Source organism: Pseudomonas gingeri (genome assembly GCF_013385425.1).
Lineage (GTDB): Bacteria > Pseudomonadota > Gammaproteobacteria > Pseudomonadales > Pseudomonadaceae > Aquipseudomonas > Aquipseudomonas gingeri_D.
This window is the reverse complement of the sequence record NZ_JACAQA010000017.1, coordinates 57,402-113,408: the sequence shown is the minus strand read 5'-3', so window position 1 is coordinate 113,408 and position 56,007 is coordinate 57,402. Positions and strand designations below refer to the sequence as shown.

Genomic DNA, 56,007 nt, shown 5'->3' with positions numbered 1-56,007 from the left:
GCTCAAGCACTTCTCCGCAAACAACGGCCAGACATGCCCCCCAGGTCATACAGCAGATCGATCTTGAGCCGAGCGTTGTAGCGGTCTGCCCTTCGGACAAACGGCCTCCCTTTCCCCCCTCGAACTGTCAGTTCTGACAGTAGACACACCTCGCGCCAGGCTTCTTTAATAACGCCATGTCCGCCTCTATCGCCGTATTGGCTACCCCTCTCAAACCCAGAGGTGTCTTCCATGAACCGGCGACGCTCCAGCCACTTTCTCTTCAGTAGCCATCCATTGAACCTGAAGCGGCTCTTGCTCGCTTCGATGGTGTTGATCATCTGGGGTTGTACCGCCCAGCAGGCCGGACGGCCGCTGACAGAAAGATCACCCTCGTCAGCGCACTCCCAATTCATCCTGGCCGGACAGGAAACGGCGACACGGATCACCCAACGTTATCGCGATACACGCTCAGACTGCGGCGCCCCCTCCCGGCCCGCTTTTCTGTGCACGGGTATCATCCTTCGCGGCACCAATCCCTCGCCGGATTATCACGCCTGGAACCCGAGCAATCTCTCAGTAACGAGCGGCGGTGTGTCCTTTTCCTATTTGCGCACCGATGCCAAATACAAAGGGCTGGCTTATAGCTATAAAAACGGATTCTTCTTCAGCCCCTATCTCGCCAGCGCAGGCAAGGTGCACCCGGAAGTCCTCTGTTCCTTTGCCATTGATGGGCACACTTTCGAGCGTCCGACGGACAAGGGATGTGGCGCGCATATTCGTTACACGGACAGCGGCTTATGTCGCAACCAGGGCATTACCACCGCTGCGCAGTGGCTGACGCATTACGATCGCGTCACGGGCAACCCCCAACGGCAGCAGCATCAATGTGCGTTCGATGTTCGCGATGTGCTGAACGAACAGGCCACCTCGGCCTTCAATGCAAGCATTGCGGCCATGAAACTCATTCCGAGCGAGTCATTCGCCACGCAAAACGAACTGCGCATCGCCACCTGGGCCCAGAACATCCCCACCCAACTGCCCATCGAAGCGTTCTTTTATGTCAATGACGGGCTGGCGGGAGCCCAGCATGACCAGCGGGATTTCTACCAAGCAACGGGCATCACTGTCCCCATCATCCGCATGACCCTGCCCGCCGTGGCGGCGAACGACGCGACCTTCGAGTTTCGCGCCCAGGACCAGGTCGATCAGGACGAACTGGTGATCGCGCCGTCGGTCATGGTGCTGGATGGCCTGTCGATCAAAGCCAGTTGGCCCCGCCTTCGCGACTCGGTCGGCAATGCCGCCACCCGGCTGCCCACGGGCGGTCACCCCCCCTACCGGTATGTGTCGAGCGCACCGGCCGTGGTCTCGGTAAATGCGGCGGGCAAGGTGGTCGGCGAACGGACCGGCAGCGCCACCATCACCGTCTATGATGTCAGCAACACCTCGGTGTCATACCCGGTGCTGGTGGGCAATGTCTTTCTGTTGGGCATACAACCCTACCCCTTTACAGACGTGCACGCCGCCAACGCCTGGGTTGCCAGTCAGGGGGGCCACTCACCCGGCCTGGCAGGGGCAACGGATCTGGCCCACTCATTCGGGCTCCCCCTGCCTCCCGGCACCATCGGCGCGCAGAACTACTGGCTTCTGACCACTGAAGGTTGCCCGGCCGGTCTGTCCCTGTATTACTCGTATCAGAGTGGTAACTACGGTTGTGGCAATAACGCACAACCCGGCCTGGGTGCCCTGTACATGATCAGATACTGAATGTGACGGTGCTCGACCCAAGCGTACCGACGGCAACCGTGAGCGCAACACTGCGCTCACGGCATTGGACCACTCTGCAAAGCTGTATCAGGGCTCAGGACAGACGCTCATCGATCACCAGCACCAGCTTCCCCGCCACCTGATTGCTCGCCAGCGCTTCAAAAGCCGCCTCGGCATCCTTGATCGGGAAAGTCTTGGCCAACTGCGGGCTCAAGCGCTTCTCGGCAAACAACGGCCAGACATGCTCACCCAGGTCACGCAACAGGTCGGCCTTGAACTGATCGTCGCGGCTGCGCAAGGTCGAACCGAGCAACTGGATGCGCTTGGCGAGGATCTTCGCCAGATCCAGCTGGGTTTCCCGGCCGCCCATCAGGCCGATCAGCACCCACCGCCCGTCAGCTGACAAAAGTTTCACGTTCAGCGCGGCGTAGTTCGCCCCCACCGGATCGAGGATCACATCGAAGGGGCCAAAGTCGCCCAAACCCTCGATATCGTCACCCCGGACCACCCCGCCCTGGGCCCCCAGCGCCTCGCAATAGGCCAGCCGATCCGCCGAACCGACACTCACCCAGCACGGGTTGCCGAAGGCCTTGCACAGCTGGATCGCCGCCGAACCGACGCCACTGGCGCCGGCGTGCAGCAGCACTTTCTCACCCGGTTTGAGCGCCGCCAGCTGGAACAGATTCAGCCACGCCGTGGCATAGACCTCAGGCAGCGCGGCCGCCTCCAGCAGGCTCAGGCCTTCCGGCACCGGCAACACATGACGCCCGTCGACCACCACTTCCTCGGCCATGCCGCCGCCGGCCAGCAGCGCGCAGACCCGGTCGCCGACCTGCCAGGACGCCCCGGGCCCGACTTCACTGATCACCCCGGAACATTCCAGGCCCAGGACCTGGCTGGCCCCGGGCGGCGGCGGGTAGAGCCCGGCTTTTTGTAACAAATCGGCACGATTGAGGCCCGCGGCCGCCACCCGAATCCGAACCTGTCCCACATCGCAGGTCGGACTCGTCTCTTCAACCCACTCCACTTGACCTTCAACGCCTTGCAATGCTTTCACAGTGCCTCCATAGTGAGTCTGGACTGAGCCCGTAGCTGTAGCGCCGGGCTTTTTGCATTATGCGACCGGCCCGAGGGTCGTACCAAAACGCGCAATGGGCGGTTTTGGTGCGCAGTCCCACGGAACCGGCGACTTTAAAGACGGCCTAATATGCGTTATCAATTGCCCCCGCGTCGAATCAGCATGAAGCATCTGTTCCCCAGCACCGCACTCGCTCTTTTCATTGGCCTTGGCATTTCCACGTTCTCGGCCAATTCGTTCGCAGCCAATAGCTGGGACAATCTTCAGCCCGACAAGGACGAGGTGATTGCCAGCCTGAACGTCGTCGAGTTGCTCAAGCGTAATCATTACAGCAAGCCGCCGCTGGACGCCGCGCGCTCGGTGATCATCTATGACAGCTATATCAAGCTGCTCGATCCCTCGCGCAGTTATTTCCTGGCCAGCGACATTGCCGAATTCGACAAGTGGAAAACCCAGTTCGACGCCTTCCTCAAGAGCGGCGACCTGAATGCCGGGTTCACCATCTACAAGCGCTACCTGGACCGGGTCAAGTCGCGTCTGGACTTCACCATCGCCGAGCTGAACAAAGGCGTGGACAAGATGGACTTCACCACCCAGGAAACCTTGCTGATCGATCGCAAGGATGCTCCGTGGCTGAAGACCAGCGCCGAGCTCGATGACCTCTGGCGCAAACGCGTCAAGGACGAAGTGCTGCGCCTGAAGATCGCCGGCAAGGATCCCAAGGCGATCCAGGACCTGCTGGTCAAGCGCTACAAGAATCAGTTGGCGCGTCTGGACCAGACCCGCGCCGAAGATATCTTCCAGGCTTATATCAATACCTTTGCGATGTCCTACGACCCGCACACCAACTATCTGTCTCCCGATAGCGCGGAAAACTTCGACATCAATATGAGCCTGTCCCTGGAAGGCATCGGCGCCGTGCTGCAGAGCGACAATGACCTGGTCAAGGTCGTGCGCCTGGTGCCGTCGGGCCCGGCGGACAAGACCAAGCAGGTGGCTCCGGCCGACAAGATCGTCGGTGTCGCCCAGGGTGACAAGGAGATGGTCGACGTGATCGGCTGGCGCCTGGACGAAGTGGTCAAGCTGATCCGCGGGCCGAAAGGTTCGGTGGTACGCCTGGAAGTGATTCCGGCCAGCAATGCGCCGAACGACCAGACCAGCAAGATCGTCTCCATCACCCGTGAATCGGTGAAACTGGAAGACCAGGCCGCGAGCAAGTCGATCCTGCACCTCAAGCAGGACGGCAAGGACTACAAGCTCGGGGTGATCGATATCCCGGCCTTCTACCTGGACTTCAAGGCGTTCCGCGCCGGCGATCCGGACTACAAGAGCACCACCCGCGACGTGAAGAAACTGCTCGGCGAGTTGCAGAAGGAAGGCGTCGACGGCGTGGTCATCGACCTGCGCAACAACGGCGGCGGTTCCCTGCAGGAAGCCACCGAGCTGACCAGCCTGTTTATCGACAAGGGCCCGACCGTGCTGGTGCGTAATGCCGAAGGCAAGGTCGACGTGCTCGAAGACGAAAGCCCGGGTGCCTTCTATAAAGGTCCGATGGCGTTGCTGGTCAACCGCTTGTCTGCCTCGGCTTCGGAGATTTTCGCCGGTGCCATGCAGGACTACCATCGCGCGTTGATCATCGGTGGCCAGACCTTCGGCAAAGGCACCGTGCAGACCATTCAGCCGCTCAACCATGGCGAGCTGAAACTGACGCTGGCGAAGTTCTACCGGGTTTCCGGGCAGAGCACCCAGCACCAGGGCGTATTGCCGGATGTGGATTTCCCGTCGATCATCGACACCAAGGAAATCGGCGAAAGCGCACTGCCGGAAGCCATGCCGTGGGACACCATCCGGCCTTCGATCAAGCCGGCGATGGATCCGTTCAAGCCGTTCCTGGCCCAGCTCAAGGCTGACCACGAGGCGCGCGCGTCGAAGGATGCGGAGTTCATCTTCATTCGCGACAAGCTGGCCCTGGCCGAGAAGCTGATGAAGGAAAAAACCGTGAGCCTGAACGAGGCCGAACGTCGTGCCCAGCGCACCGATATCGACGCCAAGCAGCTGGCCATGGAGAACGCCCGTCGCAAAGCCAAGGGCGAAGAACCGCTCAAGGAACTGAAGAAAGAAGACGAAGACGCCTTGCCGCCGGATCCGGACAAGAAAACCAAGCCGGAAGACGACGCCTACCTGAGTGAAACCGGGCGTATTCTGCTGGACTACCTGCGTTTGAACACGGCGGTGGCGAAACATTGAAAGATGATGGCAATTTAATGTTCCGCTGCTTCTGAGCGTCATCAAACAGTCATCATTCTGTCGTGAAATAAAGGACTGGGCATGGCTCTTGTAAAAAGAGTCGGGCCCGGTCCTTTTTTTATCGACCGAGACAACCATGACCATGACCGAACAGCTGAACGCCCTGAGTTCAATCCTGGCTCAGAATGGTCTGCACAGCTTGTTCCAACCGATCATCTCGCTGTCCGAACGACGGATCATCGGCTATGAGGCCCTCAGTCGCGGCCCCTCCAACAGCCCGCTGCATTCGCCCATCAACCTGTTCGCCGTGGCCCGCCAGGCCGGTCGCCTCAGCGAGCTGGAAATGCTCTGCCGCCTCAGCGCCTGCCGACGCTTCAGCGAGCAGAAGCTGCCGGGCAAACTCTTTCTCAACGTCTCGCCGGAATCCCTGCTGGAACCGACCCACCAGCCCGGGCGCACGCTGAAGTTGTTGCAGGACTTCGGCATCGACCCGAGCAATGTGGTGATCGAGCTCACCGAGCAGACCCCGACCGACGATTTCCAACTGCTGCAAAACGCCTTGCATCACTATCGCGCCATGGGCTTCTCCATTGCCCTGGACGACCTGGGAGCCGGCTATTCGAGCCTGCGCCTGTGGTCGGAGCTGCGCCCGGACTATGTGAAGATCGACCGGCACTTTATCGACGGCATCCATCAGGACGGGCTCAAGCGTGAGTTCGTCGGCTCCATCCTGCAAATCGCCAAGGCCTCGCGGGCCCTGGTGATCGCCGAAGGCATCGAGCTGCCGGAGGAACTGGCGGTGCTCACCGAGATGGGTGTCGACCTGGTCCAGGGCTATCTGCTCTGCCGGCCCCAGGAACAGCCGCCGCAGGAAGCGCGCACGCTGTTGCCCAAGCTGGAGGCCACCTCGATGGCCCTCAACGAAGAGGCCGGTGATCTCGGCACCCTGCTCAGCGTACAACCGGCGGTGGCCCTGAGCACGCCCACGGCGGACGTGCTGGAAGCCTTCCGGCGCCAGGCCAATCTCAACTCCGTGGCCGTGCTGGACGAACATAATCACCCGTGCGGTATCGTCCATCGGCATTCACTTTCGGAGGCCTTGCTCAAGCCCTTCGCCACCGAGCTGTTCGCCCGCAAGCCCATCAGCCGGCTGATGAGCAATGATTTCCTGGCGGTGGAGTTGAGCCAGTCCTTGCAGCAGGTCAGCCGCTTGCTCACCAGCCGCGCGCGGCAGCGTATCGAGGAAGACTTCATCATTACCCAGCAGGGCCAGTACCTGGGCCTGGGGCGGGTGATCGATGTGCTGAAACTGATTACCGAACTGAAGATCCAGCAAGCCCGCCATGCCAATCCGCTGACCCTGTTACCGGGCAATGTGCCGATCCAGCAATGCCTGACCCGGCTGCTGCAACAGGCGCGGGAGTCGGTGATCTGCTATGTGGATATCGACAGCTTCAAGCCGTTCAACGATATCTACGGCTATGGGCGTGGGGATGAGGTGCTGCTGTGCCTGGCGCAGTGTTTGAACGACCGCGTCGACCCGAGCCGGGATTTCGTCGGGCATATCGGCGGCGATGATTTCCTGCTGGTGCTGGGCGAGGAGGATTGGCGCAAGCGTTTGAATCAGTTGCTGGAGGACTTCCAGAACCAGTGCCGACGCTTCTACCGTGCCGAGCACCTGGAGGCCGGCTGTTTCATCGCCTCGAACCGCCAGGGCCAGCGCCAGGAGTTCCCACTGCTGTCACTGTCCATCGGCGTGGTGCACCTGAAACCCGAATCCTGTGGCCGGCTGGATGCCCCGCAGTTGGCCGAACTGGCCTCCCAGGCCAAGCATCACGCGAAGAATGTGCCGGGGTACAGCATTCATGTGATCGACAGCGGCGAACTCACTTCCTTCGAAGACCGCGCCTGATCTCCAGTACGCCACCTAAACCTGTAGGAGCAGGGCTTGCCCGCGAAGCTTTTAGCGATCTTGCGGGCCCCTTCGCGGCGGTGCGGCGTCCCGACAAGCCCTGCTCCTACAGGTTATGCAGTGTTTTCAGGATCCGCTTCCCGCAGTGTTTCGTGGAGTTTTCAGGATCCGCTTCCCGCAGTGTTTCGTGGAGTTTTCAGGCCCCCATTCCGGCACCGAGGCCTCTCAGGCCTCGGCCGACTCGGGATAGTCGTACTCGAACACCCGCACCACTTCCGAAGCATGCCAGGACGCTGCGGCCACGCCGTCGGACGGGCCGGAAAAACGCCCCAGACGCTCGACACACTCGAAGAAACCCGTGCGTGGCAAACGGCTCGCGCCCTGGCTGATCACCAGTGAACTGCGCAGCGGTTGTTCGGCCTTGGCATCCAGGGCCGCCAGGTGCTCCAGGGCCGCCGTCAGGGTTTGCATGGCCGGGCTGGGCAACTGCAAGCGCTCCAGCAAGGCACGGTAGGTCAACAGATGGCGCTGGCGGCGCGCCTGGTCGAGCTCACCCAGCAGCCCATCCCAATGCTGACGACTGATACGCACGCTCACGATGCGTCCCTCCAACCGGCCACACCCAATTCCCAGGCCAGGCTGCGACGAATCGCGGCATCAGGCTCGCGCTCCCCGCTTTCGATCAGCCCCAGGTACGAAGGGCTGATGCCCACCGTACGCGCCAGGGTCTCCACGGCCAGGCCCTTGGCTTCGCGCAGGCTGCGCAATTGCTCGAAGGCCGGCAAGGCATCAGCCGGCGGCGCCGGGCTTGCTGGGGGAGATTGAGGCGGTTGCTGGCTGCTCAAACCGGCAGCCTGGAGTAACGCTTGATACTGGGCCCAGGGTAGAACCGCATACTCCGGTTTTCCGTCACGTGTAATTATTTGAAGATCCATCACCACACCCCGTAGGACTTTTACACATAGCGAGTCGGCGCTTTCCTTGTAGCTTAATCTTAACAGCCACCAAGGTCGCTAGGGGTGTGTTCTTAAAGGGAATGGCTGGGATTCAGTCCTTTTCGTGGCGTTGCAGTTGCAACTGCTCGGGTGTATCCGGCAAATGCTCGATCGCCCGCAGCTGTTCCGGTGCCTGCCGTTCAAGCCAACGACGGAAAGCCGTCAGTTCCTGGTCCAGGGTATTCATCACCCAGGCCAGGACAGCGATGTCGTCGAGCATGCCGAACACGGGGATAAAATCGGGGATGGCGTCGATCGGGCTGAGGAAGTACATCAGCCCCGCCACCACAATGATCATCGACTTGACGTTGATGGCCCGGTACTCGCCGCGCCAGTAGGCCAGGCACAGCACCTGCAACAGCTTCAGGTCCTCCCTGAGCTTGCCCAGCCGGCCGCCCTGGTGCGCGCTCTTGCTCGCCACGGCAAACAACAGGGTCGGTAGACGGCCGCGCGACAGCACGCGTTGGGCCATGGGCAGGAAGCGCGTGAAATTCCAGGGTGCTTTCATCATCACTCCAATCGACAGCGACGCCAGGTTATCCACACAACTTGTGGATAACCTTGTGAACAGAGCCACTTTTCAACGCTGCAAGCCCCGTTTTACAAGGGGCCAGCTCAGATCGGGCGTTTTTTACTCACTGAAAAAAAGCCATTATTTCATTGACTTGGCATCAGTCTACGATTAGGCCCGTTAGCTGAATATTAAGACTATACCGACCTATGGATGTTCGTTTTCTTACAGCCTGCATCTCTCAGAAACGACAACGCCCCGAAAACGGGGCGTTGTCATGAGCCGGCGCCTTATTTGGCGGCGGCGTCTTCCTTGGCAGGATCCTTGATGGCCAGCAGTTCCAGGTCGAAGACCAGGACCGAGTTGGCCGGGATTGCCGGGCTTGGGCTTTGTGCGCCGTAGGCCAGGTCGCTCGGGATGTACAGCTTGTACTTCTCGCCGACGTGCATCAGTTGCAGGCCTTCGACCCAACCTGGAATCACGCCGCTGACCGGCAGGTCGATCGGGCTGCCGCGATCCACGGAGCTGTCGAAGGTTGTGCCGTTGGTCAGCTTGCCGGTGTAGTGAACGGTCACTACGTCGGTCGGCTTGGGTTGAGGACCGTCGGCTTTCTTGATGACTTCATACTGCAGGCCGGAAGCGGTCGTGACGACACCTGGCTTCTTGGCGTTTTCTTCGAGGAATTTCTTGCCGGCAGCCGCCGACTCTTCGCTCAGCTTGGCCATGCGCTCTTCAGCGCGTTTCTGCAGGGCGGCAAAGGCTTCGACCAGTTCGTCGTCCTTGAGCTTCTGCGGCTTCTTGCCGACGGCATCTTCGATACCCTGGGCCACGGCCTTGGAATCGAGGTCGTCCATGCCTTCCTGGGCCAGGCTCTTGCCCATGTTCAGGCCGATACCGTAGGAAGCTTTTTGCGCCGGGGTTTTCAGCTCTACGCTGGAATGCGAATCGCAACCCGCAAGTACCAGGCCTACCAGGGCTACCGCCGCCGCCAACCGATGCTGTTTCATGCTATTTCCTTGTTCATGCGCCTAAAGGGCAATCGTATAAAGCCGCGAGCTTATCAGGCCGCCACGACCAATGGCTACCGGCATGAGAGGGGCAAACAGCCAATAAGTTCAGGTGTTTGGGGCATTTTACAAAACCCTGACAGTCTGCTTACGTCTGCACGGACACGACTGAAGCGCCACGGGCCAGCAGTCACAGCCATCATGGCTACTTGATGCCAGGCAACGGCTCAGGCATAAGAAGGAAACAACTCGACAAGGATGCTGATCTTGCGCATTTTTTACCGTGTATTACTGGCAGCGTTTCTCCTGCTTTGCCTCGGCATCGCGGTGATCTTGTACTACGTCGTCAATCCGAAATTACCGACTTACGTACCGGCCCAGGTGCGTTATCTGGAGCAATGGAGCGAGGCCGACCGCCAGACCTATTACTACACCCCCCAGGGAACCCAGGTCAAAGGCCTGCGTTATGAGTGGTTCACCGCCCTGGAGCTGCCGTTTTCCGAACAGCGCTTTGCGGAACCGGCGTATCTGGCGCGGTTCGGCTTTCTGATTGATCCCAAGCGCAAGGCCAGCACCAACAACCCCGGTAATCTGCCGGTGGGTTTCGCCCGCCATCAGAACCCCGGCAGCAACGAGCAGTATCTGGATATCACCTGTGCCGCCTGCCATACCGGCGAACTGCGCTATAACGGCCAGGCGTTGCGGATCGACGGCGGCTCGGCCCAGCATGTGCTGCCCTCCAGCGTACCGACGGTGCGCGGCGGCAGCTTCGGCCAGGCCATGGTCGCGAGCCTCGCCGCCACCTATTACAACCCGTGGAAGTTCAAGCGTTTTGCCCACAAGGTCCTGGGCGATAACTATGACGCCCAGTACGACCAGTTGCGCACCGACTTCAAGCAGTCGCTGGACATCTTCCTGAAGACGGCCTGGAACGATACCCATCGCGGGCTCTATCCGACCCAGGAAGGCCCCGGCCGTACCGATGCCTTCGGGCGCATCGCCAATGCCAGCTTCGGCGATGCCATCTCCGAGAAGAACTATCGCGTCGCCAACGCTCCCGTGGATTACCCGCAGCTCTGGGATATCTGGACCTTTGATTGGGTGCAGTGGACGGCTTCAGCCCAGCAACCCATGGCACGTAATATTGGTGAGGCGCTGGGGGTTGGCGCGACCCTGAATTTCTTCGACGCCAACGGCCAGCCCTTGCAAGGCGCCGACCGCTACCCTTCCGGCGTGCGCGTGCGTGACCTGCAACGGATCGAGGAAACCCTCAAGCACCTGCAACCGCCGCACTGGCCGGAGGACCTGTTCGGCAAGGTCGACCTGCCGCTGGCCGCCAAGGGCCGCGGGCTGTTCGCGGAAAACTGCGCCGGCTGCCATGTGCCCCCGGTGACCGAAGAGAACGGTCGTCCGGTAAAACACCTGGTTTCGATTCCAGTCGCAGTGATCGGCACCGACCCGAACACCGCCAATAACATCGCCGACAATCGCTACGACCTGAGTGCACTGCAGTGGAACCCGGTCGAGCTGGCGAAACTGCCGGTCCAGTTGCACCCGGCACCCGAGGCGCCGCTGGATATGACGCAATTGTCGGTAGCCAAGGGCCTGGCCTACGTCACCGCCTTCGTCGAAGAGCGTGCCTATCGCGAGGCCAAGGTCACGCCGGAAGAACGCCCGGCCATGGACGGCTTCGGCCTGCCTATCGGCGTGCTCGAACAACGCGCCTACAAGGCCCGGCCGCTGGCCGGCGTATGGGCCACCCCGCCGTTTCTGCATAACGGCTCGGTGCCTTCGCTGTATCAACTGCTCTCGCCCCAGGACGAGCGCGCCGGCAGCTTCTATCGCGGCACCTTCGAATACGATCCGCGTCATCTCGGTTATCGCCAGGAAGCCTTCCCCAATGGCTTCCTGTATGACACCCGGATCAGCGGCAACCACAACAGTGGCCACGAATTCCGTGCCGGCAAGCGTGGTAACGGCGTGATCGGTCGTTTGCTGCAGCCCGAGGAACGCTGGGCCCTGCTCGAATACCTGAAAGTCCTCGGCGGCCCGCTGGAGGCGCAACTGCCATGACCCCTACCCTTCGCGTTCACGTTAAAAGGATGTCTACATGCTGACCCGACTCTGGCTGCGCCTCGGCGCCTTTCTGGGCAAGAGCCTGCTGATCCTGATCGGCCTCGGGCTGGTCGGCTGGGCCCTGGCCAGCGGCTGGTACGCCTGGCGCCATAGCGGCCCGGTGTCCGCCGAAGAGCAGATCCCGCCCGGCGAATCGGCCATGACCCAGGACATCATCCAGACGGCCGTGCGCATCGTCGACCAGCATCGTGAAGGTACGCGCTATCTGCGCGATGCCCATGCCAAGGCCCACGGTTGCGTGAAGGCCGAGGTCCAGGTGCCCAGTGACCTGAGCAACGATCTGCGCCAAGGCGTCTTTGCCGAGCCGGGCAAGACCTGGCAGGCGCTGATACGCCTGTCCAATGGCAACGCCTATCCGCAGTTCGACAGCATCCGCGACGCCCGCGGCATGGCGCTGAAGTTGCTCGATGTTCCGGGCAAGCAATTGCTGCCGGGGCAACAGGGGCGCAATGAGCAGGACTTCGTGATGTTCAGTCATCCGAACTTCTTTGTCAGCGATGTCGCCGAATACCAGCAAAACATCGGCGCCCAGGCGGACGGCAAGCAGGTGCTGGCGTTTTTCCCGAGCTGGAACCCGACCACCTGGCAAGTGCGCCATCTGTTTATCGCCCTGGCGACCTTGGCACCGGCGCCGATCAGTCCGACCCAGACCACCTATTTTTCGGTCTCGCCGTACAAGTTCGGCAATGACAACGCCAAGTTCCGCGTGGCCCCTGACCCGCAGAGTTGCCCGGAATATACCTTGCCGAAACAGAATGAGGACCTGCCGAACTTCCTGCGCAGCGCCCTGACCCAACAGTTATCCACAGACCGCGTCCCGGCCTGCTTCGTCCTGCAGATCCAGCGGCAGAATGCGCATCTGTATATGCCGATCGAAGACACCAGCATTGAATGGAAGGAGAGCGACGCGTCGTTCCAGACGGTGGCGCGGATTCGGATTCCGGCCCAGGACTTCGACACGCTGGAACAGAATATCGCCTGTGACAACCAGTCGTTCAGCCCCTGGCACGGGTTGGAGGCGCACCGGCCGATTGGTGGGATCAACCGCTTGCGCAAGGCGGTGTATGACGCGGTGAGCGATTACCGGCATAGCCGCAACGCCGAGCAATAGCGCGAGGCCGCCAAAAGCTTCGCGGGCAAGCTCCGCTCCCACAAAAAAGCCCGCACAAGGCGGGCTTTGCGTGATGACCTGGCGTTCAGTGGTCCAGATCATCGAATATGGCGCAGCGGACGGGACTCGAACCCGCGACCCCCGGCGTGACAGGCCGGTATTCTAACCGACTGAACTACCGCTGCGCGTAGCGTTGAAGCGAAATGGTGGGTGATGACGGGATCGAACCGCCGACCCTCTGCTTGTAAGGCAGATGCTCTCCCAGCTGAGCTAATCACCCTTTCGTTTCGGTGCGGGCGCATTATGCCACAAAAAATCCATAACGCACTGATTTAGATAATCTTTTTTCAGAACCTGGATTTCTCGAAGCCCAGAACGAGAAAAACCGGGCATTAGAGAGACGAAAACCAGCGGCCCGCCTCCCCGCCGGCCCTGGCCTCCAATAACTTATTTCAATGCGACCGAAGGGCTGGTGCGCTGGTTTTCAGCAGCCGGGGCATACCCGCGTACCGCCAGGATGACCACCAGCATACCCAACCCGCAGACCCCGGCGGCGATCACGAACGCAACGTTGTAGCCACCGCCGTATTGCACCACCAGGCCGGTCAGCGACGGCGCGATAATGCCGGCGAGGTTGGCCAGCAAATGCACGAAACCGCCGGTACCGCCGACACGATTCTTCGGCACGATGTCCTGAATCAGCCCCCAGCAGATCTGTGGTGTGACGAACAGGAAAATACTCGACACCGTGATGCAGGCCACCGCCATGCTCAACGACGACACCTGGGTGGTGATCATCACGCAACTGGCCGCGACCCCAAGGCCGACGATCAGCACGCACTTGCGTGCCAGGATCACGTTGCCCAGCTTCCTGGCCAATGCATCGGTGACAAAACCACCGCCCAGGAAGCCCACCGCCGCTCCCAGCCAGGGGATCACGGCGATGATGCTCATGCTCTTGATGTCCAGGTGCTGAAAGTCCATCAGGTAGCTGGGCAGCCAGGTCAGGAAGAAATACAGCACATAGTTGAAGCAGAAAAACGCGGTCGCAACCGCCAGCACCGGGGCGGAAAAAATGTAGCTGACCAGGCTGCGGCCTTCCTGCACACCTTCGACCAACACCTCGGCACGACTGACACGAATCAACTCGCGCTCGGCCTCGGACACCTTCGGATGCTGCTCGGGCGTGTCCTTGAAGATCAACAACCAGGCCACCAGCCACAACGCACCCAGCAAGGCAATCACCACAAACGACACCCGCCAGCCGTAATTCAGCGCCACCAGGCCGACGATCGGCCCGGCCACGGCCGCACCCAGGGGCTGGCCGCAGTTGGTGAAGCCCAACGCCCGCCCGGCCTCTTCCCGAGGAAACCAATTGGTGATCGCCTTGTTGGTGGTGGTGCCCATCGGCCCCTCGCCCATGCCGAACAACACCCGGAAAATCAGCAGGTGGACGTACCCGGTAATGATCGCGGTCAATCCGCAAAACAGCGACCAGATACCCGCCGCCCAGGCAAAGACCTTTTTCGGGCCATAGGTATCGGCAGCCCAACCGCCGACAAAACACAGGGCGCAGTAACCGATGAAAAAGCTGCTGAAGATAAAACCCATCTGGGCATCGTCGATGTGCAGTTCGGTTTTCAACAGCGGCGCCACCACCGACAGTGCGGCGCGGTCCAGGTAGTTGAGCATGCCGGCAAAAAACAGCAGCCCGGCGATTCTCCAGCGGTAGTTGCCTTTCATTTTTTTATGGCCTTTGTTTATTATTTTTAGAGCGTGACAGCCTGTGATGGCTCAGCTGATCAGCGCGTGGTCCGTGCAATAGGTCCGCAACACCTCGACATCGGGCACAAAGCCCAGGCCCGGCACATCGGGCAGGCTCATGCGGGGCTTGAAGGCGAGTTCGGGATACAGCAGGCGCTCGAACTCGATGAAGGGGACTTCCAGTGCCACGTCCGCCGGCAACAGCGTCAACAGGTGGGCGACGGCGAGTAACCCGGGGCCGAAGTAGAAGCAATGGGGCACGACGCGGACAGCGTGCTCACGGGCAATGGCGAAAACCTCCAGCATCGCGCTGATGCCCCCGACCTTGGCGACACTGGGCTGCAGGATATCGACCGCACCCTGCTCGACCAGGGCGCGAATACCGTTCACCCCCGCTGCGTTTTCACCCGCGGAAATCGCCACGCCATGACGACGCACCTGGGCCAGACCGTTGATATCGTCGGGCGGCCAGACGGGTTCTTCCAGCCAACCGAGGTCAAGCTCGTGCAACTGTTCAGCCATGTCGCACGCCCGGGCAACGGTCCAGGGGCAATTGACATCGACCATCAACTCGCCGACCAACACCGGCAGCGCCGCACGGGCCGCCGCAATGGCCGGATAGGTGGTTTCATGCAGCTTGATCTTGCGAAAGCCCTGCTGGCGGGCGCGTTTGACCTGGGCAAATACTTCGTCTGGATCGCCGCCATAACTGACCAGGCTGGCGTACAACTCAAGCTCGCGCGGCGTGCCGCCCAGCAGCTGGTACAACGGCTGGCCCGCCACTTGTGCGGCCAGGTCCCACAAGGCGATATCGATACCGGACAAGGCATAGACCATGGGGCCGGTGGAGCCGAAACCATGCAGGGCGCGGCGTGCGGCGTCCAGGGTCCGGGCGCGGTCGGCCAGCGCGGTGCCGATGAACATGGGCGCCACCACTTCAGTCAGCGCCTTGAAGGTCACCGGATTGGAACCATGGCCAAAAGCCTCGCCCCAACCGCTCAGGCCGGTATCGGTGGTGACCTTGAGCATCAGGCTTTCCATACGCCGATGTCGGGGCGATGCGGCATTGAAGGCATCGTCGTCCTTGGCCGGCCCGAGGTTCTTGCGCTCAGGGGTACCCGCGGAGAAGGGGATGCCCAGGCGGATGATCTCGATACTGCGAATAATCACAGGCAGGTCTCCAAACGCTTTTTATTGGTGTTATAAACTGATGAAGCGAAGTGTTACGTTATCGTACAACATCATTGAGGAAGGAAGGAACCAATCCTGCGGGATATCCAAACAACGGAGTCGGGAATGCCGGCCTGGGAACGGCGCAACCTTGATCGCTGGGGAATTGAGAACCGAGGCCTGCTTGAATGGGTATTTGAAAACCGCGGCGGGCGCTGGATCCGAAGGGGATCCGGAAAACAAAAAAGCCCGCACAAGGCGGGCTTTCTGTGATGACCTGGCGTTCAGTGGTCCAGATCATCGAATATGGCGCAGCGGACGGGACTCGAACCCGCGACCCCCGGCGTGACAGGCCGGTATTCTAACCGACTGAACTACCGCTGCGCGTAACACTGATATCGAATGGTGGGTGATGACGGGATCGAACCGCCGACCCTCTGCTTGTAAGGCAGATGCTCTCCCGGCTGAGCTAATCACCCTTCGCTTTCGGTGTGGCGCGCATTCTACGGAGCACTCCAGACTCTGGCAAGCACTTTTTTTAATATTTTTCTCAGGCCTTCCAAAGACTTAGCAGAGGGTTGGCCTATGGGCCCACGAAGAGAATAATGCCCTCCTTTGTATAAAGGAGAGATGCACCCCATGTGGTTCAAGAACCTGCTGATCTACCGCCTGACCCAAGATCTGCCTTTTGATGCCGAGGCGCTGGAGACCGCACTGGCGAGCAAACCGGCCCGCCCCTGTGCAAGCCAGGAGTTGACCACTTACGGTTTCGTCGCGCCCTTCGGCAAAGGCGAAGACGCCCCGCTGGTGCATGTCAGCGGCGACTTCCTGCTGGTGGCCGCGCGCAAGGAAGAACGTATCCTGCCGGGTAGCGTGGTGCGCGATGCACTGAAGGAAAAGGTCGAGGAGATCGAAGCCGAACAGATGCGCAAGGTCTACAAGAAGGAGCGTGACCAGCTCAAGGATGAAATCATCCAGGCGTTCCTGCCCCGTGCCTTTATCCGTCGTTCGTCGACCTTTGCCGCGATTGCGCCGAAACAGGGCCTGATCCTGGTCAACTCGGCCAGCCCGAAACGCGCCGAGGACCTGCTGTCGACCCTGCGTGAAGTACTCGGCACCCTGCCGGTGCGTCCGTTGACGGTGAAAACCGCGCCAAGCGCGATCATGACCGACTGGGTGAAGACCCAGGTGACCGCGGAGCACTTCTTCGTCCTCGACGAATGCGAGCTGCGTGATACCCATGAAGACGGCGGCATTGTGCGCTGCAAGCGCCAGGACCTGACCGGCGAGGAAATCCAGCTGCACCTGAGCACCGGCAAGGTGGTGACCCAGTTGTCCCTGGCCTGGCAGGACAAGCTGTCCTTCGTGCTCGACGACAAGATGGTGGTCAAGCGCCTGAAGTTCGAAGACCTGCTGCAAGACCAGGCCGAACAGGACGGCGGCGAAGAAGCCCTGGGCCAGTTGGATGCCAGCTTCACCCTGATGATGCTGACCTTCGGCGAGTTCCTGCCGCAGCTGTTCGAGGCCCTGGGTGGCGAGGAAATGCCGCAGGGTATCTGATCACGCCGTAACAACGGGCGTACGCCTGTGGGAGCGGAGCTTGCCCGCGAAGAACGATGACTCGGTGTGCCAGACAGACCCGGTCGCCAGCATTCGCGGGCAAGCTCCGCTCCCACAGGTACTCCACCGTGTGCAGACTCTCGGTTCAACACAGAGATCCTGGGAGCCGGACTTACCGGAAGGCCATTGAGGCCACCACAAGCTTCGTGGTTAAGCTCCTCTCCCACAACGCCTGCTTGATCCGCCCCCCCATAACAAGGAACCCCCCATGCGCGCACTGGCCACACTCAGCCGCTTCGTCGGCAATACCTTCGCCTACTGGGTGTTGATTTTCGCCGTGCTGGCGTTCCTGCAACCCACCTGGTTCATCGCCCTGAAATTCGCCATCGTGCCGCTGCTCGGCCTGGTGATGTTCGGCATGGGCCTGACCCTCAAACTCGACGATTTCGCCGAAGTCGCCCGCCATCCCTGGCGCGTGGCCCTGGGCGTGATCGCCCACTTTATTATCATGCCCGGCGTCGCCTGGCTGCTCTGCCGGGCCTTCCAGCTGCCGGCGGAAATCGCCGTCGGGGTGATCCTGGTCGGCTGCTGCCCCAGCGGCACCTCTTCCAATGTCATGACCTGGCTGGCCCGCGGCGACCTCGCGCTGTCGGTGGCCATCGCCGCCGTCACCACCCTCCTCGCCCCGCTGCTGACCCCCGCGCTGATCTGGCTGCTGGCCTCGGCCTGGTTGCCGGTGCAGTTCAGCGAGCTGTTCTGGTCGATCCTGCAGGTGGTGTTGCTGCCGATTGTCCTCGGCGTCGTCGCCCAACGCCTGCTGGGTGAGCGAGTCCGCCACGCAGTGGAAGTCCTGCCGCTGGTGTCGGTGGTGAGCATCGTGATCATCGTCGCCGCCGTGGTCGCCGCCAGCCAGGCGAAGATTGCCGAGTCCGGCCTGCTGATCATGGCCGTGGTGATGCTGCACAACAGCTTCGGCTACTTGCTGGGTTACTTCACCGGTCGCCTGTTCAAGCTGCCGCTGGCCCAACGCAAATCCCTGGCGCTGGAAGTCGGCATGCAGAACTCGGGCCTCGGCGCCGCCCTGGCCAGCGCGCACTTCTCGCCGCTGGCGGCGGTGCCCAGCGCGCTGTTCAGTGTCTGGCACAATATTTCCGGGGCCCTGCTCTCGACCTGGTTCCGCCGTATGAGCGAAAAACAGGACCGCGAACAGGCGGCTGACAGCGCCCTGAACTGAAGGAAACTTGATCCACCGGACAAGAATGGGCACTATAGTGCGCAGCGCAGGGACGACCTTGCGGCTTGAGCGCGGTATCCATCCGGGGACGACCCCATCCATAGATGGAGGTTTTCATGTCCTGGATCATTCTGTTTTTCGCCGGGCTGTTCGAAGTCGGCTGGGCCGTTGGCCTCAAGTACACCGACGGCTTCTGCCGCCCGCTCCCCACCGCACTTACCGTTGCAGCCATGGCTGTCAGCCTCGGCCTGCTGGGCCTGGCCATGAAGGAATTGCCCCTGGGCACCGCCTATGCGATCTGGACCGGCGTCGGCGCGGTGGGCACGGTGATCGCCGGGATCATCCTGTTCGGTGAGTCCATGGCGTTGTTCCGCTTGGCGAGCGTGGGCTTGATCATTGCCGGGTTGATCGGCCTGAAAGTCTCGGCCGCCTGACACTCTGCTCGACTCAACACGCCCCCTTGTGGGAGGCCCGCGAAGCCGCCAAAAAGCTTCGCGGGCAAGCTCCGCTCCCACACTCGCCTACCGGTGCACCATTCCGCGCAATTGCAACACCTGTTCACGCAATTGCTCCGGCACCGCCACCTCGGCCCCGACCGGCGTCCCCGCCACCAGGGTCACCCGCGACCACAACCGGCGGAACAAGCCCTTGGCCGGATCACGGCTGAAGAAACTGCCCCACAAGCCTTGCAACGCCAGCGGAATCACCGGCACCGGGGTCTCCTCCAGCACGCGGGTCATGCCGCCCTTGAACTCGTTGATCTCACCGTCGGTGGTCAGCTTGCCCTCAGGGAAGATGCACACCAATTCCCCTTCCTTCAGGTACTCGGCGATCTTGCGGAATGCGCGCTCGTAGATCTCCAGGTCTTCGCTGCGCCCGGCAATCGGAATCGCCCCGGCCGTGCGGAAGATAAAGTTGAGCACCGGCAAGCGGTAGATCTTGTAATACATCACGAAGCGAATCGGCCGCCGTACCGCGCCGCCGATCAGCAACGCATCGACAAACGACACATGGTTGCAGACCAGCAAGGCCGCCCCCTCATCGGGGATCAAGTCCAGGTTGCGGTGCTCGACGCGGTACATGGAATGGCTGAGCAGCCAGATCATGAAACGCATGCTGAACTCGGGCACGATCTTGAAGATATAGGTGTTGACCGCGATATTCATCACCGACACCACCAGGAACAACTCGGGGATCGACAGCTTCGCCACACTCAACAGCAGGATCGAGACAATCGCCGAGACCACCATGAACAGCGCGTTGAGGATGTTGTTGGCGGCAATCACCCGGGCCCGCTCGTTCTCGGCGGTGCGCGACTGGATCAGGGCATACAGCGGCACGATGTAGAAACCGCCGAACACCCCCAGCCCGAGGATATCCACCAGCACCCACCAGGCCTGGTGATAACCGAGGATCGCCAGCCAGTCGTTGGCCTGCACGTTCTGCGGCAGATTGCCCGAATGCCACCACAGCAACAGGCCGAACAGCGTCAGGCCGAACGAGCCGAAAGGCACCAGGCCGATTTCCACCTTGCGCCCTGACAAGCGCTCGCAAAGCATGGAACCGGCGGCAATCCCCACCGAGAACACCGTGAGGATCAGCGTCACCACGGTTTCATCGCCGTACAGCCACTCCTTGGCGTACGCCGGGATCTGCGTCAGGTAGATCGCCCCGACGAACCAGAACCAGGAGTTGCCGACAATCGAGCGCGACACGGCGGGCGTCTGCCCCAAACCCAGGCGCAAGGTGGCCCAGGACTGGCTGAAGATATTCCAGTTCAAACGCAGTTGCGGGCTCGCCGCCGCCGCCCGCGGAATGCCGCGGCTGGCCAGGTAGCCGAGCACCGCCACCAGCACAATGGCGCTGGAGACGATAGGCGCGTAGTGCGCCGAGGACATCATCACCCCGGCACCGATGGTCCCCGCCAGGATCGCCAGGAAGGTGCCCATTTCCACCAGGCCGTTGCCACCCACCAGTTCGTCTTCTGCCAGGGCCTGGGGCAGGATCGAATATTTGACCGGGCCGAACAGCGCCGAGTGGGTGCCCATGGCGAACAGCGTCACCAGCATCAGCGACAGGTGATCGAAGACAAAGCCCACGGCACCCACCGCCATGATCACGATCTCACCCAGCTTGATCACCCGAATCAGCGCGTCCTTGGCGAACTTCTCGCCGAACTGGCCGGCGAGAGCCGAGAACAGGAAGAACGGCAGGATGAACAGCAAGGCACAGAGGTTGACCCAGATACCGCGATCACCCGTGAGGGCCAGCTTGTAGAGGATGGCAAGGATCAACGACTGCTTGAACAGATTGTCGTTGAACGCACCGAGGGACTGCGTGACGAAGAACGGCAGGAAACGTCGTGTACGCAGCAGGCTGAACTGTGAGGGGTGACTCATCTTCCCTGTACCTGAGTGGCGCCGAGAGCGGCTTTCTTGTTGGAAGGCGGATCACCACCCCCGGGCCACAACCTTACCTAAAATCAGGCAACTATTTCGCTATTCCTGCCAGGCAAGGCGAAACAAAAAGCTCGCCTTTATAGGCACCGCGCAGGGTTTTCGAACCGACAATCAGCCAGAGCACCGCCAGCAACGCCACCAGCACCAGGCCGAAACCACTGAAAAAGCCCAGGTGCAAGGTGCTGCCCAATTTCAAGGTGGCCAGGGAGTAGACGCCCAGGGGGAAGGTGTAGCCCCACCAGCCGAGGTTGAACGGGATGCCCCGACGCAGGTAACGCAGGGTGATCAGCACCGCCATCAGCATCCACCACAGGCCGAAGCCCCAGAGGATAATCCCGGCGAGCAGGCCCAGCCCGCTGGCGATTTCACCGATGCCGGCGAAGCCGTTGGCGGCGAAAATCGCCGGCGAGTCCGCGCCCAGCACCAGCATGCCCAAGGCCCCGGTCCCGATCGGGCCCAGCGCCAGCCAGCTCGAGGCCGCCATGTTTTCATGGGGCAACTTGTGCAAGGCCATGCGCAACAGCAGGATCACCAGGATGCTGAACGCCACCGGCACCGAGAACGCCCAGAGCACATAGCTGGTGATCAACACGTTGAACTGCATAGGGGTATCGAGCAGGTGCGGCGCCAGCAGGCCACCGCTGGCCGCCGCCACTTCCGCAGCCACCACCGGCAACAGCCAGACCGCGGTCATCTGGTCGATGCTGTGCTCCTGGCGGGTGAACATCAGGTAGGGAATCAGCACGCCGCAGGCCAGGGACATGGCCACGTCGATCCACCACAGCACCTCGGCGACCTGCACCGCGCTGTCGCCCCAGCGTGGCACGCCGAACAGCAGGAAACCATTGATGATGGTCGCCAGCCCCATGGGAATGGTGCCGAAGAACATCGAGACCGTGGAATGCCCGAAAATCCGCCGCGCCTCATGGAAGAACAATACCCAACGCGCGCCGTAGAGCAGGCTGAATACGACGAACAGCAGGATATTGAACAGCCACAAGCCTTCGGCGAAGGCGCGCTGGCCCGGGACTTCGACCGGCAACTGGGCCAGGGCCAGCGCCAGGACACCGGTGCCCATGGTGGCGGCGAACCAGTTGGGGGTGAACTGGCGAATGACTTCACGAGGGTGCTGAAGGTGGCCTAAAGGCCGGATTCCGGGTTTGACGCTATTGGGGCACGGTTGCATGACTGACTCCTGTCCTCGGGTGAGGTTGCAGTCATCATAGAACCGGATAGAATATCCATATAACGGGTAATTTCTCTAACTGTTATCTGTTTTATAGATAAGCTGTCATGGACTGCCTTCGGTTTCGATCACCAGCACCCGTGCCTCGCCCAAGGGTTCGGCCAGGTGCTCACAACCGATGTCGGCGTAGAAAATATCGCCGACTTCCAACATGACGGCCTGCTCGATCCCGTCATTGCGATAACGCATGCGGACCCGACCATCGAGCACCACAAACACCTCCTGCCCATCATTGACGTGCCAGATATAGGGCTGGTCGGTCCAATGCAGGCGGGTGCTGATGCCGTTCATGCTGGCGATGTCCAGTGCCGCCCAGGGACGGCTGCCGGTGAAGTCTGCGCTGCGGATAATCGCCATGGGCGGGGTCCTTGATGGGGATGGTCGAGCACTCATGATTGCCCGTGATCCACACATTAATAAGTGGCCCGAAAGATAATCTTCGATAAGATCAGGCCAAATCGCTGCCCCGAGTACACAGTCGATGACCACGATCCATGTCGCCGTAATCGCCTTCAACGACATCAGCCCTTTTCATTTATCCGTACCGACGCTGGTATTCGCCGAGCAGCGCGAAGGCATCGAGATGCCACGCTTTTCCCTGAAGGTCTGCGGCTTCGAGCCTGGTCCACTGATTACCTCGGCGGGTTTCGATATCCAGGTTCATCATGGGCTTGAGGTGCTCAGCCAGGCCGACGTGATCATCATGCCGTCCTGGCGCGACACCGAGGAGCGGCCGCCCGAGCCGTTGCTGGAAGCACTGCGCCAGGCACACGGCGAAGGCACGCGGATCGTCGGCCTGTGCCTGGGAGCCTTTGTTCTTGCTGAAGCCGGCCTGCTGGACGGACGCAAGGCCACCACCCATTGGAATTGGGCCGCGACCTTCGCCCGCAAATACCCTCGGGTGCTGCTGGATGCCGACGTGCTATATGCCGAGTCCGAGCACTTGCTGACCTCGGCCGGCACTGCCGCCGGCCTGGATTGCTGCCTGTACCTGATGCAGCAACTGTGCGGGGCCGAAGTCACGCACAAGGTGGCCCGGCGGCTGGTGGTCGCGCCCCATCGTTCGGGTGGCCAGGCGCAGTTTATCGAGCGGCCCCTGCCCCTGGCCGGCGAGCAGGATCGCCTGGGGCAACTGCTGCAATGGCTCGGGCACAACTTCACCCGGAGTCACTCCCTGGATGAACTGGCGGATCGGGTAGCGATGAGTCGCCGCTCATTCACCCGGCACTTCAAGCAACTGACGGGGACCACTGTCGGCCAGTGGCTGCTGGGGCAACGTTTGAGTCATGCCCAGCGACTGCTGGAAAGCAGCGCCCAGGGTATTGAAGCCATTGCCCTGGAAGCGGGGTTCGGCACGGCCCTGTCGTTACGCCAGCATTTCCAGGCCTCGCTACGGATTTCCCCGTCGGCTTATCGGGCGCAGTTTGCCGGGCGCCAAACCTGAGAACCTGTTGCCACGCGGTCCTTGTGGGAGCAGAGCTTGCTCGCGAAGAGGCCCGTAAGAACGCTAAAAGCTTCGCGGGTAAGCTCCGCCCCCACAATGACCGTATTCATCCGCCTCTTGCTCCAAACGATAAAGATCCAGCTGAGCCTCCCTGCGCAACCACGCGGCATCCAGCACCGGCTCCTTACCCGGCACTGGCCGTTTGATTTCATCGCCACGCACCAACGCGCTGCGCAAAATCGCAAAACGCGCGCGGTTGATATGCCCACCGGAACCATAGACCCCCGCCCTGCCCAATTTCGCAGCGACGCCGGTTTCTCGCCCGAACCAACCGCCACCGACACCCAGGCGCACCATGATAAAGGCATGATCGCGGAGAATCGCCGCACTGGTCTGGATCAGTTCGATAAACCCCTGGGTCGCGATATCCATCGCCTCCAGCCCATGCAGTTGGGCAATCCGCTTGCCGATCCACACCCCCTGGGTCCTTAGCAGCAGCACATCGACGCAGTCATGGGCCAACTCGACCCGGCGCCGCGGATCAGGCTCTTGCAACAGCGCCTGCCTGAGGGTCTGCAAGGCGAAGGCCATGGGCACCGAACCCTGGGGCCGCATTCGCCGCGAGGGCAGCACATGGCAAAGCAATTGATGCAAGCCGAACAGACTCTCGGGTTGCAGGAACAAACGGGCCTGAGCGGACAACGGCTGCCAGGCCACCTCCTGCAACAGACCGAGCATTTGTGTCAGATCCGCCGACTGGAGCCGCAGGGCAAGCTGGGTGGACGTCGGCAAGGGCGTCCGGATGCCTGAGCGTGTGGGAGTCGTCATTGAGCACCGTGATCCTTCCGGTAAAAGACCCCAGTCTGACCAGCACCCCGCCGTCGATCTTGCAATAACCGATCAGCCGGCCGACCGGCTCAGGCCACCAGGTCCCGCGCCGGGCGGCGCCACAGCAACATCAGCAAGGCTCCGAGCGACAGCCCGATCAACATCACGCCATAGCCGTCGGTCGTGGCGATCAAGCCCAGGCTGTGACTCAGGTTGCCCGCCAACAACGCCGGCAGACAGAACGCCAGGTAGCTCAGCGCATAAAAAGCCGACATCAGCCCTGCCCGTTCATGGGGCAAGGCCAGCGGCACCACGCTGCGCAGCGCGCCGAGGAAACCCGAGCCGAAACCGCCCCCCGCGACCAAGGTGGCGAAGAGAAACAGCGGGAGACTGGCGCTGTGCACCGCCAGCAGAATCAGACTGACGCCAATGGCCAGCAGCACGGCCCCCAGGCGCAGGATTTTTTGCGCCGGGCGATCGCGCAAGGTGAAGATCGTCAACGCGCCGCTGAGGGTCAGGATTGCCACCAGCACGCCACCGATCAGGTTGGACGTCGAGCCGGTCGCGGCGCGTACCAGCGAAGGCGCGAGGGACAGGTAGAAACCGCCCATGGCCCAGACCGCGACGTCCACCGGCAAGGCGATCCACAGGGCCTTGCGCGCTTGCGGCGGTACATGCAGGGTCGGACGCAACGAGGCCAGCGCGCCCGGCTGCGCGCTGACCGTTTCCGGCAAGCGCCAGACAGTCGCCGCCTGCACCACCAGCAGGCCGAACAGAATCCAGTACACCAACTGCATGGGGTGTGGCGCGAACTCCACCAGCAAACCGGAACCTAGGCCCCCGCAGGCCATGCCCAGCAAAGGCGCGATACTGTTGATCAACGGCCCCTTGCGGTTGTCGTTGTCCAGCAGGGACGCACCCAGTACGCTGGTGGCCATGCCGGTGGCAAAACCTTGCAGCGCCCGCGCGGCGATCAGCAACACGACGCTGTCGGCCGTGATAAACAGCCACATCGCGCCGATATCCAACAGCAATGCGGTAAAGATCACCGGCCGGCGACCCAGATGGTCGGACAAGGAACCGACCGTCAACAAGGCCGCCAGCAGGCTCAGGGCATACACCCCGAAGATCAGCGTCAGGGTCGCCGCGGAAAACCGCAGGGTTTCCTGATACAGATGGTACAGGGGGGTCGGCGCGCTGGAGGCGGCCAGAAAGGTCAGCAAGGTGATCGACAGAAACACCAGGCTGGCACGGTTGGACACGGGCTTTTCGGCGCGATGGGACATAGGCACACTCCACAAAAGCTAAAATATTGCTTTTACGGAGTGTGCTACGGCTTTTCTCTTAAAGCAAATTCTTTGTGTTAAGGTTTTGGCATGGCGATCAAAGAAAGTGTACGTCCGGGCGGCCGCAGTGCCCGGGTGCAGGAATCGATTCATCAGGCGGTCCGCGCGCTTCTCGAAGAGCAGGACCGCGCGAGCCTGACCGTTCCGCAGATTGCGGCGCGGGCCGGGGTCACGCCTTCGACCATCTATCGGCGCTGGGGCGACCTGGCGGTGTTGTTGGCCGATGTGGCATTTGCGCGTATGCGCCCGGAGGTCGAACCGGCCAATACCGGCAGCCTGCGCGGCGACCTGCGGGCCTGGGCCGAGCAATACCTGGATGAAATCAGCTCGGAACCGGGCCGGCAGATGATGCGTGACGTGCAATGCAGCACCAGCACCGGTTATTGCACCACCATCCTCGGCGGGCAGTTGCAGATCATTCTCGATCGTTACCCGCAGGCAATGCTGCCCAGCGTCGAGCGCCTGCTGGACCTGATCGTCGCACCGACGGTGTTCCGAGTGTTGTTCGCGGACAAGCCGTTGAGTGTCGAAGCTCTGCACCAACAAATCGAGTTGGCACTCACCGCCCCTTAGCAACAGGGCTGCGACCTTGGTCGACACTGACGCCGCCCGGTCATCGTGCGAGACTGTAGCGCCAGGGCCGGACTGCCCTCGGAATGTCTTTTGCCGGGAGTTTCCATGTCGCTGTCCAGCGGGCTGATCGCCGCCGTCGCCCTGGCCTATATGGCCATCATGTTCGCCATCGCCTTTTATGGCGACCGCCGCAGCGCGCCCCTGCCGCCACGCGTGCGGGCCTGGGTGTACAGCCTGTCCCTGGCCGTCTATTGCACCAGCTGGACCTTCTTCGGCGCGGTCGGCCAGGCCGCCGACCAGCTCTGGGCGTTCCTGCCGATCTACCTGGGCCCCGTGCTGTTACTGGTGTTCGCACCCTGGGTCCTGCAAAAGATGGTGCTGATCAGCAAACAGGAAAACATCACCTCCATCGCCGACTTCATCGCCGCCCGCTATGGCAAATCGCAATCCCTGGCGGTGGTCGTGGCGCTGATCTGCCTGGTCGGCGTACTGCCTTATATCGCCCTGCAACTGAAAGCCATCGTCCTCGGCGTCAACCTGCTGATCGGTGCCGGTGCCGACGCCATGGGCGTACGCGCCCAGGACACGGCGCTGGTGGTGTCGCTGATCCTGGCGCTGTTCACCATCGTCTTCGGTACCCGCAACCTCGACGCCACCGAACACCACCGCGGCATGGTGCTGGCGATTGCCTTCGAATCCCTGGTCAAGCTGTTCGCCTTTCTCGCCGTCGGCGCCTTCGTCACCTACGGCCTCTATGACGGTTTCGACGATTTGTTCAGCCAGGCCAAAACCTCGGCGCTGCTGGCCGAATACTGGGAAGAAACGGTCAACTGGCCGTCCATGGTGGTGCAGACCGGCGTGGCGATGATGGCGATCATCTGCCTGCCCCGGCAGTTCCATGTCACAGTGGTGGAAAATATCGAACCCCAGGACCTGCGCCTGGCCAAATGGGTGTTCCCCGCCTACCTGATCCTCGCGGCACTGTTCGTGGTACCGATCGCCCTGGCCGGGCGCATGATGTTGCCCACGGATGTCTTGCGTGATTCCTACGTTATCAGCCTACCATTGGCCCAGGCCCATCCGTCGCTGGCCTTGCTGGCCTTTATCGGTGGTGCCTCGGCGGCCACCGGCATGGTGATTGTCGCCAGCGTCGCGTTGTCGACCATGGTCTCCAACGACATGTTGTTGCCCTGGCTACTACGCCGGCAGAACTCCGAACGGCCGTTCGAAGTGTTCCGCCACTGGATGCTCTCGGTGCGTCGGGTCAGCATTGTCGCCATTTTGCTGCTGGCCTATGTCAGCTACCGCCTGCTGGGCTCGACCGCGAGCCTGGCAACCATCGGCCAGATCGCCTTCGCCGCCGTGACCCAGCTGGCGCCGGCCATGCTCGGCGCGCTGTACTGGAAACAGGCCAACCGGCGCGGGGTGTTTGCCGGTATCGCCGGCGGCACCTTCCTCTGGTTCTATACCCTGATCCTACCGATCGCCGCCCGCAGCCTGGGCTGGTCGCTGAGCAGTTTCCCCGGGTTGGCCTGGCTGCACGGCAACCCGCTTAACCTGCCGATCAGCCCGCTGACCCAAGGCGTGGTGCTGTCGCTGGCAGGCAACTTCACCCTGTTCGCCTGGGTCTCGGTGCTGTCGCGCACACGGGTCTCCGAGCACTGGCAGGCCGGGCGCTTTATCGGCCAGGAACTCAATGCCCGGCCCAGCGCCCGCTCGATGCTGGCGGTGCAGATCGAAGACCTGCTGACCCTCGCCGCACGCTTTGTCGGCGAAGAACGCGCACGCCAGAGTTTTATCCGTTTCGCCTATCGCCAGGGCAAGGGCTTCAACCCGAACCAGAACGCCGACAGCGACTGGATCGCCCACACCGAACGCCTGCTGGCCGGGGTACTCGGGGCCTCCTCGACCCGCGCGGTGGTGAAAGCCGCCATCGAAGGGCGGGAAATGCAACTTGAAGATGTCGTCCGGATCGCCGACGAAGCCTCCGAAGTGCTGCAGTTCAACCGCGCGTTGCTGCAAGGCGCCATCGAAAACATCACCCAGGGCATCAGCGTGGTCGACCAGTCCCTGAGGCTGGTGGCCTGGAACCGCCGTTACCTGGAACTGTTCAATTACCCGGACGGCCTGATCAGCGTCGGCCGGCCGATTGCCGATATCATCCGCTACAACGCCGAGCGCGGCCTGTGCGGTCCCGGCGAGGCCGAAGTGCATGTCGCACGGCGCCTGCACTGGATGCGCCAGGGCCGCGCGCATACCTCGGAGCGGCTGTTCCCCAACGGTCGGGTCATCGAGCTGATCGGCAACCCGATGCCCGGCGGCGGTTTTGTCATGAGCTTCACTGACATCACCGCGTTCCGCGAGGCCGAGCAAGCCCTGACCGAGGCCAACGAGGGCCTGGAACAGCGCGTCACCGAACGGACCCACGAACTGTCGCAACTGAACGTCGCCCTGACCGAAGCCAAGGGCACGGCGGAAGCGGCCAACCAATCCAAGACCCGCTTCCTTGCGGCGGTCAGCCACGACCTGATGCAGCCGCTGAACGCCGCCCGCCTGTTCTCCGCCGCCCTCTCCCATCAGGACGACAGCCTGTCCCGGGAGGCCCGGCAACTGGTCCAGCACCTGGACAGTTCGCTGCGTTCGGCCGAGGACCTGATCAGCGACCTGCTGGATATCTCGCGCCTGGAAAATGGCAAGATCACGCCCAACCCGCAGCCCTTTGTCCTCAATGAGCTGTTCGACACCCTCGGTGCGGAGTTCAAGGCCCTGGCCCAGGAGCAAGGCATGAACTTCCGGGTTCGCGGCAGCCGTTTGCCGGTGAACAGCGATATCAAACTGTTGCGGCGGATCCTGCAGAACTTCCTGACCAATGCCTTCCGCTACGCCAAGGGCCCGGTCCTGCTCGGCGTGCGGCGCCAGGGCGGCCTGTTGTCCCTGGAAGTCTGGGACCGCGGGCCGGGGATTCCCGAGGACAAGCGCCAGGTGATTTTCGAGGAGTTCAAACGTCTCGACAGCCACCAGACCCGGGCCGAAAAAGGCCTGGGGCTGGGTTTGGCGATTGCCGACGGACTCTGCCGGGTACTCGGGCATCGCCTGCAAGTGCGCTCCTGGCCGGGGCACGGCAGTGTATTCAGCGTCAGCGTGCCGATTGCCCGTCATCCGGCGAGCGAGGCCGGCCACAGTCCGCTCGTCAACGGCCAGGCACTGAGCGGTGCCCAGGTGTTATGCGTGGATAACGAGGACAGCATTCTGATCGGCATGCACAGCCTGCTGACCCGCTGGGGCTGCCGGGTCTCGACCGCGCGCAATCGCGAGGAGTGCGCCGCGCTGCTCGATGGCGGCCTGCGTCCGCAACTGGCGCTGGTGGACTATCACCTGGATAACGGCGAGACCGGAACCGGCCTGATGACCTGGATGCGCACGCGCCTGGCGGAGCCGCTGCCCGGTGTGGTGATCAGCGCCGACCTGCGCCCGGAAACCGTCGCACAGGTGCATGGGGCGGGGTTGGAGTACCTGGCCAAGCCGGTGAAACCGGCGGCGTTGCGGGCGTTGTTGAGTCGGCATCTGCCGCTTTGAACGCGGGCTGATTACTCAGGCAACTGCACCACGCCGTCCTCATCGGTCATCGCCCGCTCCAGCAGCTCCGCCGGCAGGCTCTTGCTCGCCCGTGCGCCCAGCAGCTTGAGCTGTTCGCTGCGGCTGACCAGGTTGCCACGCCCATCCGTCAGCTTGTTCCGCGCGGCAGCGTAGGCCTTGTCCAGTTGCTGGAGGCGATTGCCGACCTCGTCCAGGTCCTGGATAAACAACACGAACTTGTCGTACAGCCAACCGGCGCGCTCGGCGATTTCCCGGGCGTTCTGGCTCTGGCGTTCCTGCTTCCAGAGGCTGTCGATCACCCGCAAGGTGGCGAGCAAGGTGGTCGGGCTGACAATCACGATATTGCGATCGAAGGCTTCCTGGAACAGGTTCGGCTCGGCCTGCAAGGCCGCCGAAAACGCCGCTTCGATGGGCACGAAGAGCAAGACGAAATCCAGGCTGTGCAAACCTTCCAGACGCTTGTAGTCCTTGCCGGCCAACCCCTTCACATGATTACGCAACGACAGCACATGCTGCTTGAGCGCCGCCTGGCCGATCGCCTCGTCATCGGCGCCGACATATTGCTGGTAGGCGGTCAGGCTGACCTTGGAGTCCACCACCACCTGCTTGTCACCCGGCAACAGGATCAGCACGTCCGGCTGGAAACGCTCGCCGTCCGGTCCTTTCAGGCTGACCTGGGTCTGGTACTCGCGGCCCTTTTCCAACCCGGCATGCTCAAGCACCCGTTCGAGAATCAATTCGCCCCAGTTGCCCTGGGTCTTCTGGCCCTTGAGCGCCCGGGTCAGGTTGGTCGCTTCATCGCTCAGGCGCAGGTTCAGCTGTTGCAGGCGCTCCAGCTCCTTGCCCAGGGAGAAGCGTTCGCGGGCTTCCTGTTGATAACTCTCTTCCACACGTTTTTCGAAGGACTGGATACGTTCCTTCAAGGGGTCGAGCAATTGTCCGAGGCGCTGCTGGCTGTTTTCGGCAAAACGCGCCTCGCGCTCGTCGAAGATCTTCGCGGCCATTTCGGCAAACTGCGCACGCAGCTCATCCCGCGAGCCCTGCAGGTCGTTCAGGCGCTGCTGATGGCTGTCCTGCTGTTCCCGCAGCTCGGCGCTCAACGACGCCGCCTGGGCATCCAGGCGGCGCAGCTCGGCCTCCTTCTGGGCACGCTCGAGGTTCCAGGCATGGGCGGCGTCGCGACCGTTGTCACGCTCGATCTGCAGCAGTTCGACTTCCCGGCGCAACGCCGCCAGTTCCGCCTGCTTGACGGTATTGGCCTGGCTCAGGTCGCTGACCTCGTCGCGGCTGGCATCCAGTTGTGCACCGAGCCCATCCGCCGCCAGCCGGGCACTGCTCAGACGCTCGTCAAACAGCACCAGCTCGGCCTGGGCAGCACTCGCCCGGCGCTGCAACTGCCAGGCCAGGGCCAGCAACGGCAACGCCGCGCCCGCCAAACCGAGCAAGAGACTGGTCAGATCCAACGCCATAAGAACTCCCAAGGTGCCAACCAATTGTAAAGAATCAAGGGTAACGAAGGTGATCGGCCCTGGACAGTTCGCGCCAGGTAGAAATCCTATCGGGCCGGGACAAGGGCAAGGAAGCCAAGCGAAATTTCATGTAGCACCGCACGCCAGATCGCGGGGCGCGCCACTCTACGCTGTTTTTCGTACGGGTAAAGTCGAAAAAAACCGATATGCCCGTCCTAGAGCAAGCGCTTGGGACAATCCACAGAAGCTGTGGATAACTCAGTGGACAACCCTTCTCCAACCCTCGCAAAGCCGCATGGAATGGGGCTCGCAGTCAAACTGTCGATTTTTTCACCAATAAAAAAAGACGATATTTTTCATTGACTTGTATTGGCGATGCAGGCATTCGAGGGACAGATTGCGCAGATGACAGTCCGGTGACAAGCCGTGGGCCGATTGTGCACAAGTAGTGCGATAACGGTTATATCGACGCACCTTTTTTGCACAGGCGCCGCCATTCGCTCTTTAGCGCTACTCCTGGAGCCAGCATATCGCCCCCTTTCGGGCAGCGTCCCGCCAGCGAAATTCCGCCTCGGTACCACGGGAGCGCCTTGAACAAGTTTTTTGCCAACACGCTTCCCTTATCCGTTTTAATGCGATAGTATCCGCCCCGTTAGTACCAAGCTGAAAGTCAATTCTGGTCGAACATTCCCCTCATAAGCACTCTCCAAAATGGATCAGTCGCTCGAAAAAGGGATCGACCCCTCGATGGTTTCCAGGTAAATCCTCTCCAGTACAGCCTTATGAAAGGCGGCTGCCGAAAACGATTACTCTGACCGAACCAACCTGCAAGATTGATCAGGATCTTCACCACGGGCCCAGAACCTTTGCCCTTGTTGTGATTGCCTGCCCTCCTAAGTACCTACCTGCCAGCCCCAGCGCCACTTGATTTCATGCGCTCAACTGGCGGCTTTGTTCCAGTCAGGTTCTTCGTCCGATCCATAATGGTTCGACGCTACTGGAACGTTTTAACGTTGCACGGATCAGATTCCGTGTCATTTGCAGGAACACCTAATAATTATGTCGACTCAAATCCATACCCAGGACGCTATTCGCACCCTGACCAACGCCTTCGCACCGATGAACTGCCTGATCATGGCCGCTCGCAAAGGCTGCTTCAGCTTCACGCTGGTCAACGAACACGGTATCGCTCGTCACAGCGAACGTCTGTATCCGGACCAGTACTCCAGCGCCGAACCGCTGCAGGCGGTCATCGACCGCACGCGCCAGGCCCTGGTTGCCTGAGGCCCGTATAGCCCAGCTTAGAAACAAGCTGTAACCCAAAAGCCCGGTCTTTGTTGCCGGGCTTTTTATTGCCTGAAGTTTCGCGATTTTGACTGTATGGCTAAGCACGAATAAATATATAAGCCACGCGCTCATAGTTTAAATATTTTAAAAACAGTCCTTTACAGCAGAGATATGACACTACACTTCAACTCAAGCGGCCCGGGCCGCTTCCGGCGGGCCTGAACGCCTCCACCGCTACCAGGGGCCAGGCCACGCCGACCAATAAAAAACGCCGATCACACGGCCGGAGTATCGAGGGTGTCATGGGTATCGCCGCCAGGGAACTGCGCCTTTATGTGATTCGCCCGACCCTGCTGTACCTGGGTCGCCACAGCCCGAGCGCCGAAGCACTGCTGCTGGGCATCGCCGCCAGCCAGTCGGACCTGGGCTCGGCCCTGCACGACCGCCGCGGTCACGGCCTGTACTGCATCGACGAAAGCCGCCATGCCGCGTTATGGGACCGCTACCTGGCCCCGGACCCGGAATTGGCCAGCCTGGTGCGCGGCCTGGCCAGCCAGCACGCTTTTTTTAGCAGCCCGAATCTCGAACTGGCGGTGAATCTTCGTTATTCCACGGCCATCGCCTGGCTGCTGGTGGAAGAACACCACCCCAAGCTCCCCGCCATCGACGATCTGCTCGGTATGGCGCGGATCTGGCGACAGACTTTCCAGCCACAAGGACGTTTACGGGATTTCACCCGTGCCTGGCAAAGTTGTGACTCATCGGTCACTCCGATCGCCTGCTAGAGCCAAAACCCAGTTTCCGGGAAAAACGATCGATTTTGGTCGGATTGTCCTACAAAACCGCTCTATCTCCAGCAATTCACCCTATAGCGCCGGGGCGAAAATGTTGCTACTTTTCGCCTCGGTGATCACCACGGAGTTCTAATAATGAAAAAAGTAATGCTCAAGACCACTCTCAGCCTTTCTGTTGCTCTGGCATCCACCCAGCTTTTCGCGAGTGGCTTTGCCCTCAACGAACAGAGCATCAGCGGGATGGGGACCGGTTATGCGGGTCGATCTTCTTCTGCCGAAGATGCAAGTACCGTTTACGGCAACCCTGCCGGTATGTCCCTGCTCGGTCGCGATCAAGTGACCGCGGGTGTCGCAACGATTGATGCCAAGACCGATATCAAGAACGCCAGCGGCGGTAACCGAGGCGGTACCAACGAAGGCGATATGGTCCCGTTCACGTCCGTACCCAATGGCTTCTTCGTCAAACAGCTGGGTAACGGCTGGGCAGCAGGTGTGGGTTTCTACGCACCTTTCGGGTTGGTAACCGATTATGAAAGCGGCTTTGCTGGCAGCAATTACGGCCAGAAGAGCGAAGTCAAGGTTGTCACCTTCCAACCGACTGTCAGCTACGCCATCAACGATGTGGTGTCTATCGGCGGCGGCCCGACCTTCAACCGCATCAGCGGTGAGCTGAGCTCCACGACGCCTGGTAACGGCTTTGTGGACGTCAAGGGCGACGACACGGCGGTGGGCTACAACATCGGTGTGATTGTTCAACCTACCAACACCACCCGCTTGGGTCTGACCTACCACTCCAAAGTCAGTTACTCGCTGGATGGTCATACCACCATCAACGGCCCACTGGTCTTTGGTCCATTCAGCGGTAGCCGCTTCAAGGGCTCCCTGGATATCACCACACCAGAGAACGTGGACTTCTCGATCACCCAGAAGCTGGATGATCAGTGGACCGTCTATGGCGGTGCCACCTGGACCCGCTGGAGCCGCCTGCAGAACATCACCATCAACAACCAGGGTGTTTCTCCAGCCCTCGGGGGCTCCGCCGGCCCGGTCGGCACCATCACCGAACAACAGAACTGGCACGACACCTGGGCTTCGGCCATCGGTGTTTCCTATCGCGTCAACAAGGAATGGGTACTGCGCAGCGGCTTGTCGGTTGACCAGGCACCCACCAACAACACCGATCGCTCCGTGCGTATCCCTACGGGTGATCGCCGTGCCATCAGCTTCGGTGCCGGCTGGAGCCCAACCGACGACCTGACCATCGACCTCGCCGTCTCCTACCTCAAGGAAGAAGACGTCAACGTCAATCTCAACGTCCCGGGTAAAGGCGCCTACAGCTCCACGTACGAAAACAGCGCATGGGGCTACGGCCTGGGCGCCACGTACAAGTTCTGATTCACGACGAGCCTGAACCGCTCGTTGGCTGGATAAAAAGAACCCGCATCGGCTGATGCGGGTTTTTTATTGCCTGATATTTATCAGGGCCTCGAGGCGATAGCCTTCTCCACCGCGGAGATCAGCTCGGGATTGTCGGGTTTGGTCAGGCTGGAGAAATGCGCGATCACCTTGCCCTGGCGGTCCACCACATACTTGTAGAAATTCCACTTCGGCGCCGCGCTCTGCTGCGCCAGCACCTTGAACAGGTGCACGGCATCCGGCCCTCTGACCGTTTGCGGTTCGGTCATGGTGAAGGTGACGCCATAGTTCACATAGCAGACCTTGGCCGTCTCGGCGCCATCGTCGGACTCCTGCTTGAAGTCATCCGACGGCACGCCGATCAGCTCCAGGCCCTGGCCCTTGTAATGCTGATAGAGCGCCTCAAGGCCTTTGAACTGTGGGGCAAAGCCACAGAAGCTGGCGGTATTGACGATCAGCAGCGGCTTGCCGGCAAAACGCTGGCAAAGATCGATGGACTCCTTGGCCCGTAACTTCGGCAATTGTCCCTGCAAGAGCTCCGGACAACCGGCAGCCAGAGCCGCCCCGGAAAAGGCCATCAAAACGGCAGGAACCGCCAGCCAGCGCATCGCCATATCCTGAACCCTGGAAAAGAGATCGAGCCGTCAACTTACGCGCCGGCTCCCCTTCCTAGCAAGCCGCTCTTAACAAGCGCCCATGCCCAACTGCATCAACGCCAAGCCGCCCTGGTGCCAGCCCCACCAGGCCAGCGCCAGCAGCAAGGCGATCAGCGCCAGGGCCAGCAGTCGCGACCAGAAGGCACTCATGCCAGGCCCGCCTGCGCCTGTAACCGCGCCACGGGCCGCTCACGCACCGGCCAGTTCAAGGCCGCAGCGAGCAGGCTCAGAAGGATCGAGACCTGCCAGATCAAGTCGTAGCTGCCGGTGTGGTCATACACCACCCCACCCAGCCAGCCGCCGAGGAAGGCCCCCAACTGGTGGAAGAGAAACACGATCCCGCCGAGCATGGAGAGATTGCGCACGCCGAACAGCGTCGCCACGGTGCCATTGGTCAGGGGCACCGTCGACAACCAGAGAAAGCCCATGGCCATGCCGAACAGATAGGCACTGAACTGCGTCACCGGCACCCAGAGAAACACCACGATCACCACCGCCCGTGCCAGGTACAAAGCAGTCAGCAGGCGTGGCTTGGACATCCGTCCACCGAGCCAGCCGGCGGTGTAGGTCCCGAAGATATTGAACAGACCGATCAGCGCCAGCACCGTGGTCCCGACGGTGGCCGGCAGGTGCTGGTCGACCAGGTAGGCCGGCAGGTGCACACCGATAAATACCACCTGGAAACCACAGACAAAAAAGCCGAACGCCAGCAACCAGAAGCCGGAATGGGAACAGGCCTCGCGCAGTGCCTCGGACAGGGTCTGCTCACCCTCAAGCTTGGGCAGCGGCTTGTCCTTGAGCATGCTCACCAGCGGCACGATCAGCGCCACCAGCACGCCCAGCACCAGCAACGCCGTCGACCAGCCGAGCCAGCCGATCAACCCCAGGGTCCCCGGCAGCATGGCGAACTGGCCGAAGGATCCGGCGGCACTGGCAATACCCATGGCCATGCTGCGCTTCTGCGGCGGTACGGCACGTCCGACCACCCCGAGGATCACCGAGAACGAGGTTCCCGACAGGCCGATACCAATCAGCAGGCCCGCACTCAGGGACAGGGTCAGGGCGGAATCGGACAGGCCCATGCACACCAGCCCGACGGCGTACAACACACCACCGATCAACACCACTTTCGCCGCGCCGAAGCGGTCGGCCAGGGCGCCGGTAAAGGGTTGGGACAGGCCCCATATCAGGTTCTGCAAGGCGATGGCAAAGGCGAATACTTCGCGGCCCCAGCCGAACTGCGCGCTCATGGGGGGCAGGAACAGCCCGAAACCGTGCCTTATCCCGAGGGACAGCGCGAGGATCAGCGCACTCCCGAGCAAAATCCAGCCACTGGCACGCCACATCGAGGTCATTATTGTTCTTCCTTAGCGGGTATATACCCGTTTTATGTCGATAAAACGGCGATTACTCGCCGCTTGCCAACTCTTCCAACAAGGCTACCAGAGCCGCGCGCTTTTCATCACCCAGGCGGTTCGCCAGACGCTGCTGCGCCGCTTCCCAGGCGGGCCCGGCGGCCACCAGCCGTTCGGCCCCGGCATCGGTGAGCCGGACCAGGCGGTTACGCTGGTCGGCGCCTTCGGTCAGGGCCACCAGGCCGTCACACTCCAGCACCCGCAGGTTACGCCCGAGGGTACTGCGATCCAGGCCCATGGCTTCGGCCAGGCTGGAAATGCTCGGCTGGTCGAGGCGCTTGAGATTGCACAGCAGAGAATACTGGGCAACGTTGATCCCGAAGCCGTCGAGAGCGCCGTCGTAATGCCTGCTGACGCCACGAGCGGCGCGACGCAGGCAGATGCATAAGCAATCGGTTGATAACATGGCGTGTGTATATACCTGTGACACAGTGAAAACAAGTTTTGCGCAACGCCTTCAGAACAGCGCCAACCCCACCAGCACCAGCACTTCCAGCAACTCCAGCAACGCCCCCGCCGTGTCGCCGGTGGTGCCGCCCAGACGTCGCATCATCAGTTGCCGCAACCAGCAGAAACCCGACACCGCCAGCAACACCGCCCCAGCGCCCTTGAACCCGGCCAGCAACCCACAGAACAACGCACTCGCCAGCAACACGTACCAGCCGGCCCGGCGCGGCAGATGATCGGTCAATGCCTGCCCCAATCCACCGGCACGCACATAAGGCGTGGTCAGGAACAACCCGAGCAAGGCACTACGACCGATCAGCGGCGCCAGCAGCAACGCCACTGTCTGCTGTTGCTCGATCAACGCCAGCAAGGCACAGAACTTCAACAGCAGCACCAGCACCAGCGTGACCACGGCAATCGGCCCACTGCGCGGGTCCTTCATGATCAACAAGGTCCGCTCACGATCGCCGAAACCGCCCAGCCAGGCATCCGCGCTATCAGCCAGGCCGTCCAGGTGCAGGCCGCCGCTGAGCAGCACCCAGGCCGTCAGCAACAAAGCGCCATGGAGCAACAGCGGTGCCCCCGCCAACGTCCAATCGAGTGCATAAAGCACGCCGCCGAACAGCAACCCCACCAGCGGGTAGCACAACAACGACCGCCCCATCTCCCGAGGTTCCGGCATGCCCGGCAGACGAATCGGCAGGCTGCTGAGAAACTGCAAGGCGATCCAGAACGGCAAGCGGCTCACGGCGTCTCCCCCAGCCCACCGTCAGCCGCCACCTGCAGCGTGAACAAGGCGCCATGGGCCACCTCGATCTGCAATAGCTGCTCGCGCGGCAAGCCACGGGCACGAGCCAGCAGAACCTTCATCACCCCACCATGACTGATCAACAGCAGGCGCTGGCCAGCATAGCGCTGCTGCAAGCGCGACACCGCCGCCAGTACCCGCTCGGCGAACAGTTCAACCGGCTCGCCATCCGGTGGTGTGAAGCCGTAAGGATCGGACCAGAACCGCCCCAGATCGTCGGCGTCCGTCTCCATCAACGCCGCCGCGCTCCGCCCTTCCCAGGCACCGAAATGCAATTCGCGCAGGTCACCCTCGATCTCGACCGGAAGCCCCAGGCGCGCGCCCAGCTCTTCGGCAAACCGCGCGCAACGCTGCAAGGGCGAACTGATCAGGCGATCCCAAGGCCCTTGCTGCGCCACACCGGCACGCATCTGCTCCCAGCCCTTGTGTGTCAAGGCATCGTCCAGGCTGCCGCGCAAGCCGCCACCCAGTTCGGTTTCGCCGTGACGCAACAGGTCCAGGCGCACACTCATGCCGGGCGATCCGCCACGGCCGCCTCGGCAAAGGTCGCCATCTGCCCGTGCAGGTCGCAGGCCAGGCGCACCAATGGCACCGCCAACGCCGCGCCGCTGCCTTCGCCCAGGCGCAGGCCCAGATCGAGCAACGGTTCGGCCAGCAGGCTCTCCAGCACATGCCGATGCCCGCGCTCGGCGCCACGGTGGGCGAAGATCAGCCACTGCCGACACTCGGGATTCAAGCGCACCGCGACCATCGCCGCAACAGTGCAGATAAAGCCGTCGACCAGCGCCGCCACGCCCTCCTGGGCACAAGCCACATAGGCCCCGGCCAGCGCCGCGATCTCGAAACCGCCCAGGCGGAACAAGGCCTGCAACCCATCGTCGGTGTGTTCGGCATGCAGCGCCAGCGCCCGCTCGATCACCTGCGCCTTGTGGCTGACGCCGGCCGGGTCGAGCCCGGTGCCGGGGCCGGCCAACAACGCCGCCGGGCATTTCAGCAACGCACAGGCCACCGCGCTGGCCGAAGCCGTGTTGCCGATGCCCATTTCGCCGCCGATAAACAACTCGCTGCCCGCTGCTACCGCGCGCCGTACGCTGTCACGCCCGGCTTCCAGCGCCAGGCGGCCCTGGGCATCGGTCATGGCCGGGCCTTGGGCGAAGTTCGCAGTCCCGGCGCCGATCTGCAGATGACGCACACCTGGCAGGTTGAGCATCGGCGTGACCGTGCCGAGGTCGTTGATATCCAACTGCGCGCCCAGTTGCCGCGCCAGCACACTGATGGCCGCACCGCCGCCGACGAAGTTGGCGAGCATCTGCCCGGTCACTTCCTGCGGATAAGCCGATACGCCTTCAGCCACCACGCCATGGTCACCGGCAAAAATCGCGATCCACAGCGTATCGACCCGCGGCTTGAGCCGGCCCTGCAGACCCGCCAGTTGCACCGCGACCTGCTCCAACTGGCCCAGGGAGCCGGTAGGTTTGGTCAGTTGCTGCTGACGCTCGAATGCCGCGTCTTGCGCCTGCAGATCAATCGCCTTGCACGGGTTCAGCCACCACGATTCACTCATAACACAGTTCCTTTCAAAGTCAGGGGCAAACCGGCGACTGTCAGCACCACACGCTGACAACGCTCGGCCAGAGCTTGATGCAGCCAACCGGCTTCATCGACATAACGGCGAGTCAATTCGCCCAACGGGACGATACCCAGACCGGTTTCGTTACTGACAAAAATAATCTCTCCCGGCAATTGCGCCAGGTTCGACAACAGGGCTTCGCGCTCGACCTTCAAACGCTCGGCGTCCTCCAGCATTAAAAGATTGGTCAACCACAGGGTCAGGCAATCCACCAACAGGCAGGTGTCGGCCGCTGCGTTTTCACGCAGGACCCGGGCCAGCTCCAGCGGCTCTTCGATCAACTGCCAATGGGCCGGACGACGCTGGCGATGCAGGGCGACCCGCTCGTTCAACTCGCCGTCCAGAGGCTGGCTGGTGGCGATATAGGTCACCGACAGCGCGCTTTCAGCCGCCAGGCGTTCGGCCAGGCGACTCTTGCCGGAACGGGCACCACCGAGAATCAGTTGCAGCATGTCAGGACGCCCTTATTCAAGACCGCAGAGCTGACGCAAGCGGTCGGTATCCAGATGTTTTTCCACCAGGTCGGCCAGGCGTTCGATGTCGCGTTCGCGCAGGGCGTGATAATCCACCTCCTGCACCTGCGCCAGGCCGGCCCAGCGCAGCAGGGCACTGCACGCCCGGGGCGACTCGAACAAACCGTGCAGGTAAGTCCCGAGCACCTGCCCGTCGGCGCTTTGGGCACCGTCGCAACGACCATCGTCCAGGTGCACGGCCGGCTGCTCCAGCGCCGCACCGACGGTGACCCCGGCATGGATCTCATAACCGCTGACTTCAGCCTCTTCCAACGCCAGACGGCCGTGCACATTGCGCAGTTGCTTTTCCTGCTCGAGCTCGGTGCTCAGGGCCAGCAGCCCGAACCCGGCGCTGGAACCCGGCGCCCCTTCCAACCCGAGGGGATCATGCACCTGCTCACCAAGCATTTGCAGGCCGCCGCAGATGCCCAGCACCTTGCCGCCATAACGCAGGTGACGGTTGATCGCCGTGTCCCAGCCCTGCTGGCGCAGATAGGCCAGATCGCTGCGCACGCTCTTGGAGCCGGGCAGGATGATCAGGTCCGAGGCCGCAATGGCCTGGCCGGGACCGATAAATTGCAGGTCGACCTGGGGATGCAGGCGCAACGGATCGAAATCGGTATGGTTGCTGATGCGTGGCAGCACCGGCACCACCACCTTCAGCACCTGGTCGGCCTTGTCGGCCTGGCGCTGGTCGAGCCCGTCCTCGGCTTCCAGGTGCAGGTCCAGCACATAGGGCAGCACGCCGATCACCGGCTTGCCGGTACGCTGTTCCAGCCAATCCAGCCCGGGCTGCAACAGCGCGAGATCGCCGCGAAAACGGTTGATGATAAAGCCCTTGACCCGCGCCTGCTCGCTGGGCGACAGCAGTTCGAGGGTGCCCACCAGATGGGCGAACACCCCGCCGCGATTGATATCGGCAATCAGCAGCACCGGGCAATCCACCGCCTCGGCGAAACCCATATTGGCGATATCCCCGGCACGCAGATTGATCTCCGCCGGCGAGCCCGCGCCTTCGACCATCACCACCGGATAGGCGGCGCTCAGGCGCTGGTGCGAGGCCAGCACCGCCTGCATGGCGATGGCTTTGTAGCCGTGATAGGCCACGGCGTTCATGCTGGTCACGGCGCGGCCATGGATAATCACCTGGGCGCCGGTATCGCTGTTGGGTTTGAGCAACACCGGGTTCATATCGGTGTGGGGCACGAGGCCCGCCGCCTGGGCCTGGACCGCCTGGGCCCGGCCGATCTCACCGCCGTCGGCGGTCACCGCGCTATTGAGCGCCATGTTCTGCGGCTTGAACGGCACCACGCGTACACCCTGGCGAGTCAGCCAGCGGCACAGCGCAGTCACCAGGGTACTTTTGCCGGCATCGGAGGTGGTGCCTTGCACCATCAGGGTGGTCATGCCGGCTCCCCGGCAAAGGCCAGCAGCGCCTGCTCCAGGCGCAACCAGTCCGCCTCATCCGCGGGCAGGCCGAAACGCAGGCTGCTGTTCTGGGTGAACAGGCGCAGCAGAATGCCCCGCCGTGCCATAAACTCATACAGCGCCTCGGCCCGCGCCGTCACCAACCACTGGAACAGCGCGCAACCGCCCTGGGGCGCCAGGCCGAAACGCGTCAACAATGCCACCAGGCGCTGACTGGCCTGTTCGCTGCGCACACGCTGGCGCTCATGGCCGGCGGTATCGGCGAGGCACACCTGCCCCAGCACCCGGGTCGGCCCGCTGACCGCCCAGGGCCCGACTTGTTCGGCGAGCAACCTGAGCAACTGGCCTTCGGCGAGGACAAAGCCCAGGCGCACACCGGCCAGACCGAAAAACTTGCCGAACGAGCGCAGGACAATCAACCCGACCCGATGACTGTGGGCCGCCAGGCTGCGCTGCGGGGTGTTGTCCATAAAGGCTTCGTCCACCACCAGCCAGCCACCGCGCTGGGCCAGGCGCGCATGCCATTCCAGCAACCGCTCCGGGGCCAGGCTCAGACCGGTGGGATTGTTCGGATTGACCACCACCAGCACATTGAGGCTGTCGAGAAAAAAATCGACTTCGTGTTCCAGCACTTCACGCACGATGTAGCCGTTGCGTCGCCAGGCTTCAGCGTGCTCGGCGTAACAAGGCGACAGCACACCGACCTTGCCCGCACGACGCAGGCGCGGCAGCAACTGGATCGCCGCCTGGGAGCCGGGCACCGGCAACACCTGGGGCGCGCCGTAGTAGGTGCAGGCGGCCTGTTCCAAGCCGTCATCGGTTTCCGGCAGGCGCGCCCAGGCACGCTCGGGGATCGGTGGGATCGGCCAGGGCCAGGGCGCCAGGCCACTGGACAGGTCCAGCCAATCGGACTCGGCAATGCCGTAGTGTTCCACCGCCTTGCGCAGGCGTCCGCCGTGCTCAAGCATAGATCTCAGCTCCCAGACAGAGAATCAGCAACCACAACCACACACCCCGTTGCACCAACTGCCAGCCGCGGTCGATGGAGTCGGCGGTGGCCGGCTCCCCTTCGCCCAACTGCGGACGCTGGTGCAATTCACCGTGATAAATCGCCGCCCCGCCCAACTCGACCCCCAGCGCGCCGGCGCCCGCCGCCATCACCGGCCCGGCATTCGGGCTGTCCCAGGTCGGTCCCTGGCGGCGCCAGCATTGCAGCGCCAGTCCGGTTTTACCGAGCAAGGCGTAGGTCAGGGCCACCAAGCGTGCAGGAATATAGTTCAAGACATCGTCGATCCGCGCCGCCGCCCAGCCAAAACGCTCGAAACGTTCATTGCGATAACCCCACATCGCGTCGAGGGTATTGCTCAGGCGATAAAGCACCACGCCAGGCGCACCGGCCACGACAAACCAGAACAACGCGGCGAACACCGCATCGCTGCCGTTTTCCAGGACCGATTCGGTAGCCGCGCGGGCCACTTCGGTGTGATCGAGTTCCGTGGTCTGGCGGCTGACCAGATAACTCACCCGCTGGCGGGCGCGATCCAGGTCGTCGCTGCGCAACGCCTGGGCCACGGGGATCACATGCTCGCCGAGGCTGCGCAGACCGAGGGCGCAATAGAGCGCGAGGATTTCGACGAGCCAGCCGATATAAGGCGCCCACGACAAGGCCGTGGCCAAGAGGGTCAGCGGCAGCACCGCGAGCACCCAGGCGGTGACCCCGTGACTGCGCCAGCCACGTCCGCCGGAGTTGAAACGTTGTTCGATACGGTCCGCCAGACGGCCGAACGCCACCAGCGGATGCCAGCGTTTGGGTTCGCCCAGCAGCGCATCCAGCGCAACCCCGGCGACACTCAACAACGCCACACTCATTGACTCACTCCCCAATAATTCTCATACAACAATTCGCTCAAGGGACGCGGCTGCGCCCAACCTTCCAATACCAGCATCGGTGCCGGATAAAATGCCTGGACCGGGCCCAGGCACAGCACCGCCAGCGGCTTGGCCCCCGCCGGCAGACCGAGCAGTTGCGCCAAGGCCAACGGCTCGAACAGCGAGACCCAGCCCATGCCCAGGCCTTCGGCGCGGGACGCCAGCCAGAGATTCTGGATGGCACAGGACAAGGACGCCATGTCCATTTCCGGCAAGGTCCGCCGACCGAAGATATGGCGCTCGCGATCGTCCATCAGCGCGGCGACCAGCACCTCGGCACAGTCGTTGATGCCCTCGACCTTCAACTTCATGAATTCATCGGAACGCTCACCGAGGGCCTCGGCGGTGCGGATCCGTTCTTCTTCCACCAACTGCTGGATCTGGCCGCGCAATGCGCGGTCGGTAATACGAATAAAGCGCCAGGGCTGCATCAGCCCGACACTGGGCGCCTGATGCGCCGCTTCCAGCAGGCGCGAGAGCAATTCGGGCGCCACGCTGCCACCGGTAAAGTGGCGCATATCGCGGCGTTCACCGATGACACGGTAGACCGCCGCGCGTTCTTCAGGGTTAAAAGCGTTGTCGGTCATGGCCTCCGCGCGGGTAAGTCCGCGCGCTCCGAGAGTGCGCCGGCCTTGGCAGAGTGGGTATCCGGTGCCAACAGCGCGGCAATCGCCCGCGGGTTGGACGGAAAATAAAAATGCACATAAGAGGCGGTCATCCGCCCCTGGCGATACACCGCCTCGGCGCCGCGCCCGCCATTGGGGCTCAGGCCCCGGGCAATCGGCTCGAGCACCGTGGTGGTCAACGAATGATGATAGGTGTGACCGCGCAACAGCCCTTCCGGCAACTCCACCGCCTGCAAGGCCAGGGCCGCGAGGCGCTTCTGCATCGTCGCCTCACCTGCTAGTAATCCGAGCAGTTCGGCGCGTTGTCCTTCGACATCGGTCAGCGCATCGAGCAGATAGAGCATCCCGCCACACTCGGCGAGCAAGGGCTTTCCGGCCTGGTGGTGGGCACGGATCGCCGCCAGCATCGGGGCGTTCTGCGCCAGGGCCAGGTGATGCAGCTCCGGATAACCACCGGGCAGGTAAAGGCTGTCCGCCTCGGGCAAGACCTGATCGTGGATCGGCGAGAAAAACCGCAACTCGGCGCCCATGGCCCGCAACAGGTCCAGATTGGCGCCATAGATGAAGGCAAAGGCCTCGTCATGGGCGACGGCGATGCGCACACCGGCCAGCAGCAGCTCGGCGGCTAGCGGATCGGGCGCCTCAAAGGCCACCGGCGGCGGCAACGCGACCTCGCAACTGCCGGCCAGGGCCTCGGCGGCCGCGTCCAGACGCTTGTCCAGGTCATTCAATTCACTGGCCTGCACCAGGCCGAGATGGCGGCTCGGCAGCTCGATCCCGGTTTCCCGGGAGAGCGCGCCGTACCAGCGCAGGCCTTCGGTCAGGCTGCCTTCAAGCAATTGCGCATGGCGCAGGGTGCCGACGCGATTGGCCAGCACCCCGGCGAACGGCAGGTCCGGCTGGTAACGCGCCAGTCCCAGGGCCAGGGCGCCGAAGGTCTGGGCCATGGCCGTACCGTCGATGACTCCGAGCACCGGCACACCGAAATGTCGGGCCAGATCGGCGCTCGACGGCGTACCGTCGAACAGCCCCATGACACCCTCGATCAGGATCAGGTCGGCCTCGCCCGCCGCTTCCCAGAGCAACCGACGACTTTCCTCTGCGCCGACCATCCACAAATCCAGCTGATAGACCGGCGCACCGCTGGCGCGCTCATGAATCATCGGGTCGAGAAAATCCGGGCCGCACTTGAACACCCGGACCTTGCGCCCCTGATTGCGGTGCAGGCGCGCCAGGGCCGCCGTCACCGTGGTCTTGCCCTGTCCGGAAGCCGGCGCGGCGATCAGCACCGCCGGGCAATGACGCGTTTGCCTCATAGTTCGATGCCCTTCTGGGCCTTGATCCCGGCCTGGAACGCATGCTTGAGCAGGCCCATTTCGGTCACGGTGTCGGCCAGCTCGATCATTTCCGGCTTGGCGCCGCGGCCGGTGACCAGCACGTGCTGCATCGGCGGACGGGCTTGGAGGTCGGTCAACACCTGGTCGAGGTCCAGGTAGCCGTGCTTGAGGGCGATATTCAGCTCATCGAGCACCACCAGGCCGATGCTCGGATCACGGAGCATTTCCTGGGAGACTGTCCAGGCGGCTTCGGCGGCGGCGATATCGCGCTGGCGATCCTGGGTCTCCCAGGTAAAGCCCTCGCCCATCACATGGAAGCGCACCTGCTCGGGGAAGCGCCGGAAGAACAGCTCTTCGCCGGTGCTGTTGCGCCCCTTGATAAATTGCACCACGCCGCACTGCATGCCATGGCCCATGGCCCGGGCGAGCATGCCGAAGGCCGAGCTGCTCTTGCCCTTGCCGTTGCCGGTCAGTACCAGCAGCAGGCCGCATTCGTTCGGGGCACTGGCGATACGCTCGTCGATAACGGCCTTTTTGCGCAGCATGCGCGCCAAGTGACGTTCGTCGCGATCGGGGGATTCGTTCATGGCAGCTCTCCGTTGGGGCTGGATAAGGCAAACGGGGGGCAGGAAAAAACGCGGCCGGGGCCGTCCAGCATCGCCCGCCGTGACGCTGTGGGATGGATCAGGCCGGTCTCCGGGCTCATGAGCTGCGTATTCGCGGGACCGCGCGCCTTCCCATGTCGCAGGACACAGTGGCTCAAGGCGCGGTCTTGACTCATTTACCGTTGCGGGGGCAGCGCCGGAATCGCGCCTGTCGAAGGGCTCACCGGCTTCCCTGTTTCACCCTGTCGGCGGTTCGCCACAGAGCACCTGAAACAATCGGCGAAGGTTAGAGGGTTGGGGGTGGAGCGTCAAATAAAGCCGGTGTCAGAAAAACAAACGCCCCGGGCCAGGCGGGGCGTTTGTAGACCATTTGGGAGGAAGCCTTTTGCCAAAGTCGGTAGTTGCAGCCAATGTCAGGAGCGAGCCCCCGCGAGCACACCAGCAGGCTCGAGTTCCTTGCCACGGTTCAAACCGACCTTGAGAAAACGACGCTGATTTTCAGAAACACCCACAGCAGCCAACGACATGGCTTCAGTGGTGAATTTGGCAATCATGGCCGCTTTCGCAGCGTTTTTAGTCGTTTTCATAGACACCTCTGTGTCTTGACAATTAAAGAGATCTTAATGACCCGCTACAGAAATCACAAGGCGACCGTCATCGCCAAAATCAAACCCCAACTCCTTGTACAAGGCGATAGCTCCCTTTGCCGGGTCTTGCGCCTCAATTTCCTTGCATTTGAGCATGCGAGCATAGAAATCAACGGCAGACAGGGACAAGGATGCAACCAGACCTTTCAGAGGATGCGTTTTGTCGCCCCGCCCCTCCAAGAGAATGATTTTTATACAAATCCTACTCTTCCTTGGCGTCGCATAGCATAAACCGCACAACTCAGGACCGAACCACAATGCCAGGTCAAACCCTTTCAGATCGGTCCGTTTCCACTTTCTCACTTCTTCCCATGGATAGAGAGTTGCACGCGCGCCCCAATGCTCCGTCGCCGCTATCGCGCAGTGATCGATCGGCTCAAACCGAGCCTGACGGGTGTCGATACCGGCAGCGATGCACTCAGGGTCACTGGCGAACATCTGATAAGCAAGACGCCTCGCCTGGAATCGAAAAACCTCGTACTTGAGGCTATTGAACTTGGGGACTCTACTCATTTCGCTTGGACTTAAAGCGCATAACGCAATAGATAACGACTCCCAAAGACTACAGATAGATTTCTTTATCTGCATAGCTGATGTGTCACTGGGTGCGACAGCCAGCTCAAAGCCGAGCGCTCCTCCAAACCCCAACCAAGATCAAAAAACCGGCGCCAGAATTTGTGCTACGTTGACTAAGGTGATATCAAATAGCCACAACCCGACCAACAATAAATAAAGGGTAGTCCCATGCAAGGCCTGATCATCAACAATCCGAAACTGGAATTCCTGCGTCCCGCCTTGGAACGCTGGCCTGAATGCATTGATCGCTACAATCAACTCCTCGGTGACGGTCAGGCACCCTACTGGTTCAATGAACGGGCCAACCTGGGGTTGCTGTCGGTAGCCGCCTGGGCCGCGGAAATGGTCAGCCTGGAGCATTTTCCGACCAAGAAGCAGATCGAAGACGGTGACCGCAGCGGACGCTGCGACCTGCAGATCTCCACCGCGCAGGAGTCGGTCTATATCCAGGCCACGCAACGCTGGCCCAAGGTCAACAACCTGAACCCTATGCCGGCCCTGCTGGATGTGGCGAGCGATGCGAAAAAGATCAGCCACCCCCACCACCTGAAACTCGGCTGCCTGTTCGTCTCGCCGTTCAAACCGCAGCAGAGCCTCAGCCCGGAAGACCTGCAAGATATGGTCGATGACCTGCAAAAAGCCAACAGCTGCGCCGTGGCCTGGTATTTTCCCTACGCCTATCGCAAATTGCACAACGAAGCTGGCCAGTATCACCCCGGCATCGCCCTGCTGTTCAAGGAGGCCTGAACAGGCCCCTAACGCTTACGGCACAAAGTCAAACCATCGCCCAACGGCAGCAACGACAGATCCACCCGCACGTCATCCTTCAAGGCCCGGTTCAGCGCCTGGATGGCCCGGGTGTCGGCGCTTTGCGTATTCACCTCCAGTACCCGCCCGCTCCACAGCGTGTTATCGAAAATCGCCAGGCCGCCCGCGCGCAACAAGCGCAAGGCACTTTCCAGATACGCCGGGTAATTGGCCTTGTCGGCATCGATGAACATCAGGTCGAACTGCCCGCCCTGCCCCTGCTGCTCCAACTGCGCCAGGGTCTCCAGCGCCGGCGCCAGGCGCAACTCGATACGTTCGGCCAGGCCCGCCTCCCGCCAGTAGCGCAGCGCAGTGGCGTTGTAGTCCCCGGGGATGTCGCAACACAGCAGGCTACCGCCCTCCGACAAGGCCGAGGCCATGCACAAGGCGCTGTAGCCGGTGAAGGTGCCGACTTCGAGCAATCGTCGGGCGCCGGTCAGCTTGACCAGCAGCGCGAGGAACTGGCCCTGCTCAGGCGCCACCTGCCAGCGCGCCATGGGCAGCGCCTGGGTTTCGTCGCGCAGTCGCTTGAGCAACGGCGTCTCGCGCAGGGAAACGTCCAGCAGATAACCGTAGAGGGCATCGTCCAGCTTGAGGGTGCGAGCGGTCATGACAACCTCGCGGTAACTCGGTGATTAAGGGTTGCTCGCCAGGTGCCCGGCCGGCAACACACGTTTGGCGTTCAGGTAGGCGTGTTGCCAATAGGCCTTGGACAGGCTGTCCAGTTTCACCGTGCCGCCAGTGGCCGGCGCATGGACGAAACGGCCTTCACCGACATAGATGCCGGCATGGCTGACCTGGGAGCCGCCATTGGTGGCAAAGAAGATCAGGTCGCCGGTCTGCAAGGCGTTCTGCGGCACGCTCGGCGCCCGCATCACAATCATCTCGCGGGTCGAACGCGGCAGGTTGATGCCCGCCATATCGCGATACACGTAGGCAATCAGGCCACTGCAATCAAAACCCGAGTCCGGTGTGTTGCCGCCCCAACGATAGGGCGTGCCGACCAGGCCCAAGGCGCGGAACAGCACGTCTTCCGCTTCTGGCGAGGAGGGTTGCGGGGAGGCGAACACCACGGGACGAGCCACCGGTGCTGGCGGCGGCGGCGCATGGCCGGCACAGGCACCGAGCAATGCGGTGAAGGCAATCAAGGCAATACGGGCCGTGGTCGACATGTGCAGAAATCCTGACTGAATGCGGCTTTCTCTGCCGTGGCGTAGAGAAATCAAAACCGCGCAAGCAGGGCTCGCGCGGTCAGATACTCAACAATATGTCAGGATTCTAGCGGCTATACGCCAAACTTCAAGTATCACTTTAACTTCGGACGTTTTTTGTACAGCTTGCCTGGTATTGGAACCTGGCTTTTAGCCATCAACCAGGCCGATGGCGCTGAAAACGTCCAAGTGATTACCGGTTGCTGGCGGTGACCGTAGTGGGAGCCATCGCCAGGGCGCGCTTGGCTTCGATAAAGGTCTTGCTCCAGTAGCTGTCGCCCAGGCTGTCGATCCGCACACCACCGCTACGGCGGCTGCTGGAGTGGATGAACTGGTCATCCCCCAGGTAGATCCCGGCGTGGCTGACACGACCGCGACGACCATTGGTGGCGAAGAACAGCAGGTCACCTGGCTTGAGCTTGTTGCGTGCAACCAGCGGCGCCTTCACGTTGATCATCTCACGGGTGGAGCGCGGCAGGTCGAGCCCGGCTTCCTCACGGAACAGATAACCGATGAAGCCGCTGCAGTCAAAGCCGGAGCTCTCGTTGGTGCCGCCAAAACGGTAACGGGTACCGATCAGGGACATGCCACGTTCGAGAATGCTGTCAGCAAGGACAGGCAACCGGTAAGGCTTGCCGTCGGCGAACTCGGCGAGTTCTTTTTCCGTGGCCAGCTCATCGTCCAGTACGGCCGAGGATTTGACGCCAGAAACCGAGGCGGTTTTGACCGAATTATCGACCTGTTGTTGCGAAACCGGCGTATGCGCCGCGCAACCGAACAACAGGGTAACAAGTGCGAGAGGCACGAGGGGTGCGAAGCGATTTAGCATGGGCACGACCGTGGCTGATTTGTAAGGAAACGCGACTATGCCCTCTATCACCCTCATTTGCAAATTTTATGGGACAGGATGTGACTCGGTCGTTTCTTGAAAACATCTAAGGACTTAATACCCAAACGGATCCCACACGCCCGAAAGAAAGCTTCCGGCGTGGGTTTTGTGACGTCTGGAATTTGGCGAAAAAGCGCTGAAAGCCCCGGTTTTACCAGCCCAGGGTCTCTTTTAGAAAGGGTATGGTGAGCTTGCGCTGGGCCTGCAACGAGGCCTGATCGAGCCGTTCTAGCAATTCGAACAGGGCGCTCATGCTGCGAGTACCACGGGTCAGGATGAAATGTCCTACCTCGTCGGTCAAATGCAGGCCGCGTCTTGAAGCACGCAGTTGCAAAGCCCGCAGCTTGTCTTCATCCGAGAGGGGGCGCATCTGGAAAATCAGCGCCAGGGTCAGGCGCGATTTCAGGTCGGCCAGCTTGACCGGCAGTTCACGGGGCGAAGTCGAGGCGGCAATCAGCAGGCGTCGCCCGCTGTCACGCAGACGGTTGAACAGGTGAAACAGCGCCTCTTCCCAATCCGCGCGCCCGGCGACCACTTGCAGGTCGTCCAGGCACACCAACTCGTACTGCTCGAGATTGTCGAGCAACTCGACCCCACGGTCCATCAACTCCGCCAACGGCAGGTACACCGCCGGCTCCCCCATCTGCTCGAAGCGCAGGCACGCTGCCTGCAACAGGTGGGTACGCCCCACGCCGTCCTTGCCCCAGAGGTAGATCAGGCTTTCGGTCCACCCGGCGTCGGCTTCGCATAGCCGCTCGACATAGCCGAGTGCAGCGGCATTGGCGCCTGGGTAGTAGTTGATGAAGGTGGCGTCATCACGCAGACGCACACCTAGGGGCAGCTGAATCGGTTTCATGCTGACTGAACGGTTACCGGGAACCGTTAGTGGCCTCTGTGTAAAGTCTGCAAAGTTTATACCCGTGAGGCTGGGTGCACAATGCAACAGACCACAAGCAAAATCAAAGGTTTGCGTGCGCTCTTCAGAGATCGGGGTCTTCCCGGCCGCCGTACATGTCCGAACTTTTGTACAGATCGTGCATATGCCGCACCAGCACCATGATCACCGCAGCCACCGGCAGGGCCAGTAATATGCCCGTGAAACCGAACAGTTCACCCCCGGCCAGGATCGCGAAGATCACCGCCACCGGGTGCAGGCCGATGCGGTCGCCGACCAGCAGCGGCGTCAGCACCATCCCCTCCAGGGCCTGGCCGATCATGAACACCGCGAGGATGCCGATCATCGGGTACAGGTCACCGCCAAACTGGAACAGGCCGGCGATCATCGCCGCGCTGATGCCGATCACAAAGCCCATATAAGGCACGATGGCCGCCAGCCCGGCCAGCAGGCCGATCAACAGGCCCAGTTCCAGGCCGACCAGCATCAGGCCACCGGCATAGATCCCCCCCAACGCCAGCATCACCAGCAACTGGCCGCGCATGAACGCCCCCAGCACGTCATGACACTCGCCCGCCAGGGAGACAATCTGCGCCTCGCGGTCACGGGGCAGCAGGCTGCGGATCTTGGCCGTCATCAGGTCCCAGTCCCGCAGCAAGTAGAAACTCACCACAGGCACCAGCAACAGGTTCGCCGCGAAGCCGATCAGTGCCAGGCTGGAAGCTGTCGCCTGGGACAGCACCACGCCGACGATGTCGCCGGTCTGGCCCATATGCTCACTGATGGCTGCCTTGACCTTGTCGAACTTCCAGAAACCGTCGGCCAGGCCGAACTTGTGCTGGGCCCAGGGCAGAGCGGTGTGCTGCAGCCAGTCGAGCATCTGCGGCGCCAGTTCATAGAGGCGGAAGAACTGCTTGGCCAGCATCGGTACCAGCACCAGCAGCAAGGTCATCAACACCAGGATAAACAGCGCGAACACCGAGACCACGCCCCAGGTCCGGGACATCCCGAGTTTTTCCAGGCGGTCGACCAGCGGGTCGAACATATAGGCCAGCAGCAGGCTCACCAGGAACGGCGAGAGTATCGGGTGCAACAGGTACACGAACACGCACAGCAGGATCGCCGCGCCCAACCAGAACCATCGACGTGTGTCGGTCATGGACGACCTCTGCCTTATATATAGAAAGAAATTCAATAGAACCGAAAACCTACCAACGGAAACGCAACTGCGCCGCCGCAGGTACAGGTGCAACAGGTGCCGCGGCCGGGGCACCTGGGGCGACTGGCGCAGCATTGGCCGTCACCGCCGGCAAGGCTTCGCCCGCCGGGATCTCCTGCAACTTCGCCAGCCCCAGTTGCGCGCGCAGCTGTTCGGCACTGCCGTTGACCTGATAGATGATCCGGTCGCCGTCCACGCTTTGTGGCCGACCGCCAAAGGGTTCGAGCAAATGCTCCAGGGCCGCGTAACGCTCCAGGGTCATGCCCTGCACTTCCAGCCGTTGTTCGGTCGCCACCCCGGGCTTGGCCGCAAAACGCGGCGCCAGGCGTTCGCTCACCGCCAACAGCACCGCATCCGCCAACGCGGCGCTGTCGGCGCCCTGGGCCGTGCCCTGCTCTTTCTGGTCGCCCAGCCACAAGCGCCATTTCGCCTGCCACTGCCCGCCCTCTTCATGGGCATGCACCGCCAGCAGTGCATCGGCGCCGTAGCGCTCGGACACGTCGTGCAACGGCGAGGCATCGCTGCCTTCAAGATTCTTCGCCGTGGCGACGATCTGTTCGTTCAGGTCAGCCAACGGCAGACGCAGTGGCAGGCCACGGTGTTGCGCCGCCCGACGCAACGGCTCGGCGGCCGATTGACCGTCACCGACCAGGTTGGAGCCCTCGGTCGAATCGTTCAGCCACCAACCGAGAATCGCCGGTCGGTTGCTGCCCCACAGCGCCAGCCCGGCGCCGCGCAAGGCACGGTCGGTACTCACCGGGTCGAAATCCACCTGCAGGCTTTCCGGCGGCCCGGCGTCGTAACCGTACTGGCTGATGATTTGCTGCGGATCCTTGCGCACTTCGGCCAAGCCGGGGTTCTGCAGCGCCTTGGGATCGCCGGTCAGGCGCAACACCAGGGTTTCCAGGGCTCGCTGGGTGGCCTGGTTGCGTTCATCCGGGGTCTGGCTGCTGACCGGTTCCCGTACCTGGTACAAGCCATTCAGGGTTTGCGCGTGGATCGCCAGGCTCAACAGGGAAAGACAGCCGGCACTCAATAATTTGATCAGACGCATGAAAAATTCCCGACGGACAGAAAGCGGCAGGTAAAGACCGCGTGAATACAAGGCGACAGGTTTAGGACCACGGCGCAGTGCCATTATTCACACAATCGCTGAAAAGTTTTTCCCCGTCATAAAGATCGCGGGTCAAGGGCTATACCTTATACAGCCGCGTCAATTGCGGCCAGCACGAGCGTACAGGGATTTTTTTAACACGATATGACCCTGCCGTCGGCCCGAGGATGGCCGCTGCTGCCCAAGCCTGATAAAATCGCGCGCCTTCGCAGACCGGCGAGCATCCGGCCTCCCAGGAAACCCGAACCCGTTCGTGTTCCCCATGAGACCCAACCGCTGCCGGTCGATACCCCCTGAATCCCCCCTAAAGGCCTGGATCATGAGCAAGCAACCCTCCCTGAGCTACAAGGACGCCGGTGTAGACATCGACGCCGGTGAAGCATTGGTCGAACGCATCAAGAGCGTGGCCAAGCGCACTGCGCGCCCGGAAGTCATGGGCGGCCTGGGCGGTTTCGGCGCCCTCTGCGAGATCCCGGCCGGTTACAAGCAGCCGGTCCTGGTCTCCGGCACCGACGGCGTCGGCACCAAGCTGCGCCTGGCACTGAACCTGAACAAGCATGACAGCATCGGCATCGACCTGGTGGCCATGTGCGTGAACGACCTGGTGGTCTGCGGGGCCGAACCGCTGTTCTTCCTCGACTACTACGCCACCGGCAAGCTCAATGTCGACACCGCTGCCCAGGTGGTCACCGGCATCGGCGCCGGCTGTGAACTGGCCGGCTGCTCCCTGGTAGGCGGCGAAACCGCTGAAATGCCGGGCATGTACGAAGGCGAAGACTACGACCTGGCCGGTTTCTGCGTCGGCGTGGTGGAAAAGGCCGAGATCATCGACGGCTCGAAAGTCGCCGCCGGCGATGCCCTGATCGCCCTGCCGTCTTCCGGCCCGCACTCCAACGGCTACTCGCTGATCCGCAAGATCATCGAAGTGTCGGGTGCAGACATCGAAACCATCCAGCTCGACGGCAAGCCGCTGACCGACCTGCTGATGGCGCCGACCCGTATCTACGTCAAGCCCTTGCTCAAGCTGATCAAGGACACCGGCGCGGTCAAGGCCATGGCCCACATCACCGGCGGCGGCCTGCTCGACAACATCCCGCGCGTCCTGCCAAAAGGCGCCCAGGCCGTGGTCGACGTGGCCAGCTGGCAGCGTCCGGCGGTCTTCGACTGGCTGCAGGAAAAAGGTAACGTCAACGAAACCGAAATGCACCGCGTGCTGAACTGCGGTGTCGGCATGGTCATCTGTGTCGCCCAGGAGCACGTTGAAGCAGCACTCAACGTCCTGCGCGAAGCCGGCGAACAGCCATGGGTCATCGGCCAGATCGCCACTGCCGCCGAAGGCGCTGCCCAGGTCGAGCTGAAGAACCTCAAGGCGCACTGATGTCCGAGCCGATGACCTCGACCTGTAACGTCGTGGTGTTGCTGTCCGGTACCGGCAGCAACTTGCAGGCCCTGATCGATAGCGTGCGGACCGGTGAAAATCCGGCCCGCATCGCCGCGGTGATCTCCAACCGCGCCGACGCCTATGGCCTGCAACGCGCCCGGGACGCGGGGATCGAAACCCGCGCCCTGGACCACAAGGCCTTCGAGGGTCGCGAAGCCTTCGACGCGGCCTTGATCGAACTGATCGACGCCTTCAATCCGCAACTGGTGGTGCTGGCCGGCTTCATGCGCATTCTCAGCGCTGACTTCGTCCGCCACTATCAAGGGCGCCTGCTGAATATCCACCCCTCTCTCCTGCCCAAGTACAAAGGCCTGCACACCCATCAGCGCGCGCTGGAAGCCGGTGATCGGGAGCATGGCTGCAGCGTGCACTTCGTCACCGAGGAACTCGATGGCGGGCCTCTGGTCGTACAGGCTGTGGTTACGGTAGAGTCTGACGATACCGCGCAGAGTCTGGCGCAACGGGTCCACACCCAGGAACACAGGATTTATCCGCTGGCGGTACGCTGGTTTGCCGAGGGGCGTTTGGTCCTGGGCGAACAGGGTGCATTGTTGGACGGTCAATTACTCGCGGCCAGCGGCCAAATGATTCGAACCTAGGAGATTTTATGCGTCGTGCCCTGCTCTTCGCCCTTACCCTGCTCGCCTTGCCGGCAGTGCAAGCAGCGGATCTTCAACCTTTCTCCGCCAGCTATACCGCCGACTGGAAACAACTGCCCATGAGCGGTTCGGCCGAGCGCAGCCTGTCGAAAAACGATAACGGCACCTGGACCTTGAGTTTCAAGGCTTCCATGATGATCGCCAGCCTGACCGAGGAAAGCACCCTGCGCCTCGACAAGGACACCCTGTTGCCACAGAGCTACAACTTCGAACGTGGCGGCCT

General features: G+C 62.0%; 54 protein-coding genes, 4 tRNA genes and 1 riboswitch (1 of these 59 cut by a window edge). Of the genes, 19 read left to right on the top strand and 39 right to left on the bottom strand.

Going from position 1 to position 56,007, the window contains the following annotated elements:
- Positions 1–231 precede the first annotated feature (231 nt).
- Complete coding sequence (locus HX830_RS20260; RefSeq protein ID WP_177102177.1) at positions 232–1,749, top strand: hypothetical protein; 1,518 nt, start codon at positions 232–234, stop codon at positions 1,747–1,749.
- A 94-nt stretch (positions 1,750–1,843) separates the two neighbouring features.
- Here the strand turns inward: HX830_RS20260 and HX830_RS20255 are convergent, their stop codons facing one another.
- On the bottom strand, positions 1,844–2,806 hold the full coding sequence (locus HX830_RS20255) for a zinc-binding dehydrogenase (RefSeq protein ID WP_177102175.1): 963 nt from the start codon (positions 2,804–2,806) through the stop codon (positions 1,844–1,846).
- A gap of 183 nt (positions 2,807–2,989) precedes the next feature.
- Here HX830_RS20255 and HX830_RS20250 point away from each other — a divergent pair, with 183 nt between their 5' ends.
- Both HX830_RS20250 and HX830_RS20245 read left to right on the top strand, forming a co-directional pair.
- Positions 2,990–5,074, top strand: a complete 2,085-nt coding sequence (locus HX830_RS20250; RefSeq protein WP_177102173.1) for a carboxy terminal-processing peptidase — start codon at positions 2,990–2,992, stop codon at positions 5,072–5,074.
- A gap of 136 nt (positions 5,075–5,210) precedes the next feature.
- A complete protein-coding gene (locus tag HX830_RS20245) occupies positions 5,211–6,986 on the top strand; it encodes a bifunctional diguanylate cyclase/phosphodiesterase (RefSeq protein ID WP_103496450.1) in 1,776 nt (591 codons plus the stop codon).
- Between the two features lie 225 nt (positions 6,987–7,211).
- Here the strand turns inward: HX830_RS20245 and HX830_RS20240 are convergent, their stop codons facing one another.
- The 4 genes from HX830_RS20240 to HX830_RS20225 all read right to left on the bottom strand — a co-directional run bounded on the left by HX830_RS20240 (position 7,212) and on the right by HX830_RS20225 (position 9,499).
- A complete protein-coding gene (locus HX830_RS20240; RefSeq protein ID WP_040065236.1) occupies positions 7,212–7,583 on the bottom strand; it encodes a hypothetical protein in 372 nt (123 codons plus the stop codon).
- Positions 7,580–7,921: a helix-turn-helix domain-containing protein gene (locus tag HX830_RS20235; protein ID WP_152741480.1), complete on the bottom strand. Its 342-nt coding sequence runs from the start codon at positions 7,919–7,921 to the stop codon at positions 7,580–7,582. Before HX830_RS20235 ends, HX830_RS20240 begins: the two co-directional genes overlap by 4 nt.
- 112 nt (positions 7,922–8,033) lie before the next feature.
- A complete protein-coding gene (locus tag HX830_RS20230; protein WP_152741481.1) occupies positions 8,034–8,489 on the bottom strand; it encodes a YkvA family protein in 456 nt (151 codons plus the stop codon).
- 293 nt (positions 8,490–8,782) lie between these two features.
- Entirely contained in the window at positions 8,783–9,499 is a 717-nt protein-coding gene (locus tag HX830_RS20225) for an FKBP-type peptidyl-prolyl cis-trans isomerase (protein ID WP_103499741.1), read from the bottom strand.
- A 258-nt stretch (positions 9,500–9,757) separates the two neighbouring features.
- Here HX830_RS20225 and HX830_RS20220 point away from each other — a divergent pair, with 258 nt between their 5' ends.
- Positions 9,758–11,572 carry a di-heme-cytochrome C peroxidase gene (locus HX830_RS20220; protein WP_371317536.1) on the top strand — a complete coding sequence of 605 codons (1,815 nt, stop codon included), beginning with the start codon at positions 9,758–9,760 and terminating at the stop codon, positions 11,570–11,572.
- 37 nt (positions 11,573–11,609) lie between these two features.
- The gene (locus HX830_RS20215) at positions 11,610–12,746 is read left to right on the top strand and encodes a catalase family protein (RefSeq protein ID WP_177102169.1); all 1,137 of its coding nucleotides are present in this window, start codon (positions 11,610–11,612) and stop codon (positions 12,744–12,746) included.
- A 108-nt stretch (positions 12,747–12,854) separates the two neighbouring features.
- On the opposite strand, the gene HX830_RS20210 is transcribed toward HX830_RS20215, so the two are convergent.
- The 4 genes from HX830_RS20210 to HX830_RS20195 form a co-directional block, all read right to left on the bottom strand.
- Positions 12,855–12,931, bottom strand: a tRNA-Asp gene (locus HX830_RS20210).
- 19 nt (positions 12,932–12,950) lie between these two features.
- Positions 12,951–13,026 (bottom strand) — tRNA-Val (locus tag HX830_RS20205).
- Between the two features lie 167 nt (positions 13,027–13,193).
- Entirely contained in the window at positions 13,194–14,489 is a 1,296-nt protein-coding gene (locus tag HX830_RS20200) for an MFS transporter (RefSeq protein WP_177102167.1), read from the bottom strand.
- A 51-nt stretch (positions 14,490–14,540) separates the two neighbouring features.
- On the bottom strand, positions 14,541–15,680 hold the full coding sequence (locus HX830_RS20195; RefSeq protein WP_103499838.1) for a mandelate racemase/muconate lactonizing enzyme family protein: 1,140 nt from the start codon (positions 15,678–15,680) through the stop codon (positions 14,541–14,543).
- Between the two features lie 126 nt (positions 15,681–15,806).
- On the opposite strand from HX830_RS20195, the gene HX830_RS20190 reads away from it, so the two are divergent.
- Positions 15,807–15,953 carry a hypothetical protein gene (locus HX830_RS20190; protein ID WP_177102165.1) on the top strand — a complete coding sequence of 49 codons (147 nt, stop codon included), beginning with the start codon at positions 15,807–15,809 and terminating at the stop codon, positions 15,951–15,953.
- A 34-nt stretch (positions 15,954–15,987) separates the two neighbouring features.
- Here the strand turns inward: HX830_RS20190 and HX830_RS20185 are convergent.
- Positions 15,988–16,064, bottom strand: a tRNA-Asp gene (locus HX830_RS20185).
- A 19-nt stretch (positions 16,065–16,083) separates the two neighbouring features.
- A tRNA-Val gene (locus HX830_RS20180) sits at positions 16,084–16,159 on the bottom strand.
- 160 nt (positions 16,160–16,319) lie between these two features.
- On the opposite strand from HX830_RS20180, the gene rdgC reads away from it, so the two are divergent.
- From rdgC to sugE, 3 genes are all read left to right on the top strand, one after another.
- A complete protein-coding gene (gene rdgC / locus HX830_RS20175) occupies positions 16,320–17,240 on the top strand; it encodes a recombination-associated protein RdgC (RefSeq protein ID WP_103499789.1) in 921 nt (306 codons plus the stop codon).
- Positions 17,241–17,508: 268 nt separating this feature from the next.
- The gene (locus tag HX830_RS20170) at positions 17,509–18,474 is read left to right on the top strand and encodes a bile acid:sodium symporter family protein (protein ID WP_177102163.1); all 966 of its coding nucleotides are present in this window, start codon (positions 17,509–17,511) and stop codon (positions 18,472–18,474) included.
- A 116-nt stretch (positions 18,475–18,590) separates the two neighbouring features.
- Positions 18,591–18,908 carry a quaternary ammonium compound efflux SMR transporter SugE gene (sugE, locus tag HX830_RS20165; RefSeq protein ID WP_177102161.1) on the top strand — a complete coding sequence of 106 codons (318 nt, stop codon included), beginning with the start codon at positions 18,591–18,593 and terminating at the stop codon, positions 18,906–18,908.
- Between the two features lie 87 nt (positions 18,909–18,995).
- On the opposite strand, the gene HX830_RS20160 is transcribed toward sugE, so the two are convergent.
- The 3 genes from HX830_RS20160 to HX830_RS20150 form a co-directional block, all read right to left on the bottom strand.
- On the bottom strand, positions 18,996–20,873 hold the full coding sequence (locus HX830_RS20160) for an MFS transporter (RefSeq protein ID WP_177102159.1): 1,878 nt from the start codon (positions 20,871–20,873) through the stop codon (positions 18,996–18,998).
- A gap of 91 nt (positions 20,874–20,964) precedes the next feature.
- Positions 20,965–22,119: a TDT family transporter gene (locus tag HX830_RS20155; protein ID WP_177102158.1), complete on the bottom strand. Its 1,155-nt coding sequence runs from the start codon at positions 22,117–22,119 to the stop codon at positions 20,965–20,967.
- A gap of 105 nt (positions 22,120–22,224) precedes the next feature.
- The gene (locus HX830_RS20150; protein WP_103494386.1) at positions 22,225–22,536 is read right to left on the bottom strand and encodes a cupin domain-containing protein; all 312 of its coding nucleotides are present in this window, start codon (positions 22,534–22,536) and stop codon (positions 22,225–22,227) included.
- A 124-nt stretch (positions 22,537–22,660) separates the two neighbouring features.
- Between HX830_RS20150 and HX830_RS20145 the strand changes: the two genes are divergently transcribed.
- Positions 22,661–23,623: a GlxA family transcriptional regulator gene (locus HX830_RS20145; protein ID WP_103494387.1), complete on the top strand. Its 963-nt coding sequence runs from the start codon at positions 22,661–22,663 to the stop codon at positions 23,621–23,623.
- A gap of 63 nt (positions 23,624–23,686) precedes the next feature.
- On the opposite strand, the gene HX830_RS20140 is transcribed toward HX830_RS20145, so the two are convergent.
- Together HX830_RS20140 and HX830_RS20135 are read right to left on the bottom strand one after the other, a co-directional pair.
- Positions 23,687–24,451, bottom strand: a complete 765-nt coding sequence (locus HX830_RS20140) for a hypothetical protein (protein WP_177102156.1) — start codon at positions 24,449–24,451, stop codon at positions 23,687–23,689.
- Between the two features lie 89 nt (positions 24,452–24,540).
- Positions 24,541–25,737: an MFS transporter gene (locus HX830_RS20135; RefSeq protein WP_103494390.1), complete on the bottom strand. Its 1,197-nt coding sequence runs from the start codon at positions 25,735–25,737 to the stop codon at positions 24,541–24,543.
- Positions 25,738–25,827: 90 nt separating this feature from the next.
- Here HX830_RS20135 and HX830_RS20130 point away from each other — a divergent pair, with 90 nt between their 5' ends.
- Both HX830_RS20130 and HX830_RS20125 read left to right on the top strand, forming a co-directional pair.
- Positions 25,828–26,370 carry a TetR/AcrR family transcriptional regulator gene (locus tag HX830_RS20130; RefSeq protein ID WP_152741491.1) on the top strand — a complete coding sequence of 181 codons (543 nt, stop codon included), beginning with the start codon at positions 25,828–25,830 and terminating at the stop codon, positions 26,368–26,370.
- Positions 26,371–26,475: 105 nt separating this feature from the next.
- Positions 26,476–29,946: a hybrid sensor histidine kinase/response regulator gene (locus HX830_RS20125; protein WP_177102154.1), complete on the top strand. Its 3,471-nt coding sequence runs from the start codon at positions 26,476–26,478 to the stop codon at positions 29,944–29,946.
- Between the two features lie 11 nt (positions 29,947–29,957).
- On the opposite strand, the gene rmuC is transcribed toward HX830_RS20125, so the two are convergent.
- Positions 29,958–31,322: a DNA recombination protein RmuC gene (gene rmuC / locus HX830_RS20120; protein ID WP_177102189.1), complete on the bottom strand. Its 1,365-nt coding sequence runs from the start codon at positions 31,320–31,322 to the stop codon at positions 29,958–29,960.
- A 1,173-nt stretch (positions 31,323–32,495) separates the two neighbouring features.
- Between rmuC and HX830_RS20115 the strand changes: the two genes are divergently transcribed.
- The 3 genes from HX830_RS20115 (at position 32,496) to HX830_RS20105 (ending at position 34,912) form a co-directional block, all read left to right on the top strand.
- The gene (locus HX830_RS20115; RefSeq protein WP_003214941.1) at positions 32,496–32,720 is read left to right on the top strand and encodes a hypothetical protein; all 225 of its coding nucleotides are present in this window, start codon (positions 32,496–32,498) and stop codon (positions 32,718–32,720) included.
- A gap of 305 nt (positions 32,721–33,025) precedes the next feature.
- Entirely contained in the window at positions 33,026–33,508 is a 483-nt protein-coding gene (locus tag HX830_RS20110) for a hypothetical protein (RefSeq protein WP_103494394.1), read from the top strand.
- Between the two features lie 144 nt (positions 33,509–33,652).
- Positions 33,653–34,912, top strand: a complete 1,260-nt coding sequence (locus tag HX830_RS20105; RefSeq protein WP_177102145.1) for an OmpP1/FadL family transporter — start codon at positions 33,653–33,655, stop codon at positions 34,910–34,912.
- A gap of 83 nt (positions 34,913–34,995) precedes the next feature.
- Here HX830_RS20105 and HX830_RS20100 read toward each other — a convergent pair whose 3' ends face one another.
- The 16 genes from HX830_RS20100 to HX830_RS20030 all read right to left on the bottom strand — a co-directional run bounded on the left by HX830_RS20100 (position 34,996) and on the right by HX830_RS20030 (position 47,486).
- On the bottom strand, positions 34,996–35,547 hold the full coding sequence (locus HX830_RS20100) for a glutathione peroxidase (protein WP_177102144.1): 552 nt from the start codon (positions 35,545–35,547) through the stop codon (positions 34,996–34,998).
- 69 nt (positions 35,548–35,616) lie between these two features.
- Positions 35,617–35,739: a hypothetical protein gene (locus tag HX830_RS32185; protein WP_255916951.1), complete on the bottom strand. Its 123-nt coding sequence runs from the start codon at positions 35,737–35,739 to the stop codon at positions 35,617–35,619.
- Positions 35,736–36,935, bottom strand: coding sequence for an MFS transporter (locus HX830_RS20095; protein WP_177102187.1), 1,200 nt, complete (start codon positions 36,933–36,935; stop codon positions 35,736–35,738). The genes HX830_RS32185 and HX830_RS20095 overlap by 4 nt, the downstream gene beginning before the upstream one ends.
- A gap of 61 nt (positions 36,936–36,996) precedes the next feature.
- Entirely contained in the window at positions 36,997–37,410 is a 414-nt protein-coding gene (locus HX830_RS20090; protein WP_152741497.1) for a MarR family winged helix-turn-helix transcriptional regulator, read from the bottom strand.
- 51 nt (positions 37,411–37,461) lie between these two features.
- Positions 37,462–38,199: an adenosylcobinamide-GDP ribazoletransferase gene (locus HX830_RS20085; RefSeq protein WP_177102142.1), complete on the bottom strand. Its 738-nt coding sequence runs from the start codon at positions 38,197–38,199 to the stop codon at positions 37,462–37,464.
- Positions 38,196–38,771 carry an alpha-ribazole phosphatase family protein gene (gene cobC, locus HX830_RS20080; RefSeq protein WP_177102140.1) on the bottom strand — a complete coding sequence of 192 codons (576 nt, stop codon included), beginning with the start codon at positions 38,769–38,771 and terminating at the stop codon, positions 38,196–38,198. Before cobC ends, HX830_RS20085 begins: the two co-directional genes overlap by 4 nt.
- A complete protein-coding gene (gene cobT / locus HX830_RS20075; protein ID WP_152741499.1) occupies positions 38,768–39,823 on the bottom strand; it encodes a nicotinate-nucleotide--dimethylbenzimidazole phosphoribosyltransferase in 1,056 nt (351 codons plus the stop codon). The genes cobC and cobT overlap by 4 nt, the downstream gene beginning before the upstream one ends.
- On the bottom strand, positions 39,820–40,341 hold the full coding sequence (cobU, locus tag HX830_RS20070) for a bifunctional adenosylcobinamide kinase/adenosylcobinamide-phosphate guanylyltransferase (protein ID WP_177102138.1): 522 nt from the start codon (positions 40,339–40,341) through the stop codon (positions 39,820–39,822). Before cobU ends, cobT begins: the two co-directional genes overlap by 4 nt.
- A 12-nt stretch (positions 40,342–40,353) precedes the next feature.
- Positions 40,354–41,808 carry a cobyric acid synthase gene (locus HX830_RS20065; RefSeq protein WP_177102136.1) on the bottom strand — a complete coding sequence of 485 codons (1,455 nt, stop codon included), beginning with the start codon at positions 41,806–41,808 and terminating at the stop codon, positions 40,354–40,356.
- Complete coding sequence (gene cobD, locus HX830_RS20060; protein WP_177102134.1) at positions 41,805–42,797, bottom strand: threonine-phosphate decarboxylase CobD; 993 nt, start codon at positions 42,795–42,797, stop codon at positions 41,805–41,807. The genes HX830_RS20065 and cobD overlap by 4 nt, the downstream gene beginning before the upstream one ends.
- A complete protein-coding gene (gene cbiB / locus HX830_RS20055) occupies positions 42,790–43,698 on the bottom strand; it encodes an adenosylcobinamide-phosphate synthase CbiB (RefSeq protein WP_103498994.1) in 909 nt (302 codons plus the stop codon). The genes cobD and cbiB overlap by 8 nt, the downstream gene beginning before the upstream one ends.
- Positions 43,695–44,345 carry a 5,6-dimethylbenzimidazole synthase gene (gene bluB, locus HX830_RS20050; RefSeq protein WP_152741503.1) on the bottom strand — a complete coding sequence of 217 codons (651 nt, stop codon included), beginning with the start codon at positions 44,343–44,345 and terminating at the stop codon, positions 43,695–43,697. Before bluB ends, cbiB begins: the two co-directional genes overlap by 4 nt.
- The gene (locus tag HX830_RS20045; protein ID WP_177102132.1) at positions 44,342–45,700 is read right to left on the bottom strand and encodes a cobyrinate a,c-diamide synthase; all 1,359 of its coding nucleotides are present in this window, start codon (positions 45,698–45,700) and stop codon (positions 44,342–44,344) included. The genes bluB and HX830_RS20045 overlap by 4 nt, the downstream gene beginning before the upstream one ends.
- Positions 45,697–46,308: a cob(I)yrinic acid a,c-diamide adenosyltransferase gene (gene cobO / locus HX830_RS20040; RefSeq protein ID WP_103498991.1), complete on the bottom strand. Its 612-nt coding sequence runs from the start codon at positions 46,306–46,308 to the stop codon at positions 45,697–45,699. The genes HX830_RS20045 and cobO overlap by 4 nt, the downstream gene beginning before the upstream one ends.
- An 83-nt stretch (positions 46,309–46,391) precedes the next feature.
- A riboswitch (cobalamin riboswitch) is annotated at positions 46,392–46,612 on the bottom strand.
- Positions 46,613–46,739: 127 nt separating this feature from the next.
- Entirely contained in the window at positions 46,740–46,913 is a 174-nt protein-coding gene (locus HX830_RS20035) for a hypothetical protein (protein WP_177102130.1), read from the bottom strand.
- A gap of 33 nt (positions 46,914–46,946) precedes the next feature.
- Complete coding sequence (locus HX830_RS20030; protein ID WP_177102128.1) at positions 46,947–47,486, bottom strand: N-acetyltransferase; 540 nt, start codon at positions 47,484–47,486, stop codon at positions 46,947–46,949.
- A gap of 231 nt (positions 47,487–47,717) precedes the next feature.
- Here HX830_RS20030 and HX830_RS20025 point away from each other — a divergent pair, with 231 nt between their 5' ends.
- A complete protein-coding gene (locus tag HX830_RS20025) occupies positions 47,718–48,296 on the top strand; it encodes a hypothetical protein (protein ID WP_177102126.1) in 579 nt (192 codons plus the stop codon).
- Positions 48,297–48,304: 8 nt separating this feature from the next.
- On the opposite strand, the gene HX830_RS20020 is transcribed toward HX830_RS20025, so the two are convergent.
- The 6 genes from HX830_RS20020 to HX830_RS19995 all read right to left on the bottom strand — a co-directional run bounded on the left by HX830_RS20020 (position 48,305) and on the right by HX830_RS19995 (position 53,624).
- Entirely contained in the window at positions 48,305–48,967 is a 663-nt protein-coding gene (locus tag HX830_RS20020) for a class I SAM-dependent methyltransferase (RefSeq protein ID WP_177102117.1), read from the bottom strand.
- A 24-nt stretch (positions 48,968–48,991) separates the two neighbouring features.
- Positions 48,992–49,528: a C40 family peptidase gene (locus tag HX830_RS20015; protein ID WP_103498987.1), complete on the bottom strand. Its 537-nt coding sequence runs from the start codon at positions 49,526–49,528 to the stop codon at positions 48,992–48,994.
- 232 nt (positions 49,529–49,760) lie between these two features.
- The gene (locus HX830_RS20010; protein WP_103498986.1) at positions 49,761–50,396 is read right to left on the bottom strand and encodes a C40 family peptidase; all 636 of its coding nucleotides are present in this window, start codon (positions 50,394–50,396) and stop codon (positions 49,761–49,763) included.
- A gap of 211 nt (positions 50,397–50,607) precedes the next feature.
- Positions 50,608–51,312, bottom strand: a complete 705-nt coding sequence (gene hda / locus HX830_RS20005; RefSeq protein ID WP_100940947.1) for a DnaA regulatory inactivator Hda — start codon at positions 51,310–51,312, stop codon at positions 50,608–50,610.
- Positions 51,313–51,436: 124 nt separating this feature from the next.
- The gene (locus HX830_RS20000) at positions 51,437–52,510 is read right to left on the bottom strand and encodes an AI-2E family transporter (protein ID WP_152741507.1); all 1,074 of its coding nucleotides are present in this window, start codon (positions 52,508–52,510) and stop codon (positions 51,437–51,439) included.
- A gap of 49 nt (positions 52,511–52,559) precedes the next feature.
- On the bottom strand, positions 52,560–53,624 hold the full coding sequence (locus tag HX830_RS19995) for a DUF2066 domain-containing protein (RefSeq protein ID WP_177102115.1): 1,065 nt from the start codon (positions 53,622–53,624) through the stop codon (positions 52,560–52,562).
- 379 nt (positions 53,625–54,003) lie between these two features.
- Between HX830_RS19995 and purM the strand changes: the two genes are divergently transcribed.
- The 3 genes in view from purM to HX830_RS19980 are tightly spaced (at most 11 nt apart) and all read left to right on the top strand, a layout consistent with a single transcriptional unit that may run on beyond the window.
- Entirely contained in the window at positions 54,004–55,062 is a 1,059-nt protein-coding gene (purM, locus tag HX830_RS19990; RefSeq protein WP_100940951.1) for a phosphoribosylformylglycinamidine cyclo-ligase, read from the top strand.
- Positions 55,063–55,073: 11 nt separating this feature from the next.
- The gene (purN, locus tag HX830_RS19985) at positions 55,074–55,724 is read left to right on the top strand and encodes a phosphoribosylglycinamide formyltransferase (RefSeq protein WP_103499004.1); all 651 of its coding nucleotides are present in this window, start codon (positions 55,074–55,076) and stop codon (positions 55,722–55,724) included.
- Positions 55,725–55,732: 8 nt separating this feature from the next.
- Positions 55,733–56,007 carry the beginning of a DUF3108 domain-containing protein gene (locus tag HX830_RS19980; RefSeq protein WP_177102113.1) on the top strand. 439 nt of this gene lie beyond the right edge of the window, so 275 of the gene's 714 nt are visible here — the first part of the coding sequence; its start codon is at positions 55,733–55,735; its stop codon lies beyond the right edge, outside the window.

Excerpts from the sequence above, each read along its gene's own strand:
- HX830_RS20110 (WP_103494394.1), top strand. The coding sequence starts at position 33,026 with ATGGGTATCGCCGCCAGGGAACTGCGCCTTTATGTGATTCGCCCGACC.
- HX830_RS20100 (WP_177102144.1), bottom strand. The coding sequence starts at position 35,547 with ATGGCGATGCGCTGGCTGGCGGTTCCTGCCGTTTTGATGGCCTTTTCC.
- HX830_RS20235 (WP_152741480.1), bottom strand. The coding sequence starts at position 7,921 with ATGGATCTTCAAATAATTACACGTGACGGAAAACCGGAGTATGCGGTT.
- HX830_RS20250 (WP_177102173.1), top strand. The coding sequence starts at position 2,990 with ATGAAGCATCTGTTCCCCAGCACCGCACTCGCTCTTTTCATTGGCCTT.
- cbiB (WP_103498994.1), bottom strand. The coding sequence starts at position 43,698 with ATGAGTGTGGCGTTGTTGAGTGTCGCCGGGGTTGCGCTGGATGCGCTG.
- HX830_RS20190 (WP_177102165.1), top strand. The coding sequence starts at position 15,807 with ATGCCGGCCTGGGAACGGCGCAACCTTGATCGCTGGGGAATTGAGAAC.
- cobT (WP_152741499.1), bottom strand. The coding sequence starts at position 39,823 with ATGAGTGAATCGTGGTGGCTGAACCCGTGCAAGGCGATTGATCTGCAG.
- HX830_RS20220 (WP_371317536.1), top strand. The coding sequence starts at position 9,758 with ATGCTGATCTTGCGCATTTTTTACCGTGTATTACTGGCAGCGTTTCTC.
- HX830_RS20020 (WP_177102117.1), bottom strand. The coding sequence starts at position 48,967 with ATGACCGCTCGCACCCTCAAGCTGGACGATGCCCTCTACGGTTATCTG.
- HX830_RS19995 (WP_177102115.1), bottom strand. The coding sequence starts at position 53,624 with ATGCGTCTGATCAAATTATTGAGTGCCGGCTGTCTTTCCCTGTTGAGC.
- sugE (WP_177102161.1), top strand. The coding sequence starts at position 18,591 with ATGTCCTGGATCATTCTGTTTTTCGCCGGGCTGTTCGAAGTCGGCTGG.
- HX830_RS20140 (WP_177102156.1), bottom strand. The coding sequence starts at position 24,451 with ATGACGACTCCCACACGCTCAGGCATCCGGACGCCCTTGCCGACGTCC.
- HX830_RS20230 (WP_152741481.1), bottom strand. The coding sequence starts at position 8,489 with ATGAAAGCACCCTGGAATTTCACGCGCTTCCTGCCCATGGCCCAACGC.
- HX830_RS20150 (WP_103494386.1), bottom strand. The coding sequence starts at position 22,536 with ATGGCGATTATCCGCAGCGCAGACTTCACCGGCAGCCGTCCCTGGGCG.
- HX830_RS20225 (WP_103499741.1), bottom strand. The coding sequence starts at position 9,499 with ATGAAACAGCATCGGTTGGCGGCGGCGGTAGCCCTGGTAGGCCTGGTA.
- HX830_RS20260 (WP_177102177.1), top strand. The coding sequence starts at position 232 with ATGAACCGGCGACGCTCCAGCCACTTTCTCTTCAGTAGCCATCCATTG.
- HX830_RS20105 (WP_177102145.1), top strand. The coding sequence starts at position 33,653 with ATGAAAAAAGTAATGCTCAAGACCACTCTCAGCCTTTCTGTTGCTCTG.
- HX830_RS20135 (WP_103494390.1), bottom strand. The coding sequence starts at position 25,737 with ATGTCCCATCGCGCCGAAAAGCCCGTGTCCAACCGTGCCAGCCTGGTG.
- cobO (WP_103498991.1), bottom strand. The coding sequence starts at position 46,308 with ATGAACGAATCCCCCGATCGCGACGAACGTCACTTGGCGCGCATGCTG.
- cobU (WP_177102138.1), bottom strand. The coding sequence starts at position 40,341 with ATGCTGCAACTGATTCTCGGTGGTGCCCGTTCCGGCAAGAGTCGCCTG.
- HX830_RS20115 (WP_003214941.1), top strand. The coding sequence starts at position 32,496 with ATGTCGACTCAAATCCATACCCAGGACGCTATTCGCACCCTGACCAAC.
- purM (WP_100940951.1), top strand. The coding sequence starts at position 54,004 with ATGAGCAAGCAACCCTCCCTGAGCTACAAGGACGCCGGTGTAGACATC.
- HX830_RS20010 (WP_103498986.1), bottom strand. The coding sequence starts at position 50,396 with ATGCTAAATCGCTTCGCACCCCTCGTGCCTCTCGCACTTGTTACCCTG.
- hda (WP_100940947.1), bottom strand. The coding sequence starts at position 51,312 with ATGAAACCGATTCAGCTGCCCCTAGGTGTGCGTCTGCGTGATGACGCC.
- HX830_RS20155 (WP_177102158.1), bottom strand. The coding sequence starts at position 22,119 with ATGCAACCGTGCCCCAATAGCGTCAAACCCGGAATCCGGCCTTTAGGC.
- cobD (WP_177102134.1), bottom strand. The coding sequence starts at position 42,797 with ATGCTTGAGCACGGCGGACGCCTGCGCAAGGCGGTGGAACACTACGGC.
- HX830_RS20000 (WP_152741507.1), bottom strand. The coding sequence starts at position 52,510 with ATGACCGACACACGTCGATGGTTCTGGTTGGGCGCGGCGATCCTGCTG.
- HX830_RS20065 (WP_177102136.1), bottom strand. The coding sequence starts at position 41,808 with ATGACCACCCTGATGGTGCAAGGCACCACCTCCGATGCCGGCAAAAGT.
- rdgC (WP_103499789.1), top strand. The coding sequence starts at position 16,320 with ATGTGGTTCAAGAACCTGCTGATCTACCGCCTGACCCAAGATCTGCCT.
- HX830_RS20015 (WP_103498987.1), bottom strand. The coding sequence starts at position 49,528 with ATGTCGACCACGGCCCGTATTGCCTTGATTGCCTTCACCGCATTGCTC.
- purN (WP_103499004.1), top strand. The coding sequence starts at position 55,074 with ATGACCTCGACCTGTAACGTCGTGGTGTTGCTGTCCGGTACCGGCAGC.
- HX830_RS20160 (WP_177102159.1), bottom strand. The coding sequence starts at position 20,873 with ATGAGTCACCCCTCACAGTTCAGCCTGCTGCGTACACGACGTTTCCTG.
- HX830_RS20035 (WP_177102130.1), bottom strand. The coding sequence starts at position 46,913 with ATGAAAACGACTAAAAACGCTGCGAAAGCGGCCATGATTGCCAAATTC.
- HX830_RS32185 (WP_255916951.1), bottom strand. The coding sequence starts at position 35,739 with ATGAGTGCCTTCTGGTCGCGACTGCTGGCCCTGGCGCTGATCGCCTTG.
- HX830_RS20145 (WP_103494387.1), top strand. The coding sequence starts at position 22,661 with ATGACCACGATCCATGTCGCCGTAATCGCCTTCAACGACATCAGCCCT.
- HX830_RS20030 (WP_177102128.1), bottom strand. The coding sequence starts at position 47,486 with ATGAGTAGAGTCCCCAAGTTCAATAGCCTCAAGTACGAGGTTTTTCGA.
- bluB (WP_152741503.1), bottom strand. The coding sequence starts at position 44,345 with ATGACCGACAACGCTTTTAACCCTGAAGAACGCGCGGCGGTCTACCGT.
- HX830_RS20025 (WP_177102126.1), top strand. The coding sequence starts at position 47,718 with ATGCAAGGCCTGATCATCAACAATCCGAAACTGGAATTCCTGCGTCCC.
- HX830_RS20170 (WP_177102163.1), top strand. The coding sequence starts at position 17,509 with ATGCGCGCACTGGCCACACTCAGCCGCTTCGTCGGCAATACCTTCGCC.
- HX830_RS20200 (WP_177102167.1), bottom strand. The coding sequence starts at position 14,489 with ATGAAAGGCAACTACCGCTGGAGAATCGCCGGGCTGCTGTTTTTTGCC.
- HX830_RS20095 (WP_177102187.1), bottom strand. The coding sequence starts at position 36,935 with ATGTGGCGTGCCAGTGGCTGGATTTTGCTCGGGAGTGCGCTGATCCTC.
- HX830_RS20090 (WP_152741497.1), bottom strand. The coding sequence starts at position 37,410 with ATGTTATCAACCGATTGCTTATGCATCTGCCTGCGTCGCGCCGCTCGT.
- HX830_RS20215 (WP_177102169.1), top strand. The coding sequence starts at position 11,610 with ATGCTGACCCGACTCTGGCTGCGCCTCGGCGCCTTTCTGGGCAAGAGC.
- HX830_RS20130 (WP_152741491.1), top strand. The coding sequence starts at position 25,828 with ATGGCGATCAAAGAAAGTGTACGTCCGGGCGGCCGCAGTGCCCGGGTG.
- HX830_RS20125 (WP_177102154.1), top strand. The coding sequence starts at position 26,476 with ATGTCGCTGTCCAGCGGGCTGATCGCCGCCGTCGCCCTGGCCTATATG.
- cobC (WP_177102140.1), bottom strand. The coding sequence starts at position 38,771 with ATGAGTGTGCGCCTGGACCTGTTGCGTCACGGCGAAACCGAACTGGGT.
- HX830_RS20045 (WP_177102132.1), bottom strand. The coding sequence starts at position 45,700 with ATGAGGCAAACGCGTCATTGCCCGGCGGTGCTGATCGCCGCGCCGGCT.
- HX830_RS20245 (WP_103496450.1), top strand. The coding sequence starts at position 5,211 with ATGACCATGACCGAACAGCTGAACGCCCTGAGTTCAATCCTGGCTCAG.